58 protein-coding genes and 1 pseudogene (2 of these 59 only partly in view) are annotated in these 57,671 nt (G+C 46.6%); 31 read left to right on the top strand and 28 right to left on the bottom strand.

All coding sequences use genetic code 11. The features are described from left to right. From QMA01_RS04745 to QMA01_RS04755, 3 genes are all read left to right on the top strand, one after another. Window positions 1-173, top strand: partial view of an SGNH/GDSL hydrolase family protein gene (locus QMA01_RS04745; protein ID WP_191715659.1) — the final stretch only. 511 nt of this gene lie to the left of the window's left edge; 173 of the gene's 684 nt are visible here — the last part of the coding sequence; the start codon falls outside the window, past its left edge; it ends in the stop codon at window positions 171-173. 107 nt (window positions 174-280) lie between these two features. Continuing rightward, entirely contained in the window at window positions 281-1,558 is a 1,278-nt protein-coding gene (locus tag QMA01_RS04750; protein ID WP_290214417.1) for an alpha/beta hydrolase, read from the top strand. Window positions 1,559-1,841: 283 nt separating this feature from the next. Then, window positions 1,842-3,272, top strand: coding sequence for a carbon starvation CstA family protein (locus tag QMA01_RS04755; RefSeq protein WP_290214418.1), 1,431 nt, complete (start codon window positions 1,842-1,844; stop codon window positions 3,270-3,272). A 545-nt stretch (window positions 3,273-3,817) separates the two neighbouring features. Here the strand turns inward: QMA01_RS04755 and QMA01_RS04760 are convergent. Further along, window positions 3,818-4,240 carry a YgaP-like transmembrane domain gene (locus QMA01_RS04760; RefSeq protein ID WP_191715661.1) on the bottom strand — a complete coding sequence of 141 codons (423 nt, stop codon included), beginning with the start codon at window positions 4,238-4,240 and terminating at the stop codon, window positions 3,818-3,820. A gap of 192 nt (window positions 4,241-4,432) precedes the next feature. On the opposite strand from QMA01_RS04760, the gene QMA01_RS04765 reads away from it, so the two are divergent. Further along, entirely contained in the window at window positions 4,433-4,900 is a 468-nt protein-coding gene (locus QMA01_RS04765) for a low molecular weight protein-tyrosine-phosphatase (RefSeq protein WP_191715662.1), read from the top strand. Window positions 4,901-4,950: 50 nt separating this feature from the next. Here QMA01_RS04765 and QMA01_RS04770 read toward each other — a convergent pair whose 3' ends face one another. Then, entirely contained in the window at window positions 4,951-5,802 is an 852-nt protein-coding gene (locus QMA01_RS04770; protein ID WP_290184785.1) for an NAD(P)H-hydrate dehydratase, read from the bottom strand. Window positions 5,803-6,008: 206 nt separating this feature from the next. Between QMA01_RS04770 and yfkAB the strand changes: the two genes are divergently transcribed. The 4 genes from yfkAB to QMA01_RS04790 all read left to right on the top strand — a co-directional run bounded on the left by yfkAB (window position 6,009) and on the right by QMA01_RS04790 (window position 9,525). Beyond that, window positions 6,009-7,133 carry a radical SAM/CxCxxxxC motif protein YfkAB gene (gene yfkAB, locus QMA01_RS04775; protein ID WP_290214419.1) on the top strand — a complete coding sequence of 375 codons (1,125 nt, stop codon included), beginning with the start codon at window positions 6,009-6,011 and terminating at the stop codon, window positions 7,131-7,133. A gap of 67 nt (window positions 7,134-7,200) precedes the next feature. After that, window positions 7,201-8,148: an MBL fold metallo-hydrolase gene (locus tag QMA01_RS04780; protein ID WP_290214420.1), complete on the top strand. Its 948-nt coding sequence runs from the start codon at window positions 7,201-7,203 to the stop codon at window positions 8,146-8,148. A 138-nt stretch (window positions 8,149-8,286) separates the two neighbouring features. After that, window positions 8,287-8,463: a hypothetical protein gene (locus tag QMA01_RS04785; protein ID WP_290214421.1), complete on the top strand. Its 177-nt coding sequence runs from the start codon at window positions 8,287-8,289 to the stop codon at window positions 8,461-8,463. 342 nt (window positions 8,464-8,805) lie between these two features. Beyond that, window positions 8,806-9,525 carry a 3-ketoacyl-ACP reductase gene (locus tag QMA01_RS04790; protein WP_290214422.1) on the top strand — a complete coding sequence of 240 codons (720 nt, stop codon included), beginning with the start codon at window positions 8,806-8,808 and terminating at the stop codon, window positions 9,523-9,525. A gap of 41 nt (window positions 9,526-9,566) precedes the next feature. Here QMA01_RS04790 and ptsP read toward each other — a convergent pair whose 3' ends face one another. Together ptsP and QMA01_RS04800 are read right to left on the bottom strand one after the other, a co-directional pair. After that, the gene (gene ptsP, locus QMA01_RS04795; protein ID WP_290214423.1) at window positions 9,567-11,285 is read right to left on the bottom strand and encodes a phosphoenolpyruvate--protein phosphotransferase; all 1,719 of its coding nucleotides are present in this window, start codon (window positions 11,283-11,285) and stop codon (window positions 9,567-9,569) included. Then, window positions 11,282-11,551 (bottom strand): phosphocarrier protein HPr, encoded by a 270-nt coding sequence (locus QMA01_RS04800; RefSeq protein ID WP_290184794.1) that lies wholly within the window; start codon window positions 11,549-11,551, stop codon window positions 11,282-11,284. Before QMA01_RS04800 ends, ptsP begins: the two co-directional genes overlap by 4 nt. Window positions 11,552-11,744: 193 nt before the next feature. On the opposite strand from QMA01_RS04800, the gene QMA01_RS04805 reads away from it, so the two are divergent. From QMA01_RS04805 to QMA01_RS04825, 5 genes are all read left to right on the top strand, one after another. Next, entirely contained in the window at window positions 11,745-12,497 is a 753-nt protein-coding gene (locus QMA01_RS04805) for a DeoR/GlpR family DNA-binding transcription regulator (protein ID WP_290214424.1), read from the top strand. Further along, window positions 12,494-13,426, top strand: coding sequence for a 1-phosphofructokinase (gene pfkB, locus QMA01_RS04810; RefSeq protein ID WP_290214425.1), 933 nt, complete (start codon window positions 12,494-12,496; stop codon window positions 13,424-13,426). Before QMA01_RS04805 ends, pfkB begins: the two co-directional genes overlap by 4 nt. Then, complete coding sequence (locus QMA01_RS04815) at window positions 13,423-15,336, top strand: PTS fructose transporter subunit IIABC (RefSeq protein WP_290214426.1); 1,914 nt, start codon at window positions 13,423-13,425, stop codon at window positions 15,334-15,336. The genes pfkB and QMA01_RS04815 overlap by 4 nt, the downstream gene beginning before the upstream one ends. Window positions 15,337-15,681: 345 nt before the next feature. Beyond that, complete coding sequence (locus QMA01_RS04820) at window positions 15,682-16,053, top strand: nuclear transport factor 2 family protein (RefSeq protein ID WP_290214427.1); 372 nt, start codon at window positions 15,682-15,684, stop codon at window positions 16,051-16,053. Between the two features lie 381 nt (window positions 16,054-16,434). Beyond that, window positions 16,435-17,022, top strand: a complete 588-nt coding sequence (locus tag QMA01_RS04825; protein WP_290184804.1) for a histidine phosphatase family protein — start codon at window positions 16,435-16,437, stop codon at window positions 17,020-17,022. Window positions 17,023-17,072: 50 nt separating this feature from the next. Here the strand turns inward: QMA01_RS04825 and QMA01_RS04830 are convergent, their stop codons facing one another. After that, the gene (locus QMA01_RS04830) at window positions 17,073-17,258 is read right to left on the bottom strand and encodes a hypothetical protein (protein WP_191715675.1); all 186 of its coding nucleotides are present in this window, start codon (window positions 17,256-17,258) and stop codon (window positions 17,073-17,075) included. A gap of 137 nt (window positions 17,259-17,395) precedes the next feature. On the opposite strand from QMA01_RS04830, the gene QMA01_RS04835 reads away from it, so the two are divergent. The 11 genes from QMA01_RS04835 to QMA01_RS04885 all read left to right on the top strand — a co-directional run bounded on the left by QMA01_RS04835 (window position 17,396) and on the right by QMA01_RS04885 (window position 26,753). Beyond that, complete coding sequence (locus QMA01_RS04835) at window positions 17,396-17,848, top strand: SRPBCC family protein (protein WP_203339976.1); 453 nt, start codon at window positions 17,396-17,398, stop codon at window positions 17,846-17,848. A gap of 12 nt (window positions 17,849-17,860) precedes the next feature. Continuing rightward, window positions 17,861-18,310, top strand: coding sequence for an SRPBCC family protein (locus QMA01_RS04840; RefSeq protein ID WP_290214428.1), 450 nt, complete (start codon window positions 17,861-17,863; stop codon window positions 18,308-18,310). Window positions 18,311-18,684: 374 nt separating this feature from the next. Continuing rightward, window positions 18,685-19,947 (top strand): MBL fold metallo-hydrolase, encoded by a 1,263-nt coding sequence (locus QMA01_RS04845; RefSeq protein ID WP_290214429.1) that lies wholly within the window; start codon window positions 18,685-18,687, stop codon window positions 19,945-19,947. Window positions 19,948-20,064: 117 nt separating this feature from the next. Next, entirely contained in the window at window positions 20,065-22,068 is a 2,004-nt protein-coding gene (locus QMA01_RS04850; protein WP_290214430.1) for an ABC1 kinase family protein, read from the top strand. A gap of 390 nt (window positions 22,069-22,458) precedes the next feature. Further along, on the top strand, window positions 22,459-22,671 hold the full coding sequence (locus QMA01_RS04855; RefSeq protein WP_290214431.1) for a hypothetical protein: 213 nt from the start codon (window positions 22,459-22,461) through the stop codon (window positions 22,669-22,671). Window positions 22,672-22,706: 35 nt separating this feature from the next. Further along, window positions 22,707-23,057 carry a hypothetical protein gene (locus QMA01_RS04860; protein ID WP_290214432.1) on the top strand — a complete coding sequence of 117 codons (351 nt, stop codon included), beginning with the start codon at window positions 22,707-22,709 and terminating at the stop codon, window positions 23,055-23,057. A gap of 268 nt (window positions 23,058-23,325) precedes the next feature. Next, on the top strand, window positions 23,326-23,958 hold the full coding sequence (locus QMA01_RS04865) for a hypothetical protein (protein WP_290214433.1): 633 nt from the start codon (window positions 23,326-23,328) through the stop codon (window positions 23,956-23,958). A 141-nt stretch (window positions 23,959-24,099) separates the two neighbouring features. Beyond that, window positions 24,100-24,423, top strand: a complete 324-nt coding sequence (locus QMA01_RS04870; protein WP_290214434.1) for an ArsR/SmtB family transcription factor — start codon at window positions 24,100-24,102, stop codon at window positions 24,421-24,423. 131 nt (window positions 24,424-24,554) lie between these two features. Continuing rightward, window positions 24,555-25,784 carry an MFS transporter gene (locus QMA01_RS04875; protein ID WP_290214435.1) on the top strand — a complete coding sequence of 410 codons (1,230 nt, stop codon included), beginning with the start codon at window positions 24,555-24,557 and terminating at the stop codon, window positions 25,782-25,784. 152 nt (window positions 25,785-25,936) lie between these two features. Continuing rightward, a complete protein-coding gene (locus tag QMA01_RS04880; RefSeq protein WP_290214436.1) occupies window positions 25,937-26,398 on the top strand; it encodes a hypothetical protein in 462 nt (153 codons plus the stop codon). A 25-nt stretch (window positions 26,399-26,423) separates the two neighbouring features. After that, entirely contained in the window at window positions 26,424-26,753 is a 330-nt protein-coding gene (locus tag QMA01_RS04885; RefSeq protein WP_191715684.1) for a hypothetical protein, read from the top strand. A gap of 592 nt (window positions 26,754-27,345) precedes the next feature. Here QMA01_RS04885 and QMA01_RS04890 read toward each other — a convergent pair. Next, entirely contained in the window at window positions 27,346-27,732 is a 387-nt protein-coding gene (locus tag QMA01_RS04890) for a VOC family protein (RefSeq protein WP_290214437.1), read from the bottom strand. A gap of 358 nt (window positions 27,733-28,090) precedes the next feature. On the opposite strand from QMA01_RS04890, the gene QMA01_RS04895 reads away from it, so the two are divergent. The 3 genes from QMA01_RS04895 (at window position 28,091) to QMA01_RS04905 (ending at window position 31,853) form a co-directional block, all read left to right on the top strand. Further along, on the top strand, window positions 28,091-28,627 hold the full coding sequence (locus tag QMA01_RS04895; protein ID WP_290214438.1) for a GNAT family N-acetyltransferase: 537 nt from the start codon (window positions 28,091-28,093) through the stop codon (window positions 28,625-28,627). 161 nt (window positions 28,628-28,788) lie between these two features. Continuing rightward, window positions 28,789-29,619, top strand: a complete 831-nt coding sequence (locus tag QMA01_RS04900; protein ID WP_225218528.1) for an AraC family transcriptional regulator — start codon at window positions 28,789-28,791, stop codon at window positions 29,617-29,619. A gap of 122 nt (window positions 29,620-29,741) precedes the next feature. Next, a complete protein-coding gene (locus QMA01_RS04905) occupies window positions 29,742-31,853 on the top strand; it encodes a sensor domain-containing protein (protein ID WP_290214439.1) in 2,112 nt (703 codons plus the stop codon). A gap of 128 nt (window positions 31,854-31,981) precedes the next feature. Here QMA01_RS04905 and QMA01_RS04910 read toward each other — a convergent pair whose 3' ends face one another. The 4 genes from QMA01_RS04910 to QMA01_RS04925 form a co-directional block, all read right to left on the bottom strand. After that, on the bottom strand, window positions 31,982-33,583 hold the full coding sequence (locus tag QMA01_RS04910; RefSeq protein WP_290214440.1) for a pyruvate oxidase: 1,602 nt from the start codon (window positions 33,581-33,583) through the stop codon (window positions 31,982-31,984). Between the two features lie 151 nt (window positions 33,584-33,734). Continuing rightward, window positions 33,735-33,986 carry a hypothetical protein gene (locus QMA01_RS04915; RefSeq protein WP_290214441.1) on the bottom strand — a complete coding sequence of 84 codons (252 nt, stop codon included), beginning with the start codon at window positions 33,984-33,986 and terminating at the stop codon, window positions 33,735-33,737. Between the two features lie 24 nt (window positions 33,987-34,010). Then, window positions 34,011-35,270: a phenylacetate--CoA ligase family protein gene (locus QMA01_RS04920; protein WP_290214442.1), complete on the bottom strand. Its 1,260-nt coding sequence runs from the start codon at window positions 35,268-35,270 to the stop codon at window positions 34,011-34,013. Between the two features lie 185 nt (window positions 35,271-35,455). Continuing rightward, window positions 35,456-36,220 (bottom strand): TerC family protein, encoded by a 765-nt coding sequence (locus QMA01_RS04925; protein ID WP_290214650.1) that lies wholly within the window; start codon window positions 36,218-36,220, stop codon window positions 35,456-35,458. A gap of 444 nt (window positions 36,221-36,664) precedes the next feature. Between QMA01_RS04925 and QMA01_RS04930 the strand changes: the two genes are divergently transcribed. Next, window positions 36,665-36,841: a hypothetical protein gene (locus tag QMA01_RS04930; RefSeq protein ID WP_290184836.1), complete on the top strand. Its 177-nt coding sequence runs from the start codon at window positions 36,665-36,667 to the stop codon at window positions 36,839-36,841. After that, window positions 36,838-37,485 (top strand): DsbA family oxidoreductase, encoded by a 648-nt coding sequence (locus tag QMA01_RS04935; RefSeq protein WP_290214443.1) that lies wholly within the window; start codon window positions 36,838-36,840, stop codon window positions 37,483-37,485. The genes QMA01_RS04930 and QMA01_RS04935 overlap by 4 nt, the downstream gene beginning before the upstream one ends. 142 nt (window positions 37,486-37,627) lie before the next feature. On the opposite strand, the gene QMA01_RS18200 is transcribed toward QMA01_RS04935, so the two are convergent. Continuing rightward, window positions 37,628-38,431: an endonuclease I family protein gene (locus QMA01_RS18200; protein WP_422766034.1), complete on the bottom strand. Its 804-nt coding sequence runs from the start codon at window positions 38,429-38,431 to the stop codon at window positions 37,628-37,630. 336 nt (window positions 38,432-38,767) lie between these two features. Next, window positions 38,768-39,187, bottom strand: a pseudogene (locus QMA01_RS18205) (lamin tail domain-containing protein); the annotation flags it as partial. A gap of 403 nt (window positions 39,188-39,590) precedes the next feature. Here QMA01_RS18205 and QMA01_RS04945 point away from each other — a divergent pair. Then, window positions 39,591-40,208, top strand: a complete 618-nt coding sequence (locus QMA01_RS04945; RefSeq protein ID WP_290214445.1) for an NUDIX hydrolase — start codon at window positions 39,591-39,593, stop codon at window positions 40,206-40,208. Window positions 40,209-40,419: 211 nt separating this feature from the next. Here QMA01_RS04945 and QMA01_RS04950 read toward each other — a convergent pair whose 3' ends face one another. Then, on the bottom strand, window positions 40,420-40,863 hold the full coding sequence (locus QMA01_RS04950; protein WP_290214446.1) for an Lrp/AsnC family transcriptional regulator: 444 nt from the start codon (window positions 40,861-40,863) through the stop codon (window positions 40,420-40,422). A 118-nt stretch (window positions 40,864-40,981) separates the two neighbouring features. On the opposite strand from QMA01_RS04950, the gene QMA01_RS04955 reads away from it, so the two are divergent. Next, complete coding sequence (locus QMA01_RS04955) at window positions 40,982-41,542, top strand: cysteine hydrolase family protein (protein ID WP_290214447.1); 561 nt, start codon at window positions 40,982-40,984, stop codon at window positions 41,540-41,542. Window positions 41,543-41,730: 188 nt separating this feature from the next. Here QMA01_RS04955 and QMA01_RS04960 read toward each other — a convergent pair whose 3' ends face one another. From QMA01_RS04960 to arsA, 15 genes are all read right to left on the bottom strand, one after another. Continuing rightward, complete coding sequence (locus QMA01_RS04960; RefSeq protein ID WP_191715704.1) at window positions 41,731-42,084, bottom strand: hypothetical protein; 354 nt, start codon at window positions 42,082-42,084, stop codon at window positions 41,731-41,733. Window positions 42,085-42,146: 62 nt separating this feature from the next. After that, complete coding sequence (rpsN, locus tag QMA01_RS04965; RefSeq protein WP_191715705.1) at window positions 42,147-42,416, bottom strand: 30S ribosomal protein S14; 270 nt, start codon at window positions 42,414-42,416, stop codon at window positions 42,147-42,149. Between the two features lie 57 nt (window positions 42,417-42,473). Beyond that, entirely contained in the window at window positions 42,474-42,623 is a 150-nt protein-coding gene (rpmG, locus tag QMA01_RS04970; RefSeq protein WP_191715706.1) for a 50S ribosomal protein L33, read from the bottom strand. A gap of 30 nt (window positions 42,624-42,653) precedes the next feature. Beyond that, a complete protein-coding gene (locus QMA01_RS04975; protein WP_290214448.1) occupies window positions 42,654-43,760 on the bottom strand; it encodes a GTP-binding protein in 1,107 nt (368 codons plus the stop codon). A gap of 241 nt (window positions 43,761-44,001) precedes the next feature. After that, on the bottom strand, window positions 44,002-45,597 hold the full coding sequence (locus QMA01_RS04980) for a sensor domain-containing diguanylate cyclase (RefSeq protein ID WP_290214449.1): 1,596 nt from the start codon (window positions 45,595-45,597) through the stop codon (window positions 44,002-44,004). 296 nt (window positions 45,598-45,893) lie between these two features. After that, on the bottom strand, window positions 45,894-47,153 hold the full coding sequence (locus QMA01_RS04985; protein ID WP_290184850.1) for a cytochrome P450 family protein: 1,260 nt from the start codon (window positions 47,151-47,153) through the stop codon (window positions 45,894-45,896). Window positions 47,154-47,706: 553 nt separating this feature from the next. After that, on the bottom strand, window positions 47,707-48,924 hold the full coding sequence (locus QMA01_RS04990) for a Bcr/CflA family efflux MFS transporter (protein WP_290184852.1): 1,218 nt from the start codon (window positions 48,922-48,924) through the stop codon (window positions 47,707-47,709). A gap of 150 nt (window positions 48,925-49,074) precedes the next feature. Further along, a complete protein-coding gene (locus tag QMA01_RS04995) occupies window positions 49,075-50,787 on the bottom strand; it encodes an SMP-30/gluconolactonase/LRE family protein (protein ID WP_290214450.1) in 1,713 nt (570 codons plus the stop codon). 85 nt (window positions 50,788-50,872) lie between these two features. Further along, window positions 50,873-51,409 carry a dihydrofolate reductase family protein gene (locus QMA01_RS05000; RefSeq protein ID WP_290214451.1) on the bottom strand — a complete coding sequence of 179 codons (537 nt, stop codon included), beginning with the start codon at window positions 51,407-51,409 and terminating at the stop codon, window positions 50,873-50,875. Window positions 51,410-51,779: 370 nt separating this feature from the next. Beyond that, the gene (locus QMA01_RS05005) at window positions 51,780-51,929 is read right to left on the bottom strand and encodes a hypothetical protein (RefSeq protein WP_191715712.1); all 150 of its coding nucleotides are present in this window, start codon (window positions 51,927-51,929) and stop codon (window positions 51,780-51,782) included. Window positions 51,930-51,967: 38 nt separating this feature from the next. Next, complete coding sequence (locus QMA01_RS05010) at window positions 51,968-52,408, bottom strand: ASCH domain-containing protein (RefSeq protein ID WP_290214452.1); 441 nt, start codon at window positions 52,406-52,408, stop codon at window positions 51,968-51,970. Between the two features lie 339 nt (window positions 52,409-52,747). After that, a complete protein-coding gene (locus tag QMA01_RS05015; protein WP_290214453.1) occupies window positions 52,748-54,340 on the bottom strand; it encodes a long-chain-fatty-acid--CoA ligase in 1,593 nt (530 codons plus the stop codon). A gap of 147 nt (window positions 54,341-54,487) precedes the next feature. After that, entirely contained in the window at window positions 54,488-56,083 is a 1,596-nt protein-coding gene (locus QMA01_RS05020) for a long-chain-fatty-acid--CoA ligase (protein WP_290214454.1), read from the bottom strand. Between the two features lie 172 nt (window positions 56,084-56,255). After that, entirely contained in the window at window positions 56,256-56,528 is a 273-nt protein-coding gene (locus tag QMA01_RS05025) for an iron-sulfur cluster assembly accessory protein (protein ID WP_191715719.1), read from the bottom strand. Continuing rightward, a protein-coding gene (gene arsA, locus QMA01_RS05030; protein WP_290214455.1) for an arsenical pump-driving ATPase crosses the window boundary here: on the bottom strand, window positions 56,528-57,671 show its 3' portion. 644 nt of this gene lie beyond the right edge of the window; 1,144 of the gene's 1,788 nt are visible here — the last part of the coding sequence; its start codon lies beyond the right edge, outside the window — the gene reads right to left on this strand; it ends in the stop codon at window positions 56,528-56,530. Before arsA ends, QMA01_RS05025 begins: the two co-directional genes overlap by 1 nt.

The following is a 57,671-nucleotide window of genomic DNA, read 5'->3' on the forward strand; positions in this document are numbered from 1 at the left end:
CGGCCATCGGTGAAAAAGGCGTCATCGTCTCCAAAACAAATGCAATGGGCAAAAATCCTGCCATTTGGCTGGATTCGATTCACCCGAACGAAGATGGCTATAAACTTATGCATGAATTGCTGCTGCAAACTTTGTCCACGACCGGATTTTCAATTCATCCTTCAAAAAAATAAAACACAGGGTTTTCCTGTGTTTTTTATTTTGCCTGAAAGCATTGATGGATTCTGTTGTCTTGAAGATAATAAAGGCAGCCATCAATTTAGAGAAAGGGAGGGGAAGAATGAATAACAACAGATTTTATGCATTACTGGCAGTCTTCATGCTTCTGCTATTCGGATGCAGTGAAGAAAATAAGAAAGTTGAGGAGGAAGGGCAGTTGAAAAAAATTGAAGGATACTGGGAAGGGACGATTCAAGTCCCCAATCAGCCATTGCCGATTTCGGTAACGTTTGATTCACAAAACGGTGCCATTTCAATTCCTGTACAAGGAGTAAGTGATTTCCCGTTGACGGCGATTGATTTTACGGATCCAGATCTCCACTTCGAGATGAATATACAAAACCAGCAGTTAGTCTTTGAAGGAGCATTCAATGGGGACACCATTTCCGGCTTATTTACTCAGCAAGGGCAAACTTTCCCTTTTGAACTGTCAAAAGCTGCTGATGTTGCTGAACAAGAGCTTGGCACACCGGTTGAGATAGCAGTCGAAGGCGGCAGCATGACTGCGAGGGTCCTGACACCTGAGGGCAACGGGCCGTTTCCGGTCATGCTGATGCTGTCGGGTTCCGGACCGACTGATAAGAATGGCAATTCCATGGTTGTTCCAGGGAAAAACAATGGCTTGAAGATGATGGCGGAAGAATTGGCGCAGCAGGGAATTGCCACAATCCGTTATGACAAACGCGGAGTCGGCGACAATATCGGACTGCTTGTCGAAGAAGAAGATCTGCGGTTCGATGATTATATCGAAGATGCTTCTGCATGGATTGGCTACGCGAAATCTCAAGACGTGTTCTCTTCTGTTGGAGTCATCGGCCACAGCGAAGGTTCGTTGATCGGGATGATCGCCGCCGAACGGCACCAGGCTGCTTCGTTCATTTCTCTAGCGGGTGTTGGCCGTCCTGCCGATGAAATCCTGATGGAACAGTTAACAGCCCAGTTGCCGGAAAACCTCCTGGATGAGGCGAAAGCAATCGTCAGTAAATTGAAAGACGGACAGACCGTGGCACAAGTCAGTCCGGAACTGGCGAGTATTTTCCGTCCATCTGTCCAGCCGTACCTGATCTCCTGGATGGCATATGACCCGCAGGCAGAAGTGGCAAAGCTTGAAACACCGGTGTTCGTTGTCGGGGGAACTACCGATTTGCAGGTGCCGGTCAGAGACGCAGAGCTGCTTTATGCGGCCAGTAAAGACGGTGACCTGCTCATTGTCGACGGCATGAACCATGTACTGAAAAATGCCTCTGCCGACCCCGAGGAAAACATGGCAAGCTATGGAAATCCTGATTTGCCCTTGGCGGATGGCTTGATGGCGGGAATAATTGAATTTATGAAGTGAGTTTGAAACGCCTTCCGTGATTTGGAAGGCGTTTTTTTCTTTACTCTTATAGAAGCGTAAAGATCTTTCAAAAATCTCCAATAAAGATTGACTATTTGGAATTAAAATACTAATATATATTATGTTCTAATTATAAAAATAACCTTGATTTATTTTTTAATAAGAAACCATCAATAGCATCAGAAAGGGAGGGGCGACGGAGAAAGACATAAAATTTTTATACAGGTATTGTCTTTTTTTATTATACCAAGAAAGCGTTTTCAAAAAAGAATAGGGGTGCCCAATGTTTACATTTTTGATTTCCATCGTCATTCTGGTTGTGGCGTATTTTACATACGGTAAATTTATCGAAAAACTGTTCGATCCGATTGAAGCAAGAAAGACGCCTGCCCACGCTAATGCGGATGGTGTGGATTTTGTGCCGATGAACAAGCATAAAAACGCTCTTATCCAATTATTGAACATTGCCGGGACCGGCCCAATTTTCGGTCCGATCATGGGAGCGCTTTATGGCCCGGTAGCGTTCCTGTGGATCGTCATCGGTTCGATATTCGCGGGAGCTGTCCACGATTATTTGACGGGCATGATTTCCATCCGCAACAAAGGCGCGCATATCCCAGAACTTGCCGGCAAGTTTCTCGGCGCTGCTTCACGCCATATCGTCAATGTCTTCGCCTTATTGCTGTTGCTGTTGGTCGGAACAGTATTTGTCACGACACCGGCATCGCTCTTGTCCATCTTATTGGATGGCAAAGTAGCGGTCGGCATCATCATCGTCCTCATTTTTATCTATTATTTCCTATCGACGATCCTGCCGATCGACAAGATAATCGGACGCTTCTATCCATACTTTGGTGCGGTGCTTCTGATAGGAACTCTGGGTGTCGGAATTGCGCTGTTGTTCTCTGATTACAAAATCCCGGAACTCAGCTTTACCAACATGCACCCAGGCGATTTGCCGATTTTCCCAATCTTGTTCTTCACAATTACGTGTGGAGCGTTATCCGGATTCCATGCTACGCAGTCGCCGATCATTTCCCGGACTGTGGAAAAAGAATCACAGGGCCGTTATATCTTCTACGGTATGATGATTGCAGAAGCGATCATTGCAATGATCTGGGCAGCTGCAGCGATGAGCATTTTCGATGGCCAGACACTCAGCGGGCTGATCAATTCAGGTACGCCTTCAGCGGTCGTCAATGAAGTATCGATGACTCTGCTCGGAGCAGTGGGTGGCACGATTGCCGTCCTTGGCGCGATCGTTTTGCCGATCACTTCAGGCGATACGGCTTTCCGTGCAGCACGATCCATTATCGCGGATTACATTAAAGTCGACCAGACCAAGCTGATGAAACGGCTGATCATTGCGATTCCGTTGTTCATCATTTCTGCAGTCTTGACGCAAATCGACTTTAATCTGCTATGGCGTTATTTCTCCTGGGCTAACCAGGCGACTGCTGCAATCGCATTGTGGATTGCTACCATGTATCTTTATATTCAAGCTAAAAATTACCTGGTATCCATGGCACCGGCCATCTTTATCACTTACATGGTCTTTGTCTATATACTCAATCAGAAAATTGGCTTTAATCTGGACTTGAACCTGTCGTTTGTAGTTGGACTGGTCTTTACAGCGATTATTATCGTGATGTTCTACAGCAAGGCCAGAAAGAACCGCAAAGAAGAAGTTCAGACCGTTGTAACAGTTGAATAATTAAAAGCAGGCTATGGCAGCCTGCTTTTTTCTTTAGAAATATAACCAATAATACAAGCCTCTGAAATATTTGTAATAAAAACTCTTCCTTTCTCTCGTTTTTTTGATAAAATAAGAACTTGAGGCGATTAGAAGCTTTCAAAGATAAAGCCGGTCGGTCTTAAAAGGGAGGAACAGTCAATTTCGAATAATTGGTTATGGTTGCCGGTATTGATTTTTTTGATGAACTGCATCCGTTACGTAGAAATAATGGCGTATCGGAGTTTGGCTCTTTATCAGGTCATTTTGTTCTCATTGAATATTATGGGCATACTTTATTTGTCGTGGGTCATTTACAAAGGAAAAATTGAACGAAACAAACCAACCGGCAGACGTCATTATAAAATCTGACAGCCGGTATAAAGAGATGCCTCAATCAGTGGAGATTTTCTTCAGCCCACTGATTGTCACTGCATCCAATCGAAGTCTTATTGCCCGTTAAAACGGGTTAACAAACAGCCAGTCCCTATGCAGAGTAGGGGCTGGCTGTTTTTCTGCTCCGTTATTTAGATAGGATAGTGCTCATCTTCCAACAAGTCTTTCAATGCTTCTTTTTCCAAATTGATTTCACTTATCGTCCGGACGCCTTGCCGGCGGATCATGGACAGTGGCGGACACCAGCCCTGAAGCGCATGCTGCAGCATGAAGACGCTGACGGCTCCAGTGAAATAAGCCCATTTCTTATTGACAGTGAGAGCGAGTAGGGAAGAAGAAAGTGCAAAAGACGCCATCGTGGCTTCCAGTACGCGTTCTGTGTCCCATTCCTGTTCCAGTTCAGAAATCCGCTGTTTGATTGCTTCAGGATCCTTGCGCTTGAATGTGTTGATGCGGGCTTCAGTTTCCCGCTCAATCTTTTCATTGATGTGGTCAGGTGTCGCTTTAGCGACTTTTGATTGAGTGGAAGGCAATGCTTCGATTTTTGCAGCCATTATGGATTCCTCGCTTTCGGTGTTTATACTAGTATTCCGCATTGGGGCAACCATAAACCCTTTTTGGTGATTAACAAAGTTTTCTTCCTTTCTGGTCAGCCGTCGAATGCTGCTGGAGGAGTGGGATGGATGATACAATAGCAGAACATGAATGGCTTTCACGAGAGCTATACGCAATTAGGAGGGGATTAGATGATTCGTGTATTGTTTGTGTGCTTGGGCAATATTTGCCGTTCGCCTATGGCTGAAGCCGTTTTTAAAAATCGGCTGGAGCGGTCGGGGCTGAGTGGGAAAGTGCAAGTGGATTCAGCGGGAACGGGCGATTGGCATATCGGCAGAAGACCACATCCGGGAACACTGAAAATCCTGGAAGCTAACGGCATTTCCGCTACAGGTTTGAAAGGGCGCCAATTGCAAACGGACGATTTTGACGGTTTTGACTATATCGTCGGGATGGACCAAACGAATATTGAAGACATCCGCTCAATGCTGGGCCAGCCCGACCATCCGAAAATTCTGCGCTTCCTGGATTTGACCGATCACTTAAAAGATGTACCAGACCCTTATTTTACGGGAGATTTTGAAGAGACATTTGGGCTCGTCAGTGACGGCTGTGATGCGCTATTGGAGAAAATCAAACAAGATCATTCGATTTCATAAAACAGTAAAAAGCGGCAGGAGATTGATTCCTCGCCGCTTTTGTATGGAATTTAAGATTCGAATGCGGCCCAGACTTCCGGCAGCAACTCTGCCAATTCGTGAGCGAGCAGCGTGTGCGGAGAGCGGGTTTTGGTCCATTCATCCGCACAGGCTCCGTGCATGTGGACGGCGTTCAATACGGCATGTTTCCAGTCATTGTGGCAGCATAACATGCCAAGCATTATGCCTGCCAATGTGTCGCCGGTACCCCCTTTGGCTAATGAACTGTTGCCGGTGGGATTTATCCAAACCTCGCCATCCGGAAAAGCCGTCACCGTGTGTTGGCCTTTCAAGACGATGGCGACCCCTAATCTTTCTGCCCATTCTGCAGCATAATCGGCCCGGTGTTTTTGAAGTTCTGCGACTGCCACTCCTGTGATGCGGGAAAATTCAGCTGGATGCGGCGTTAGGATGACCGGTGCCTGGCGCTCAGCGTAAGTGCGTCTGCTCAACGCGCCGGCATCGACAATCAGTGGCATCGAGCTCTCGAGCAACACACTCAATGCGTCTTCAGTCATGCGATCCGGTTCCGTGCCGGGACCGATTGCCGCTGCCCGGTAAGCATCAACTGAAGCCAGCTGTTCGGCAATTCGCTGCATGCCATTCTGCACATAGGTCGCTTCAGGCAGCCGAGGGACGATCATTGCCATTGCTTCCGCTTCTGTCGCAATGACCAGCTTGCCCACGCCGCTCCGCATTGCACCAAGTCCTGCAAGAAGTGCAGCGCCCGGCATTTCTTTTGTGCCGGCAATCAATAACGCGGTGCCGAAGCTGCCTTTGTGGCTGTTGGGGTCTCTTTCGGGAAGTGTTGCTTTTACTTGTTCTTTTGTCCATTGCGATGGAGTTTCTTTCTGTGGGGACATAGTTGTGCACCTCCAGTTTTAATAGATGAGGCTCTTGTTGATTACTTTACGCAACATATTTTTGAAATGCAAAATTGAGCTGTGAAACTTTACAGGAATTCCATTTAAATTGTTGTGCTAAATTATTGTTGCGGAGCGGCGTATTGCGAAATTCTCTAGCTAGGCGCATACTTAATAGCGCAATAAGCGAATAGGAGATTGAGGATATGACACAAAACTTACAGGCTCGACAGCCGATGAATCCATTGAATGACCCATGGGAGGCTTACCTCGATATTGCACAGCACGGTAAGCCCACACTATCAAGCATTGAATTCACCACTACATATCTATGCAATATGCGCTGTGAACATTGCGCGGTTGGCTATATGTTGGAACATAAAGATCCCGAGGCTTTGCCAATTGAATTGCTGTTGACGCGGCTGGATGAAATTCCGCATTTGCGGACCATCAGTTTGACTGGCGGGGAACCGATGTTTTCAAAAAAATCCGTGGAACGCTACGTGCTGCCTTTACTTAAGTACGCCAACGAACGCGGCGTTCGGACACAGATGAACTCAAATCTGACGATGCCGCTTGAACGTTATATGCTGATCGCCCCTTATTTGGATGTGCTGCATATCTCACATAATTGGGGGACAGTAGATGATTTTGTCGATGGCGGATTTGCTCATATGGAACGCAAGCCGACTCGTGAGCGCCGCGCCGAGCAGTTTCAACGGATGATCGACAACAGCCGGGCATTGGCTGAAGCTGGAGTGATGGTATCGGCAGAAACCATGCTCAACAAACGGACTTTGCCTCATTTGGCATCTATCCACAAACAAATCGTTGAAGAAATGAAATGCGCAAGACATGAGATTCATCCAATGTACCCCAGTGATTTCGCTTCAAATTTGGAGGTGCTGTCACTAGAGGAAACCAGGACGGCCATTCATGAATTGCTGGATACCCGGGATGATAACACCTGGATGCTGTTCGGTACATTGCCCTTTTATCCGTGCAGCGACAATACGGAGCAATTGGCTTTATTAGAACGCATCCGAAGCAGCAAAAACGTCTCAGTGCGCAACGATCCGGACGGCCGCTCCCGCCTGAATGTCAACATCTTTACAGGGGAGGTAATCGTCACAGATTTCGGGGACACCCCGCCGATGGGCAACATCCAGACCGATTCACTCCCGGCGATGCTCGATAGCTGGCTTGATCGTCCTTTAGCCCGTTCGATCGCCTGCCATTGTCCAGCAGTCAAATGTCTCGGACCAAACCTGTTAGTGAAAAACGCTTACTACCCAGAGGTGGATTTTACCAAAAAAGCTTCCAAGCTTTAAAATGAATGGTAGAATATTCTTGTAATTCATAAAAGCAGAGACAATGAATTCAAAGGGGATGGATAAAGTGGCCGACAAACAACCGACTCGTTTAAATGAACGCATGTACTTGATCGATGGATTTGATTTAGGGTTGCCGGAACGCACCGGGACCTACGTGATTGATGAAGAGCACTTGACGCTTGTGGATACCGGGCCAAGCCCTTCAGTTAAACACGTCAAAAAAGGGCTGGCTGATTTAGGCTTCACATTGGAAGACGTCGAATACATAATCGTCACCCATGTTCACCTGGATCATTCTGGAGGAGCTGGGCTTTTGCTTCAGGATTGCCCGAACGCACAAGTGGTGGTGCATCCAAAAGGTGCACGGCACCTGTCAGACCCAAGCCGCCTGACTGCTGGTGCACAGATGGTGTACGGAGAGCAGTTCGACCAATTGTTTGCTCCGATTGTCGCTATTCCAGAAGACCGGCTGCTCATCAAGACAGAAGGAGAGGGCCTTGAAATCGGTGCAGCGTGTACGCTTGAATTCTGGGATACCCCAGGACACGCCAATCACCATTTCAGTATATACGATCCCGTCAGCAACGGAATTTTCGCTGGGGATACAGTGGGCATCCGCTACGATCAATTGGTAAGGGAAGGCATCGATCTTTATCTGCCGTCTACTTCGCCCAATCAATTCAATCCCGAAGCGATGCAAAATGCCATTGAACGCATGTCAGCCGCCAAACTGGATGCCATCTACTATGGACATTTCAGCCAAACAGATCAGCCGGAAGCTGCACTTCGCCAATCCGAAGAATGGCTGAAGGTATTTGTTGAAGAAGGTCAAGCCGCCTACTCTGCGGGACTGGCGCCTGAAGAACTCGCTGAACGGTTGTTTAAACGGGTTCAAGATTATTTAAGGACTCAAAACATAGCGGATGACCACGAAGTTTATCCATATATCCGCTTGGATATGCAAGTCAGCTCCATGGGGATTTTGGATACATTAGCAAAACAGCAACGATGAACCTGTGCTTACGCACAGGTTTTTTATGTTTGGAATGCTTCGCCTTTACAAAACAGCCGGTTAGAAACCGGTCCAGGGATTAAAGAAACCGAGAGCGGGTATCTTAAGAATAACAATGGCTAAAAGGAGTGGAGATAAATGGCACAAGACGATAGAAAAAAGAAAGATGAAAAAAAACAAGAAAAAGAACAATTCACCGGCACCCCTGAACAGCAGTTTCCAGATCTTGAAGCTGAAGACAAACAGGACCGCCAGAAAGAACAGTACGAAGACACAGCCGAAACCGGGAAAAAAGATTCGGCTTCCAATGAATAACTCTGTTATCTTGTTTTTTGAATAATTATTCATATCACAGAAAGGCGCAGGGGAAAGGCCTCTGCGTCTTTCTGCGTATTCGAAATCTATTTTTGAATAATTTATTCAATTGGTACGAAAGTAGAATGTTTAATTATTCATAAAAGAGGGGGTTGGGTTGAATGGGTTATTCAAATTGAAAAACCCCTTGAAGTGGAATATTTTTTCTTTTGGTTCTGTTTATTCATTTGCCTATTAAGGGTAAAGGGGAAATACGAACGGTTAACGGATTAGCTGTTTTGTTCGCCGTAAAGAATGTTATAAAAACAACTGGAACATATTTTGAGAGGTGGAGTTTGGGTTATGCAATTATTGACGGAGAAAACGGCTTTTATAACTGGAGCGGGAAAAGGGATTGGACGCGCGACAGCGCTGGCTTTGGCCAATGAAGGCGTCAACGTCGGTTTGATCGCCCGCACAGAAGCAGATTTAAAGAGATTGGCAACAGAAATCAAATCATTACGCGGCCGTGTGGCTTACGCAGTGGCTGATGTCTCTGATTTGAAACAGGTGGAGGCAGCCATTGAAAAACTGACAGATGAACTTGGGACAGCCGATATATTGATCAATAATGCGGGCATCGGCAAATACGGCTCATTTTTGGAGTTGGAGCCGGAAGAATGGAAGCAAGTGATCGATGTGAATTTGATGGGCATGTATTATGTCACCCGGACCGTGCTGCCGCAATTGATAGAGAAGAATGGGGGAGACATCATCAACATTTCTTCCAGTTCAGGTTTGCGGGGGACCGCGGGTTCGAGCGCCTACAGTGCTTCGAAATTCGGTGTTCTCGGCATGACAGAATCATTGTCGCAGGAAGTCCGCAAGCATAATATCCGTGTCTTTGCTTTAACGCCGAGCCGTGTAGTAACGGATTTGACGTATAAAGAAGGAGAGACCGATGAAGAAAAAGAAAAATTCATGCATCCAGAGGATTTGGCGGAATATATGGTTGCGCAATTGAAGCTGCATCCACGGATCTTTATTCCGACATCGAGCCAATGGGCAACCAATCCATTTTAAATCAAAAAAACGAGCTGAGGGAATTTTCCCTCGGCTCGTTTTTAGTTATTGGAAAGTTTGGTGACGTACTCTTCAACTTCCTGGGAAGTGCTGAGCGCCAGGATGCGGTCTGTGTGCTGTGCCATTTCAGCTTTGGAAAGCTTGCTGATCTGGGAACGGGCTTTTAGAATCGATGAAGCGCTCATTGAGAACTCATCCAAGCCTAAGCCGAGAAGAATCGGGATAGCGATCTCGTCTCCCGCCATTTCTCCGCACATGCCGGTCCATTTGCCTTCGCGTTGAGAAGCGTCGATGACCATTTTCACCAGGCGCAGGATAGCCGGGTTGAATGGCTGGTACAAATACGACACGCTTTCATTCATACGGTCTGCAGCCATCGTGTACTGGATCAAGTCGTTGGTGCCGATCGAGAAGAAATCGACTTCCTTAGCAAATGTATCCGCCATGACAGCGGTCGATGGGATCTCGACCATGATACCGACTTCAATCGAGTCGCTGACTGCAATGCCTTCAGCCTGCAACTTCGCTTTTTCTTCCAGCAACAACGCTTTCGCTTCACGGAATTCATCCAATGTCGCGATCATCGGGAACATGATCTTCAAGTTGCCGTGGACGCTGGCACGAAGCAACGCACGCAATTGCGTGCGGAACATGTCCGGCATTTCCAAACAAAGGCGAATGGCGCGCAAGCCCAGGAACGGGTTGAGTTCTTTTGGCAGATCCAAGTAAGACAGCTCTTTGTCGCCGCCGATATCCAGTGTGCGGACAACGGTCGGTTTGCCTTCCATGCCTTTTAAAACGCTGGCATAAGCTTCGACTTGCTCGTCTTCCGTCGGAAACTGGTCGCGGCCCATATACAGGAATTCCGTGCGGTACAAGCCAATGGCTTCGCCGCCATTATCAAGGACGCCGGCAATGTCTTTCGGCGTTCCGATATTGGCGCCGATTTCAACGGCCTGGCCGTCAGCGGAAACCGTCGCTTCGTTCTTCATTTTGGCCCATTCGGTTTTTTGTTCGTCATAAGCCGCTTGCTTGTTTTGGTATTCTTCGATGACGCTGTCTTCCGGATCGATTAAAATCGTTCCGCCTAACCCATCCACAATGACGGTCATGCCGTTCTGGATGTCCGCCATGGCGGTTTTCGCACCGACCACTGCTGGAATTTCCAATGTCCGTGCCAAAATGGCCGAGTGGGAAGTGCGCCCGCCGATGTCCGTGATAAAGCCCTTCACGAACTGGGCATTCAATTGCACCGTATCGGAAGGCGTTAAATCTTCTGCAATGATGATGACTTCATCGGAAATCATGCTTGGGCTTTGGATGGTGACGCCTAAGAGGTGGGCTAACACCCGTTTTCTGACGTCGCGGATGTCCGCAGCGCGTTCTTTCATGTAGTCATTGTCCATCGCCTCAAACATGGAAATGAACATATCCGTTGTTTCCTGCAATGCAAACTCTGCATTGACCTGGTCTGTCGTAATCCGTTCAGTGATCGGCCCGACCAATTCAGGGTCGCTCAGGACCAGCAAGTGGGCACCGAAGATCGCTGCTTCTTTATCACTGATTGTTTCAGCTGTTTTCTTTTGGATTACTTCCAATTCCGCAATGGATTTTTCCAAAGCAGAAGTCATTCGCTCCAATTCGCTGTCGATATCCGAAACTGTTCGCTTATCAACATTCAATACCGGATTTTCCAAGCGAAAAGCTTTAGCGATGGCTATCCCATTCGACGCTGCAATTCCGGACATTGTTTTTGTCATTGGGTTGAGATCCCTTCTGACTGCATGACGTCTGCTGCTTTCTCAATGGCTTCGTTTTCGTCTTCGCCATCAGCTGCGATGGTGACTACTGATCCACTCGGAACGCCCAGCGACATAACACCCAGGATGGATTTAAGGTTTACTTTTTTTCCTTTGTGTTCAATTGTGATGTCTGATTTGAATTTTGATACGGCTCCAACCAACGCGGATGCCGGACGTGCGTGCATACCTGCTTCATCTGTAATTGTAAATTGTTTTTCGACCATGATTGATTTCCTCCTTTTGTAAGTGCAATCATTTTAGCACTCCGTTGACCGTTTTCGACGGTTTTTGAACGAGTGTACATAAGAAAAGTACATTTTTTTGATTGCTTATGAACGATTATGATTGATTGTGGAAGCGATTTCAAGTAGTATCTATTTAACAGAACTTTTACTCTATTAAAAAGAAGGTGATACCTTGCTGACCAACGAACGGCATACTTACATTTTGCGGCTGTTAGCCGAAAAACAGGCCATCAAAATCCAGGAACTGGTGGAATCGACAGGTGCGTCAGAATCGACGATCCGCAGGGATTTGACGGATCTTGAACAGTCACGAAAACTGGAACGCGTTTTCGGCGGAGCGATTCTGCCGGGCCAAAATTTGCTGGAACCCAGCATCAAAGACAAATCAACGCAGTTCCTGGATGAAAAAATCAGGATTGCGGAACTCGCTTCCTCTTTTGTCCAGCGGGGAGACAGCGTTTTCCTGGATGCGGGTACCACGACCTTTCAACTGATTCCGTTTCTGAAAGACAAGGATCTGGTGGTTGTCACCAACGGGCTGACGCTCGTCGAAGCCTTGAACGACCATGGCATCACCACTTATTTGACCGGCGGATTGATGAAGCCGAGGACCGGTGCCTTTGTCGGTTCCCATACCATCCAAGCTTTGCAGAACTATCGCTTCGACATCTGTTTTCTCGGAATCAATGGATTCCATTCGGATTACGGCTATACAACACCGGACCCCGAGGAGGCAGCCGTCAAGCAATTGGCCAGTTCTTTGGCAAAAACAACCTATGCGCTCGCTGATCATTCCAAAACCAATAAAATCAGTTTCGCTAAGATTATGGATTTGGACCGCGCCACTTTAATTGTAGATGAAATTTCCAAAGAAGCCAATGCTGGACTCGAAAAAAAGACAACAGTAAAGGTTGTGAACCGATGATCTATACCTGTACCATCACACCATCCATTGATTACACAGTATATGTACCCGAATTCGGGAGCGGAAAACTGAACCGCTCCGAAGAAGTCTATTATTACCCCGGAGGAAAAGGCATCAATGTTTCACGCGTGTTAAAGCGCCTCGGCATCTCCAATCGGGCACTCGGCTATGCCGGCGGCTTTACAGGGCATTATATAGAGGAGTTTCTGAAAAACGAAGGCGTCGATGCTGATTTTATCCATACTTCGGAAATCACCCGCATCAACGTCAAAATCAAGTCAAATCAAGAAACCGAACTGAATGGACCGGGCCCAGCGCTGAATGCCGGCCAATTGGATGCTTTAACTGAAAAAGTACGTTCGATGGGCGAAGGCGACTGGTTTGTTTTGGCCGGCAGCTTGCCTGGTTCCATTGCTCCGGCTTATTTCCTGGAGCTCGCGAAAATCTGTGAAGCCAATCAAGTGCATTTTGTACTCGACACTTCAGGACCGGCATTGAAAAGCCTTCTGGTGGCTCCTGTCTTTCTGGTCAAGCCCAACCAACAGGAACTGGGCGAATTATTCGATGTCAAAATCAATACAGTAGCTGAGGCTTTCCAGTATGCCAGAAAACTGGTGGAGCGGAATACGGAACATGTCGTCGTGTCTATGGGAGGCGAGGGTGCGCTTTTGGTGACTAAAGAGGGCGCTTGGCTGGCCAAAGCCCCTCAAGGACACGTCATCAACACGGTCGGCTCGGGTGATTCGCTGGTGTCTGGATTTATTGCTTCATACACCATGCAAAGCGACCCATTGGAGGCTTTCCGCTATGGAGTGGCAAGCGGCTCCGCCACCGCTTTCCGGTCGGATCTTTGCCGCTTTGAAGATGTTGAAAAACTGTTGGACCAAGTTGAGATTTATCCATTCGAAGAAAAGGGTGTGACTCTATGAAAATCACGCAGCTGTTAACTGAAGAAACCATTATCCTGAACTTATCCTCTACAAGCAAACAACAAGTGCTTGAAGAGCTGGCCTTCCAACTGGAAAGTGCCGGCAAACTATCGGACAGATCCGCATTCATTTCTGCCATCCTTGAGCGTGAGAGCCAAAGCACGACGGGGATCGGCGACGGCATCGCCATTCCGCATGCCAAATCCGCTGCGGTCAAATCACCGGCCATCGCTTTTGGCCGTTCCCATGACGGGCTGGACTTTGAATCGCTCGACGGACAGCCAGCAAACCTGTTCTTCATGATTGCGGCCAGTGAAGGCGCCAATGACGACCATTTGGAAGCGCTGTCCCGCTTGGCGACTTTCCTGATGGATGACAAGTTCCGCACCAATATCCTGGCAGCGCAGTCCAAACAGGAAGTGCTGCAAGTGATTTCCGACAAAGAAGCTTCCTTGGAAGAACCGGAAGAAGCGGCAGAAAACATTCCCGCTGACAGCAACCAGAAAAAAATTCTGGCCGTTACGGCCTGTCCGACAGGGATTGCCCACACCTATATGGCTGCAGAAAAACTCAATGAACGCGCCAAAGAGCTGGGCATCGCTTTGAAAGTGGAAACCAACGGATCGAGCGGCGTCAAAAACCGGTTGACTGATGAAGATATTGCAGGAGCGGACGCCATCATCGTTGCAGCTGACACCAAGGTGGAAATGAGCCGTTTCAACGGCAAGCCGGTGATTCAGACGGGGGTCGGCAAAGCCATCTATGAAACAGACACGTTGTTGAACCGCGCGGTGACAGGTGATGCACCTACTTATAAACACGACAAATCTAAAGACGAAGCGGATGCAGGCGAAACCAAAGGCGGCTTCTATAAGCATTTGATGAACGGGGTATCGAATATGCTGCCGTTCGTTGTCGGCGGCGGGATCTTGATTGCCATCTCGTTTTTCTGGGGCATCAACGCCTCGAATCCCGATAGTCCTGAATACAATGAATTCGCGGCCATGTTGAACACCATCGGCGGCGGCAATGCTTTCTTCCTGATGGTTCCGGTACTTGCCGGCTTTATCGCGATGAGCATCGCAGACCGACCAGGATTTGCACCGGGTATGATCGGCGGCTTGATTGCCATCACAGTTACGGGCGTTGAAGAAGCGAGCGGCGGTTCCGGATTCCTTGGCGGCTTGATCGCCGGGTTCCTCGCCGGTTACGTAACACTGTTGGTCAAAAAAGTATTTGCCGGTCTGCCGAACTCTTTAGAAGGCTTGAAACCGGTCCTGTTTTACCCGGTCTTTGCGATTGCCATCACCGGCATCATCATGATGCTGGTCAATCCGCAGCTGACCAAAGTCTACACGGCGATTTCTTCGTTTCTGGAAAGCCTCGGCGGTACGAACCTGGTATTGGTCGGATTGCTGTTAGGCGGTATGATGGCCATTGATATGGGCGGTCCCATCAACAAAGCAGCTTATACATTCGGCATCGCGATGCTGGATGCACAAAACTTCAATTTCATGGCGACGGTCATGGCGGCTGGAATGGTTCCGCCGCTGGGCATGGCCATTGCTACAACTTTGTTCAAGAATAAATTCACCAAACCCGAACGTGAAGCCGGCAAAACGGCTTACGTGCTCGGTGCCTGCTTTATCACAGAAGGCGTCATTCCATTCGCCGCGGCCGATCCGGCACGTGTCATCCCGGCTTCAGTGGCCGGAGCGGCTGTCACGGGCGCTTTGGTTATGCTGTTTGACATCGGCCTACGCGCTCCGCATGGTGGAGTCTTCGTCATCGGCCTTGTCGACGGCGGCGTAGCCAGCATCTTGATGTATGTTCTTGCAATTCTTATAGGTGCTGTTGTCACCGCGATTGTTGCCGGGGCATTGAAAAAACGCGTGGCCGTAGCCGCATAATGATTAACCGCTTCAGGATTTCTGTCCTGAAGCGGTTTTTTATTTGGTTGCCTGCCGCTCCGCAAAATAAATGCTTTAACGCTGTGATTTTGCGTATGATTCTCCTGCAAAATGGGTATTGAATAATACAATAACACCTACAGGGCGGAGCCGGTTGGCAAAATGGATTAGAAAGAGGTGAAAGGACACTGACAGGAGTCACCATATGCAGTGGATCATTTTCAGGGGGAATGACTGTTTTGGCGCATGATCATCCAGGAAAGATTTCATCGGCAGGCATGCTGCTTGCCGACAAGACACAAGAAACTATACGAAAGGAACGTTAAGTGGAAGGAGCGGCTAAGAATGAAAACCGCAAGAGATACGGATTTTTTTCGCCAATTCAATGAGGCATTCTTTCAAGGTGACCGGGAATTCATTGAAGCGAGTATTACGGAAGACGTAGTATGGACCATCGTCGGGTCCGAACCGATCAGAGGCAAGCAAGCGTTTCTTGATGTGGCTTTCGGCGTAGAAGAGGGTTATACCAATATGGACTGTACGACGGAACTTTCTTTGACCAACGGCAGGGAAGCGGCGCTAAAAGGGAAAATGATCAAGAAAGGCGACGGAGATAAACCGAAAATCTACGCTTTTTGTGACTTTTACGTATTGGGTGACGAAGAAGATGGAAAAATAAAGGATATGACCACTTTCGTCATCGAATTGAAGGAATAAAGAAACGGAAAACCCTCTCTGGTGTGAGACAGAGGGGGTTTCTTTGGGGAAAAGACAACAGCGAAATGGCGTTCATAGCTATAAATGTAATTACTTACATAAGGCTAAACAAAAAAAGTTCAAAATATGTAAACAATGAAAAAGAAAGCGAATTAGAAAGTTCATTACTGCAATAAATGTAAATGAATAAAGATAGGACGACTGAACCTTTGGCATTTCCAGCAGTATCTCTCGAAACAACTATGGGGCAATACTTGGGTACCATCTGAAGAAGGGGGAAAAGGGGCGATACAGTTTGCCGGCTCGTCTTTTCTGATGAACGTAGGCTGAGTTTATGGTAAAATGGAGAAATATCAACAATGACTAGAGGGGTGACTAAATATGACCACCGTATGTTTGGTTCGGCACGGGGAAACGGACTGGAATGCACAAGGGAAGATTCAAGGGACGGCCGATATTCCATTGAATAAAGCAGGTGCACGCCAAGCGGCGCAATGCGGGGCGTATTTAACTGGTGCTGATTGGGATTTGATCGTCACGAGTCCGCTGCAGCGCGCCCGGCGTACTGCTGAAATCATCAACGAAACCTTGGGGTTGCCGCTGATTGAAATGGAACAGTTTGCGGAAAAACATTTTGGGGACGCTGAAGGAATGACCTATGAAGAACGTGCGCTGACATTTCCAAACCGGTTTTATCCCAACCAGGAAGACAATGAGCTTTTCGCAGAACGGCTCGCTGCAGGATTGAAGATCATCAACGATCGCTTTCCTGAACAGCGTGTGCTGCTGGTGTCCCATGGAGGCGTCATCAATGCCATACTCGGTGAATTGTCGAACGGTGAAATCGGCTCGGGTAAAACCCGGTTGTTGAATGCTTGCCTTAGCCATATCCATTTCGACAAACACAATTGGATCATCCAAAATTACAATCAGGTAAGCCATCTTCAACACTCGCTGAGCAGCAGTTAAGCCGGCAGCTTTTAAAAAAGCAGCAAGACGATTTTTCGTCCTGCTGCTTTTTATTTTTTCGCTGTATTTTTTTCTTTGTCCATGCGGTAGACGTAAACAGCCATCGCTCCCATGAATAATGCTGAATTGAACCAGAAGACGATATCGCCCAGCATGCCGTCAAAAATCAAAGCATTTGCTGAAGTGATCAATTGCATGGCGATGATGAATAAAATCAAAATGGTTGGTGTCTTCATTTCTTCACTCCGTTCCTTTCCTTATTATAAAGCTGCTGGTGATTATTTCAAGCAGGCACATTAAACCCGAAAAGTGAAAGTTGCCTGAAGGAATGGCATAATGGCAAAGAGAGAACGTCAGTTGAGGAGGAACCGGTATGGTGAAATGGAAAGAAGAAATGGTGATTGAGGCCGATATCGAAAAAGTATGGAGTTTGTTCCGGGATGACAACGTGAAAAAATTGATGCCCAAAGTAGAAGAGCATATTCTGTTGGAAAACGACAATGACCAGTTTGGTGCCAAACATGCCCAAAGCTACCATGAAGGGAACCAGCTGCAAACTTATATCGTCGAGACCGTCGGTTATGAGGATACACCCGATAAAAAACGTAAACAAACACAGTTTGAGATGGGCCAGAGTTTTGATGTGTTTTATTCGTTTACGCTGTTGAAAGACGGTGAAAACCGTACAAAGTTTATTTACGAAGGCTCGAACAAAGGCAAGGGGTTAATGGGCAAGGCGATGCTGCTGACGGGCAGCAAGAAAACACGCCAGCAAACCGTCCAGACGTTCATGGAGCGCGTACGCGAGGAAGCTTTGAAACTTTAGGGGGACGAAAAGATGGTGCACTGGAATGAGCAACGGGTGATCCATGCTCCTATTGATAAGGTGTGGGCACTGTTTTCTGATGACCGGCTGCAAACCATTATGCCGCAGCTGAAAAAACACCAATTGATCGAAGGTCCGCCTAACCAAGTGGGTTCCAAGTATGCGCAGCAAAACCAGATGGGCAACCGGTTGGTCAGCTATGTCATGGAAATCACTGCTTATGAAGATTTGCCGAATGGCAAGCGCAAAGACCTCAGCTTTGTGGCTGGGGGGCTTTTCAAGATCTCCTTAAGCTTTAACTTAAGCAAAATCAGCGATGAAGAGACCTTATTCGTCTACAGCGGTTCCAATACGGGGGCCAATTTGGCGGGAAGGGCTTTGCTGAAGCTTGACCCGAACGACAGCAGCAGAGAGCAGGCAAAAGAATTGGTGGAGCGGGTGCGCACAAAGGCTGAATCTTAAAGGTAAATGACAACAATCATACAAGAACGGTTCCTTATTCAACAGAAAACCATGAAAATAGATGAACAAACAACTATAAACAAAATAGAAACAAAAGAGCTTTCATCTGTCGATATGTCAAAAACAGAAGGTAAGCTCTTTTTTTAAAGATATGTAACAAACTACTTAAGGATTTAACATATAAGTTCAAAAACGTCTACAAGAAAAACTAAAAATCAATAAATAACCTCAATTGAAACAAGAAACAACATAGATTAAAAGAATCGTGCAAAGTAATAGCAGAAAAACAAGGCTTTTCGTGACAGCTGAAGGCTGTATTTGTATGATATAGGAAATGAGCATAGCTACTTCATCATCCATAGGGGGATTGGAACATGATCAAGGTCTATGAAAAAGAACAGGTTTTGTGCGTAGAAGGAATTTTAGAAGAAACGCGCAGCAAAGTATTTGTGTATCTGGTTGACGGCATGCTGATTGATACGGGCGCCGAGAAACTTCAAAAAGAATTAGAGGTGTTTTTCACTGATCATTCGTTTGACCAAGTCGTCTTGACGCATCACCATGAAGATCATACCGGAAACGCCGCATGGCTCCAGCAACATGTTGAAGTTCCATTTTTTCTTCATCCACTGGGCATGCCAATAATTGAAGATGATGGAGAGTACCCGGAATACCGAAAAATCACCTGGGGCAATCGGCGCGCCTTTAACGCTTTGCCGCTTGGGGAGCGCGTCCGCTCCCGGACACTAGAATGGCAAGTGATCCATACACCTGGACACGCTGACGACCATGTTGCCTTGTTTCATGAAGAATCGGGCCGTCTGTTTACCGGAGATCTTTTTGTGTCCCCTAAAACGCGCGTCATGATGAAAACAGAGTCGGTCCCGCTCATCATGGCATCGCTGCGTAAATTACTGACGCTGCCATTCACATCGGTCTTCTGCAGCCATGCGGGTTTTTTGGAAAACGGACGCGCCTTGCTTGAACAGAAGCTGAACCACTTGGAAAACCTGCAGCAAACAATCATTGATCGTTATAAAAAAGGACAGACCCCAAGCGAAATCAATCAACAGCTTTTTCAAAAAACTTATCCGATCATCAAGTTTTCGAACAGGGAATGGGACACCATCCATATTGTCACTTCTGTCGTCTTTGATTTTGAAAGCAGGAAGAACCAGTGTATACAGCCTCGTGCAAATACATTAGGCATCCTCAGAAAAGGAAATGCATTTCTCATGGAACAGCAATTCGTGCGTCATTCTAAAGGAGACGGCCCTTTCTACCGGCCGCTGGGCGGCACGATTGAGCTGGGAGAGACTTCAGTAGATGCGCTGAAAAGAGAGTTTAAAGAAGAAATCGATGCAGAAATCCGCGTTGGGCGGTATATGGACGTCCTCGAAAACATCTATGTCTTAAACAAAAGGGTTTTCCATGAAATCTCCCTTGTCTACGAAGTGGAATTCATGGATTCTGAACAGTTCCAGAGAGAACCCTTTGAGGTGACAGAAGGAAGCAAAAAAACGCTGGCGAAATGGGTCAGTTTGGGTGAATTGGCACTGGAAGAAACCACGCTTTATCCGGACGGGCTGCTCGCCTTGCTCCAACAATTGCCGGAACCAGTCCAAACCAAAACCTGATTGCATATAACGCTAGAACTGCATTAGTGGGCTAGCAGAACTCTAAGAGTAGTTTTGGTATACTGAAGGCAGAAATTCAGCCTGTTGCAGTCTGAGGATGAGAGGAGCAAGCCCTTCATGACTTATTTGATTATGTTAGTGGAATTATTGGCAATTGCACTGTTCATCTATTACGTCAGTGGCCGATTGATGGGTTCGAAAGTCAATTTTACGAAAAGAATCCTTTCCGTGCTGCTGGGGGTCAGTTTGACGACATTCGTCTATTGGTATTCGTATCTGCGCTATACGGACTTTTCAACTGAAAGCATTGCCTTTGCGGTTACAGACGCCAGCGCCATTATTTGGATCGGCAGTATGCTGCTGATTTCGATGTTGTTCTACTTGTTTTTCGAACTGTTCGATCCAATTGAACTCGGCGAACGGGGAGAGCGCATCACTGGGCGGAAATTTATCGTTCAACGGCTAAGACATCGGTGGCGCCGCCAGAAACGTCTGAGCCAAGTACTTGAAATTGCTGTCCGGAACGGATTTTCCCGCACAATCCGTTATGCCCGCCACCGGGAAAGCAACCGTGATTTTGCCATTGCTTTCCGCGATACGCTGGAACAAAGCGGGGGCATTTTCATCAAATTCGGCCAGGTGCTGTCCACTCGCACCGAACTGTTTTCACCCGTTTTCATCGAAGAACTGGAAACCCTGCAGCAAGATGTCAAACCCCTGACCAGCGACCAAGTCACCGACATTCTGAAGAATTCCTTATCCGCAAGTATTGAAGATGTCTTCTCAGAATTTCAAATGGAGCCGCTCGCCGCCGGTTCCATCGGCCAAGTGCATCGGGCTGTTTTGCGAAAAACGCAGGAAGACGTAGTGGTGAAATTGCTGCGTCCTGAAGTGAAAGGAATCATGCGAAATGATTTAGACATTCTCGTCGAATTCGCCGATTGGGTCACCAGCAAGTCGAAATGGGCAGAAAATATCGGTTTCCGTGAACTCGCCATTGGTTTTGCGAACGGGCTGCGCGAAGAAATCAATTTCGGGATTGAGACACGCAATACCATTCAAGTGGCCAATGCACTCAAAAAAAGCGATTACCTGGTGAAAATTCCCCATGTTTACCGGGAATACAGCAATGACAACTTAATCGTCATGCAGTATTTTAAAGGGAAGAGCATTTCCAGAGGACAAGACGTCTTTGACCAGTTTGATGTCGACCAGAAAGAGTTTGGGCGGACGGTGCTGTTCTCCTTTTTTGAACAGATGCTGTTTTCCGGGATCTTTCATGCCGATCCGCATCCGGGCAATATCTTCATCGATGAACAAGATGGACAGCCGGTTCTTCTGGATTTTGGTGCTGTTGGACGTTTGGCCGCTCCGCAGCAGGACGGTTTGAATCTGTTCATCATCGGTGTCCAGCAAAATGACGCAGAAGTCATTTGCGACGCCATCAATGCACTTGTAGAAGACAATAGCCAGATTGACCGCCAAAAGCTTGAACAAGCGGTCGGGCAATTGCTGCTGAAGATATCGTACGTCGACAAGATCCAGACGGAAGAGCTGATCCATGCCATGTTTGATATCGTCCGTGAGTTTGGTTTAGCCTTCTATCCTTCTGTCGGCATGGCGCTGCGTTCACTGATCAGCCTCGACAGCACGCTCCATACCATCGATCCGAAGTTCGATATGTTCACCGAAGCCAAGGTCTTCGCGAAGAAATACAAAACCGCTGTGCTGAAGAAGCCGTTTACAGAACCACGCGAAACCAAACAAAAAATCGAAGAAGAATTGGCCTTGCTGATTCCGGAAATGATGAAATTGCCGAAACGCGCCGATCAATTGATCCAGCGCATAGAAGGCGGTAAAATCATCCTGCACCATGACGTGTTTTCCGACAAACACAACGCCAATTTCATCCTTCAATTGTTTTCACGTTTTGTGCTGCTGTTGTCAGGCATCACGTTCGGTTTGATATCAGCCGCTTTGCTCGCAATTGCACAGTTCATCAATACCCAATACGCCATCTACTTGAACACCGCTGCTTATACCGGATTGTTCCTGTGCGTCATCCTGTTGGTGCGACTGTCTATCCAGGCCATCCGTGATATGAAGCGAAGCATTTCCTGAAAAATCGCACTCTTAAACAGAGTGTGGTTTTTTATTTCAGCTGGAGGGATGGCACCATAAAAAACGGCAGCCATTCATACTATAGAGGCGAATTTGTATTCTATATCCGACGAACCTGTACACCGGGATAGCCGTCGCCACCCTCTATTGTTTTGTCTTCTGAAAACTCAGCAATCCAGGCTGATTTCGAGTGCCCTTTATTTTTTATTCAGTTATCATTCAATTGGTTTTTCTGGGATTATTCGCATGGATGAACAACCATTTTAGAGCCGATGAATATTTTACACACGACTGTGTAGACCTGTATGGAGACGTCATCATCTTGTTTTATTTCTTGATGGTGATGCCGCTTCTTTGAGAGTTTCAAAAAAAAGACAAGGAGGTGCTTGGATGTTTGATCAGGGCTTTCCTGAACAGTTGAAAGAGGACGTTCTTGCCGTAACCAGATTGATTGCCCATAAATCGGCGAATGCTGCTATGGAGATGCCTGAGCAATTTATTCATTATGTACATAAAGGCAAGGCTATTCAATTTCCTTATCGCATCTATTACGTGGACATTCCAGATAAAGCGGCCGCCAAGTTAGCCCTCAGCAAAAAATAATTCTGCATTGCATCTATTCAAGAAGCCACGATGGCTTGATACGCCAAAAGCATCTGCGCTGCTTGCTGCAAATGGATTATGAAGAGTGGGCTATCCCTTATATCGTGAAAATCTGTGATGAATACGTTGTAGAGATACTGGAGATGGTTTATGGCTTATTGAAGAATCAGAATACCACCGAGATTCAGCGCTTTTGTTTAGAAAACAAAGAGTCTTTCTGCAGAAGCTACAGCAGAATGATCAGCTATTGGAACGATTATTACCGGCATAGCACGCCTGACCATCAGCAATACGTTGGCAGTAAGTTGTTTAGAGAGTGTTTAGGGTATTCGAAATCAATGGAAATTAAAGTGATAACGCCATATGGACAAGTGCTTGTTGACTGACAGCATACGCATAGGGCATTCAGAGATCTACAACCGTTCAAGCTAGAGGACAGTGTATAAAAAATATAATTCCTGACTACCCCGCTAATTCTCACGAGAATTGGCGGGTTTTTCTGTTTAAAATCAGAACTCGTCGTATGGTTGGACACTTGGATTAACAGCTATGTAAAATAATTGAAAGAATATTGAAACTGCTTTCTGTTTCATTCGTATTATTACCAAGAACGGACTTTTGAAATACAGAAATTAACCAATAGGGAGGGATTTTATGTATTTTATTAAAAAGAACGAAGAAGCATCTCGGAAGATTGTTGCGGGTTTTATAGTTTTACTGATTGTCAGTTTCCTGCTTATGGGATGTTCCACCGGAGATACTGAAGAAGGTAACGGGGCGGAAGCCAAAGAAGCTGTAGATAAAAACGAACAGGCCATCCGAGCCGTTATTGAAGAGGAATTCAATGGTCCAGACGAGGAATATAAAGAATTGCTGAATGCAGCGATGGAAGCACAGGTTTCAGAAGAGTATATGGATGATTACGAAGCCTACTTGGAATCACCTGAATACCAGGCGTTAATGAGCTATATTGAAGAAACGTACGCTTCTTATTTTACAGAGAATGGCTATAATCACTTTATCAATTCCACGCCGGCTTTTATGTATTCAGGCTTTGAACAGGATTATGAGTTGACTCCTTCCGCTATTGAAATCACTCAAAACGAAGCCGAAGATACGTTATACGATATTAGTTTCCAAGTAGCGTACACAGATGGAAACGGTGAATCGAGTGACTACCATTTCGAAGGGAGTGCCACTGTCCCTGAAGAAGGAAAAATCGGGAAGATTGAGTATTTGGACGGCTATGAAGATGGACTCCATCAAGCACTCACCAACAATGAATAAAAATAACTTGACTGAACGCTGCCTTTTAGGCGGCGTTTTTTTATTAATCGCCTGATTTGATAAACGTCCAAGTGTACACAATCTACATTCCGTTGGCTCCCATGTTTGACATATCGAATTAAATCGATATACAATGCGGCTATGGATAATTTAAATGAATTAGACGTATTTAAAGCTTTGTCGAACAAGACCCGTTTAGATATACTGAAGTGGCTGAAAGATCCCGAAAAGAACTTCCCGAAACAACAGGCCCATTTGCCGAAGGAGGTCAGCATTGAAGGTGGGGTTTGTGTGGGGGATATTCAAGATAAAGTGAACTTGTCCCAATCTACGGTCTCGCATTACTTGTCACTTATGCAAAAAGCCGGGCTTTTGGAAGCAGTCCGCTATGGACAATGGACGTATTACAGACGCAATGAAGAGACATTGGCTAAAATTGCAGAGTTCGTGAAACAGGAGATTTGATTCTTTTGGAAGCGGATCTCTGTCTGATTTATATATCGATTATTCTAGATATATCTATATTTTAAACTCCAGACTTTTTAAAATAAGAGTAGGGAAGGCACCATACGAAAAGTATTGGAGTGAATTATTTTATGGCCATACAGGCGCGAGAAGATCTATTGAATACAAAACAGAAGGTATTGGCATTTACTTTAACGTTATTGACTTTTGTGATGGGGACCAGCGAGTTTGTCATTGTCGGGCTTTTGACAGAAGTCTCGACCGATTTGAATATCACATTGGCTACGGCAGGCACGTTGATTTCAGGATTTGCGATTGCTTATGCCATCGGCACACCGCTGCTTACGGCTTACGTCAGCCGGTTTCCCAAATATCCATTGATGCTTTTATTTATAACGATTTTCATCATCGGCAACATCATCAGTGCTTTATCAGGTTCTTATGAACTCTTAGTGTTGTCGCGTATCTTAACAGCCGTTGTCAGCGGTGTATTGATCGCCTTGTCGATGAGCATCGCAAGTGACACCATGCCCGAAGCCAAGAAAGGGTCAATCATTGCCCTCATTTTTGCCGGATTCACGATTGCCAACGTTCTGGGGGTTCCTTTAGGGACGTTTATCGGACAGCTTGGCAATTGGCAGCTGACTTTCTGGTTTACAGCGCTCTTGGGCGTCATCAGCCTGGGGATCAGCATTTTCATTATCCCGAAACACTTGCCGGTTGAAAAAGCATCCGCTAAAGAACAGTTGAAATTACTGACGAATCCGCGGATGGTGTTGGCGTTCTTTATCCCGACGTTCGCTATTGCGGGTACTTATACTGTCTATACCTATATCACACCGATTCTGGAAGACGGATTGGGAATTCCGACAGCGTATATCAGCATAATACTTTTGGCGTACGGCGCGTTTTCCATCCTCAGCAATGTATTGGCAGGGAAAATTGCCAGCCATAACGGCATCAGCAAATTGCGGTTTGTCTTTATCATTCAAGCCATTATCTTAGGTTCGCTGTTCTTTACCATGCAATCAACGGTTGCGGGGCTCGTCAGCATTTTATTGATGGCTGTCATGATCTACGTCATGAACGCGACGATTCAGCTGTATTTGATGAATTTGGCGGCGGTGTATTTCCCGGCTGCCAAAGACTTTGCTTCGTCTTTAACGCCTGTAGCCGTCAATATCGGCATTGCACTGGGAGCGACACTCGGCGGATATGTCGTTGCACATGGCAGTTTGATTCATCTATCCTGGGTGGGCGGACTTTGTGCACTGATTGCATCCGGTTTGTCGTTCATCAGTTACCGGTTGGATCAAAAAGAAGTAAACGTCAATGCTCCGGCGTATCAGGGGATAAAATAATAATTCAAATGAACATCCAGCAGTTGGCTGGGTGTTTTTTTATGCTGTTTCTAAGAGATTCGTTGAAACGGATGACTCAATCGCCCGTATACTTATAAAGTGCTTTTTTAATCGCCTTTAAATAACCCTTTATAATTAGGAGAGTGGCCAATATGTCATCCATCGCATTTCTGGCTTCATTACGGCCATTTGCCATTCCGCAAGAAATGCAGGACAAGCAAGACCAAACTGACTTTAAAAAAGAAGAGGAGTTTCTGTCTTTTTCTATTCAACCCCTAGATGATTATTGGCTTGAAGAAACCGGAGGATTGTTTACGCTTCCTTATTTGTATGAAGCTTACGGGTTGGAACATGAGGATTTTTTGCTGTATCTTGAAAAATACATGGAAACGGGCGACGTGTTGGAAATATACAGCGTCCCTAATCAGCTTAGATTCACCAAATACAAGCAAAAACTATTGGAGCGGCCGAAACCGATCCATATAAATGTAGGCTGCCATACATACCGAGACACATTCGGCTTGTATCAACTGACCAACGACAATTGGGTGACCGAATTAAGCCATCGACATTACCTTTCAGAGCACGGCATTACGACATTCGTAAAATATTGAGCCATAAGGTCTGGAGGCGCCGTATATGAAGAGAATTTTTTCTATCGTCATGCTGAGTTTGATGCTAGCTGCTTGCAGCGAAGAAACCGGAAGCTACGCGATGATTGTCGTAATGAATGACAGTGAGTATGGAGGCACGGAAGAAACGCTCGATGGCTATGAGATGGATAAAATAATAGGGACAATCACAAAGAAAGTTCCTGCTGACGTTTTCCCAGCAAATAATCAATCCAATGTTTTTGAAGCAGGAACGACTGTTTATTCTGTGAAGGGCGAAAACGCGTTTGTTATTGCTGAAGAACCAGACGGCCAAAAGCATTTGATGCAGCGTGCGCCAAGTGCCAATAACAAATAGATTGAAACGGAACAGATACAACTGGACTAGATGAGCGGTTAGTATGCCTGTAGATGTTTGGGAGCAATTGAGCAGCATGTGCTGAAAGTTGCCGGGTTTAAACAAGCGATACCAACATTAAGTACCGCTAACTGATTTACAACGGATGATTGCATAGGGGATATTTGGAGTAATGGATGCGTGGGATCCGTTAAGTTTGAAAGACTATGTAATATGTACAAGGATGGCAAAGACAGAAGAAGAGCCGGTAGCGAAAAAGCCTCTTTTCTTGAATTTCAATTTAAGTAGACATAATATAAATTATCGGAAGTAACGTTTCACTAATTAAGTATACTCATGACAGTGAGACGAAATGGATTTTTTCATAGAAACGAGCCGTTTTTGGCTTTTTTCAAGGATTTCAGCTTTTGTGTGTTTTCTGCGCATGTTTGAACATCTTTTTAATTTTACGTGTTGAATTTGTATGCTGAAGAATTTTTTTATTTCCATAAAAATTCTTCAGCATATTTTGTTTCTACAGATCCAGTTACAACGATTGAAATGAAAATTATCATCTCACGAACTTTATGAAACTTTGATTACACGTCAATCGTCACATCACCAGCAAATTCCATCGGTGTCCGTCCATATCTGCAAATGCTGCACCGTAAAATCCATTCTGTTCCGCCGGCTCACTGAATACGAATCCGCCTGCTTGTTTCACTTTGCCGATCGTCTCATCAAGTTCTTCTTTTGTATCCACTGATATTGAAAACAATGCTTCCGTCGACTGATTGGTATCCGTTAATGCATTGAGCGAATAGCTTTTAAACCGCTCCTCCAAAACCAACATGACATGCACTTGATGAACCCCGACGACCATTCCAACCATTTCATTGCCGGCATGTCCTGGCTCCATGACGTTAAACCCAACCGCACTGAAAAACTCCCGGGATCTCTCTAAATCTTTGACTGGCAGATTGATCCACAATTCCTTCACGATTTCTCACCTGCTTTCTTTATTTAAAGAATCACTTACTTACGGGATAACCGCATTTATTACCTTGATTTTATTCCATTTATCTGAATATTCATACCATAAACACCTCTTTTCACGATTTTCCAATGAAAATACCCCTACAAAACCGCAGTGATTTGCTGTATCTGATAACCATATATACGATTTCAATTCATTCCTTAAACGGTTCCACAGCTTTTACTGACCTTCCCCACTCCTTTGCGTGTCTGAAACCCAGAAACGGTCGCAAAAAGCAGGAGTCATAGGTTAAAATAGATGAAGTGCAATCAACTGAGCTGCAAAGCCGAATGTCCACTTACCCATTAAAGGAGCAATCATTATGAAAAAAGGCACTCTGGTCTACTTAAGGGTCATCAAAGACGAAGACATGGAAAGCATGTACCGCTCATGCCAAGACGAAGAACTCTTGTACATGACAGGCACCCGCACTTCTTTCACATTTGATCAAATCCGTGAAAGCTATAAACGGTTCAGCCAAGATCCGAGCCGCCGCGACTTTGCGATCTGCTCACTTGATTCAGGCGAAACGATCGGAGATCTGGCCATACTGGACATAGACTTGCACAACAAAAAAGCTGGATTCCGGATCGCCTTGCACAGCAAGGATACGTGGAACAAAGGCTATGGCACGGAAGCCACCCAGCTGGCACTGGCTTTTACGTTTGAAGAACTCCAGCTTAACCGCCTGGAATTAGAAGTGTATTCCCATAATGTACGGGGAATAAAAGCATACGAAAAAGCAGGTTTTAAAAAGGAAGGCACATTGCGGCAATCCCTTTTCTGGAATCACCGCTATTCCGATGAAATCCTGATGGGCATGCTTCGGGCAGATTATGACAACCGCAAACAGTTCTAGCACTCTTCGCCAGCAAATATTTTCTTTTAGTATTCTTCGCCACAAGAATTTCCTATCAATTCTTGTGGCGTTTTTTAATTTCTTTTAAATTTTACCGGTATTATACAGAAATACTTATTAATTCTTGTTATACTAAAAGAAAATGGAAATGAGCGATTCTTTTGTCGAAAGCCACGGAAATAAATACAGATCCTCTCTTCTTTTATACAGTTGAACCTTTTGAAAGTACTCATGGACAATCTCTTAACCAGCCGCTCCACCGGCATTCCGAAACCGTGGAATTGCTGTTGGTGCTTGAAGGCACTGTGCACTGTCGTCTAGAAGGAAAAAGCTGCAAAGCTCCTGCTGGCAGCGTACTAGTCATTCCGCCTGGAACCTGGCATGAGCTGAGGTATCCAGCCTCTAAACAGCAAAGCGGATACCGACTGGCTTTTAGTGGGTACACTCTCCTTGCCCCTTCCTTTTCTGACTGGCCCCCTGTTATTCCAATCAGCGACCTGCACACGCTTAAAGCCCTGTTTGTCCGTCTGCAAAAAGAAAAAACGCAGCCGCATGCAGAACAAGCGGTACGTCACTTGATCGGCCTGATACTGGCACTGATCAGCCGATCCATGGAAAACCGCAAGGCGACTGCACTCCATAACCGGGAACATACTATCCAGGAAATCAAACTCTATATGGAAGAAAACCATAGCCGCTCCTTGACGCTCAAGGACATCGCCGGCCGTTTCAACTTGAACAAATATCAGCTGGCTCGCACTTTCCAGCAAGTAACGGGCATCAGCCCCCTTCAATACCTCATCTCTTGCCGTATGGACGCAGCGAGGCAACTTCTCGTCGCCACCGATATGCCGGTTGCTGAAGTGGCCCAGGCGACCGGCTACAAAAGCGCCACTCAATTCCAAGCAGCGTTTAAAAAAGCAGTCGGTAAGACTCCTCGACAATATCGCATCGCCTGTAAAACCGCTGACCGAATCGAGGAAATTAAATAAAAAATGGAATTTCTTTGAAAACTGCTTTATCATAAATAACAAGAAATTATATTTTGGAATTGTACACCAGCGAATTTGCAGATATTATTGGTCATCAGTTTAAATTTTGGAGGAACAAATCAATGAAAAATGATGGCAAAAACAGCGACAACGAAGCGGTCCCAGACCTTTCTTCTTTAAATGGCTTACTCTATAAAGACTTGTTTGATGGCATGATTCAGCAAGCGCCCGTCGGCATGTATATATTAACTGGCTGGTCTTACAGCTATGTCAATCAGCACTTTTGTGAACTCATCGGCTACAGTGAAAAAGAGTTGTTGAACGGGGACGTCACGTTACCGGACCTTGTACATTCGGAAGACCTGCCCATTATCCGGACACGGGTAGTGGCGGATACCGGTTCGCTGGATGCCTATGCGCGTTACCGGCTCCGCGTATACAAACGCAGCGGAGAAATGATGCATGTGGAAGTCCATTCAACCAAGAAAAGGCTCCATGGACAAGACGTCCTGTTTGGAACCGTCATAGACGTCACCGCAGAAATCACAGCTGCCCTGCGTTTAACAGAAAATGAAGAAAGGCTAAATTCCCTGTTCGCTTATAATCCGGATGCGGTCTTCACTTTCGATTTGGAAGGGAATTTTATTACAGCCAATCCAGGATGTGAAACCCTGTCCGGCTATTCAATCCCGGAACTGCTTCAATTGTCTTTTATTCCATTGATTGTTTCAGAAGATTTGCCAGTGGCCCTCCTTCATTTTGGCAACGCCTTGCGCGGAGTTGCCGAAACTTATGAACTCACCATCACCCGTAAAGATGGCGAAAAACGGAACCTCTTGGTGACCAACTTCCCCATGAAGTCGGGTGGACAGATTGTCGGCGCCTATGGCATTGCGAAAGACGTCACCGATGCGGCCAACCATAAGAACCTGTTGGAAGAATTGGTGTTTTTCGATCCATTGACGCGCTTGCCCAACCGCAAATTATTTGAAGACCGGCTGAAACAGGCAATTGAAGCGTCACTTCCCCATGAACCTCAACCGACGGTGCTGTTCTTGAACCTGGATCGCTTCAAATTCATCAACGATTCGTTCGGCCACCGCTTCGGCGATGCGTTTTTGAAAGAAATTGCCCAGCGTCTGTTGGCAACTGTAGACAGCCCGAATACGGTGGGACGGTTTGTCGGAGATGAATTCGCGGTGCTGTTGCCGAATCACGCAAAAGAGCGGGTTTTCCATCTGGCGGAACGCTTGAACGAGTCGTTGGCGGAACCTTTTGAAGTGTTGGGCCATTCCGTGTCCATCTCCGCAAGCGTGGGCATCGCTTTCAGTTGTGGCTCGAAAGAAAGTGTGGAGGGCCTGATCAAGAAAGCGGACACGGCCATGTACTATACCAAAAAACACAAAACCCATAACTACGCGGTTTATTCCGAAGAACTGGATCAACGGTCCGCTTACAAATTGAGCATCGAGCGGGAACTGAAAACGGCCATCGCCAAACAGCAATTGGTTCTCTATTATCAGCCGATCGTCGCGTTGCCCAACACCAAACTGAGCGCAATGGAAGCGTTGATCCGCTGGAACCACCCGGATCTCGGCATGGTGCCTCCTGATCACTTTATTCCCGTATCCGAGGAAAGCGGCCAGATTGTCGCCATCGGCCGTTGGGTCCTCTATACCGCCTGCCTGCAGAACAAAGCCTGGCAAGATCAGGGACACCCTCCCATCAAAATTTGCGTCAACATTTCCACCATCCAACTGCATCAGCCGAATTTTGTCCAAACGGTCAAATCCGTTTTGGAAGAAACCGGACTGGATGCCAAGTGGCTGGAACTGGAAGTGACGGAAAGCATTTTACTGGAAGAGACGGACTCCTTGAAACAAAGCCTCTGCGCTTTGAAAGAACTGGGCATTTCCTTGTCCATAGATGATTTTGGGACGGGGTACACGTCCCTCAGTTATTTGCGCCAGTTTTCATTTGACCGCATCAAAATCGACCGCAGCTTTATCGAAGACATCAGCAATGAACTAAAAGGCAAAGCGATCACGTCCACTATCATTTCACTGGCGCATCGATTGGGCATGGCAGTGGTGGCTGAAGGCATTGAAGACGAAGCCCAGTTGGCATTCCTGCAAAGCGAACGGTGCAATGAGGGCCAAGGGTATTACTTTAGCCGCCCGCTTCCGGCAGAGCTGCATGATTTGCCTCGTCTGTTCAACCCATCCCGTATTTGAGTGACATTGACGAATCGATCGAACCTCTACATTGCCAGTGATAGAAGAACATGAAAAGATGTCGCACAATTCAAAAGGCAGCCTGCTATTTTTCAGCGGGCTGCCTTTTTTTATGGATTCATTCTTGTTCAGGAAGGCGGGTCACTGTCTTCAACATACGCGTCGATGACTACCGGGATGCGGCTGTTTTTGGCTTTGGCCAATGCGTCTTTCAGTTCAAGCCGTGTCTTTGCCGTGTAGCCTTCCCCTCCGCAGGCGCGTGCGAATGCCGCAAAGTCGATGTTCGCCAACTCAACTTGTGTCGCTTCATTGCCCATTTCTTCCTGTTCGTGTTCGATCAGCTGGATTTTCTGGTTGTTGAAGATGACGAGAATCATCGGCAGCCGGTATTTGACCGCCGTGACAAAATCCTGCATCCCCATCGAAAAACCGCCATCCCCAAGTAAAGATACGACTTGCTTGTCCGGATAGGCGAGTTTGCCGGCAATGGCGCCCGGCAGTCCGCAGCCCATGGTCGCAAGCCACGCCGACACGACAAGCTGCTGGTCCGTCAGCTGCAGGTAACGCGCGCTCCACAACGTGACACTGCCGACGTCCAAAGACACCACCGCGTCCCGCTCCAGGATCTCCTGGACTTCTGCGATGACATGCTGCGGCTGCAGCTGTTCGGTGACTGACGCCATGTCGTCTTGCAGAGTCTTGTGCCACTCGGACCGTTTCTTCTGGTACTTCAAGAGGAAACCTTCATCTTTATCTTTCAGGTTCGCGGTCAGCCAAGCGGCAGCCGGAGCCAATTCCCCGACCAGCCCGACCAACACGGGATAATACTTGCCGATCACTTTTGGGTCGACATCGATTTGGATGGCCGGCACGTCGTCCGGCAAATACTCCCGGTATGGGAACGCGGTGCCTGCCAGTATCAACAGGTCCGCTTCTTTCATGGCCTGTTCCGCCGGTTCTGTGCCGAGCTGCCCCAATTGGCCGAGGTTATGCGGATGGTCGTCCGGAATGATGCCTTTTGCCGGAAACGAAGCGATGAGCGGCGCTTTCAGCTTTTCAGCGAATGCCAGCACTTCGGCTCTGGCATGGGCTGCGCCTTTTCCTGCCAGGATAACCGGTTTCTTGGATGCCCTCAATAAGCGCAGCGCATCCTGCAGGTCTTCTTCATGGGCTCGTATGGTCGGCGTGGCATATGCGGAAGACGTCAGCACTTTGTCGCGTTTGATTTTGGTGCCGAACAAGTCATCAGAGACGATCAGCACCGCCGGCCCTTTTTCAGCGTAAGCGGTCCGGATCGCTTGATTCAGCATGTCCGGCAGCTGTTCCGCGTTTTGGACGCGGCGGTTGTAGACGGCGACTTCTTCAAACAGCGATTCCATTTTCAGTTCCTGGAAACTGTCGGTGCCGACGAGGTCGCTGCTGACTTGCCCGACAATCGCCAGCACCGGTGTTTTGTCTTTTTGGGCGTCGTACAGGCCGTTTTGCAGATGCACCGCTCCGGGACCTGCAATGGACAGGCAAACACCGATTTTGCCGGTTAATTTCGAATACGCGGACGCCGCAAGCGCTCCGGTTTCTTCGTGCCGGATCTGGATAAAGCGGATGGCTTCTTCTTTTCGCAGCTCTTCCATAAATTCATTGATGGAGTCTCCCGGCATCCCGTAGATGTGGTCGACATCCCAGTCCTTCAGCAACTCAACGACGTAGCTTCCTGCTGTCCTGTCAAACATGGACATCCCTCGCTTTCAACAATTGGGGCGCAACCCCTTTTCTCTTGCACATACCTCTAGCCGGGGAGAGTTAAACGTCAGGCATGAAAAAAGCGCACCCTTTGCCACTTGCCAGCAATGGAGCGCTTGGACTTATTTCGAGTTGCCGGAATCATTGCGGTAAAAACGTTCTTCGCTTTTTTTTCTCCACCCAGCTCCAGAATATGAAAAGGGCTGCCGCAATCGCCACGACCAGTAACGAAGCGTAAAAGACGAAGTCGAAATCCATTTCCCGGACGATGACTTCGTCGACTCCGGCAAGATTGAATTGGCTGTAAGTGATGCTGTCATAGCCGATCCACCAATAAGCCAAAGGCAAACCGAGGACCAAACCGCCAAACAAGGAACCAAAAAACTTCTTCATGTGCAGCCTCCCTCTCTTTTCCGTTCATTCCACCGGTTCGGGCGGATAGGCCGGATAACGGTAGATGTGTTTGAATTTCCCGCTTTTCGGATGAGCCTGAGGCATTTCCTTGGCGAGAGTCACACGGACGTGAATTCCCTGTTGTTGAAAAAACGCCTGCAGTTTCTCGTCAGCTTCGTGAAATGCCTGTTCCGGGTCCTGTGCCTGCAGGCGGAGTTCAAGGGTGTCTTCATTCCGCTGGATCAATTGGAAGCGCTCGATGGCCTTAACCTTCGATAGCACGGACTGCAAGGCGAGCGGTGCGATACGCTGGCCACCGGAAAATGGCAAAATGTCATCGGTGCGCCCTTCTAGTTCAATCCACCGCGTTTTTTTGCCGCACGGGCATGGGTCGCTATGAATAATGGCACGGTCCGTCAGTACGTAGCGGATGAATGGCTGCGTCAAATTGAATAAATTGGTGATCAGCAGCTGTTCCGCTTGCTGCCCGTCAGCGACCGGACGGAATTCCGCGTCCACCGCTTCTACGATCAGCCAGTCTTCGTTGAGGTGGTAGCGCCCTTCCCGGCATTCACAGGCGATGGTGCCCGCTTCCGTAGAGGCATAAGTCGATTGGACGGTGCAGCCGAACGCTTCGCTGAGCTCTCTGCGCAATTCGTCGCTCAAGTGTTCACCGCCCGCCATGATCAGTACCGGAGAGATGGCCAGCTTGCCGCTCCGCTGTTCCGGCAGCAGCAACTCCAGTGCCGTCGGGTAGCCGCCGAGAAGCGCGGGCTGGAACGCATTCAGCTGGCGGACGATGCTGTCGGTGTCTTGCCGCACATCTATGATGATCTGGTCTTTTTTCCAAGGCATGCGCCGCTGATTCATGCGGACGGTGCCGTTGCCGAGGTAAAAGCCCCCGTCGACAAACAATCCGGCTGTGCGCTTGCCGTTCTTCAGGAATGCCTTCAAATCTTCCCGCTTGGCGACCGCTCGCAGCACCGCAAGCGCCGAGACAACATTCATCGTGGTCTTGTCATACAAGACAATCGCCGGATGCCCCGTAGAACCGGACGTCGTATTGACCAAGTAGCGGCCGTTCAGTTTCCGTCCGATGTTGTCCGGGTTTTCCATAAAACGTTCCACATCCTGCTTGGAGACGGAGCGGTCGGTGAGCCAATCATCGAAATTCGCCATCAGATCTTTCTTGTGGGTAACAGGCAAGTCAGATAACTGAATCGGTCCGCTGATTGGCAAGAGCCGTTTTGCAAAATACGGACTGTGCTGTCTGGCGTGCTGCACCAGATGCATCAGGCGCTCTTGCTGCAGGTGATGGAGCTGTTCTTGAGTGAACGCCCGTGCGCTGTGCGTCAGACGGAGTGCTTTGAGTAATCCCATGCTTTTCATGCCGCTTCACCTCTTAGGACACTGAATTTTCTTACTTCCAGTTTACCACGCAGAACCAGTCCAGCGGCAAACGGTTTCAGCTACTTCGCGGCATCTCGGTCGTTCTGTTTTTTCCCCATCCAAGCACCCACTGCGACAATGCCGAGCATGACCGACCAGAAGATTATTGTCCACGGCAAGGAATGCGGGAAATCGTGCGGCAGTATCCCGATCTTTTCATGGGACAAGGTCAATACACCCAATTTCACGCCGACCCAGCCGACGACAACGAAGGCTGCGGTTTCAAGCTGCGGATAGCGTTCCAACAGCTGGACAAACTTATGGGCCGCAAAGCGCATGATGATGACCCCGATCAAGCCTCCCGCGATCATGACGGTAAATTGACCGCCATTGATGCCGCCGATGGTGAAATCCCCCCAAGGAGGGAGCGTTAGAGCCAACGCCACAGCCGCCAGCATTGAATCCACCGCGAACGCGATGTCTGCAACCTCAATCTTCAAGACTGTGGTCCAGAACCCTGATCGGCTGCGGGGTTTTTCAACCACCGGCCCAAGCCCCGGCTGTTGCCGCTGATCGTAAATGTGCTTGGCCGCGATGAACAACAGGTACAGCGCGCCGAGTGCCTGGATCTGCCAGACATTGACGAGCAGCGTAATCGCAAAAAGCGCCAGGAACCGAAACAGGAACGCCACCGACAACCCATAAAACAAGGCTTTTTTCTGTTGCGCTTTCGGCAAGTGTTTGACCATAACCGCCATGACCACTGCATTGTCTGCCGCAAGCAATCCTTCCAGACCCACCAGCACCAACAGAATCCACGCATATTGCAGGACCATCACTTCCATTGCAGTTTCCTCCTTCTTTTCAAACAAAAAAGACCCATGCCTAAATAATTAGGCAAAGGTCTCGCTGAGCATTCGTATCTGCCATCACAACCGATGATGACGCATCATCATGTCCTGACGATTGTGAAAGAGGTTTTCCTCCAGCTACTCCCCCTTGGCTGTGGGGCAAGCATATAGGTGGTGCTTGTACAAATCTGTTGCATCTTTTGGTACCCGTCACTGTTTGTTGGCATTCAGCTCTTTAATAAGTTTATACCACCATTGTGGAGCTTACTAAACAGAAAAACGGTTGCTTGCGAAAGAAATTTGAAAAAAAGTGAAGATAGAAAGAAGGTAAATCCTGCGCAAACTGCACATTTCAGCAACACCGATCCAATTATTAGAATATGTCTGCCTTTTCCTTTACCATCAATGATAAACATACTTTAAGAGGAGGGTTATGGAATGGGTAAAGAAATGAAAAACGAAACGTCAGCAGTAAAACAGGCTGTATCAAAACATACACGACAGGACATTGATGGATTTCAGCTAATTGATTTTGGGGAGTCCACTGGATTTGCCTGTGATGTCCAAACAGGAATCTGCGGACCGATTGACCAAAATAAGGAGGATGAAAAATGAAGATAACGATCTGGTCAGACTTTGTATGCCCGTTCTGCTTTATTGGCGAAGCCCATCTGAACGGAGCATTGGAGAAATTTGAACATGCGGATGACGTCAGCATTGAATACAAAAGCTTTCAGCTGATGCCGGATGGAGAGTATGTGTCCGGAAAGGATTATGTCGAGACTTTAGCGAATATGAAAGGCATGCCTTTAGCACAGGCTGAAGCTATGCTTAAACAAGTAGCAAATTCGGCAACCCGCTCAGGAGTTGATATAAATTACGACATAGCGAAATTGGCTAACACTTTTGACGCACATCGGATTTTCCAATATGCAAAAGAACAGGGAAAAGGAAATGAATTCTTCCAGCGTTCCTACGTAGCGCATTTCACAGAAGGCGAAATTTTGAGCGATACCGAAACCATCGTCCGTCTGGCAGAAGAAGTCGGTCTTGACGGCGCTGAAGTTTATAAAATCGTGGAAAATCAAACGAACGCTGAAAAAGTGGAGCAGGATATTTCTGAGGCGCGTGCAGTCGGTGTGCAAGGTGTCCCTTTCTTCGTAATCGACAATAAATACGCGGTTTCCGGTGCGCAGCCGGTTGAAGCATTCAGCCAAGTTTTAAATCAGGTATGGGAAGAAGAATATGCGAAAAAGTAAGCAAGTAAATAGAACGGCCTAAAAAATGCCCTTTCAGCTCATTCCGGCTGAAAGGGCATCATTTGTTTAAAATATGTAATCGGTTCCTATTAAAAACCGTACTCCTCGCTCCATTTTCATTTTATTTGGAATGGCAAAACTATTACCAAATCGATTCGGCCCATTCTGGATGATCAATAAACGGATTGCGGTTACCTTGGATGTTTTCGACTTTTTCGTTGCGCTGCTGTTCCCAAGTGCTGACAGGATCCTGCGCGTGCCATTCCTGCAATACGGAAATTTTGCCGTGGTAAGGCGTTGAACCATTATTCACAGAGTCGTTCAATTCCAAGTCCACCGCATCGCCTGGCTCATAGCGGACTGCCATGTAAAACAGCATACGGGCCACGTCGCCTTTTACGTCATCCGGTGGCTCCCAAGAAGTAGCTGTGCGCAAGCAACCATCGCAGCCGCTTACTGCTGTGCCCCCGTAATCAAAGTCCAGGTTGCCGCGCAATCCGTTCACTTGTACATCAGTCGGGCGCAAATGATGGATATCGGTACCTGCCCCCATCGCCGTTCCAAAACTGCCATGAGATTTCGCCCATGTGTGCTCACGGTTCCAGTCGCCGACATTGCCGCCGTTCAAAGATTTTGAACGCGACTCACCGTTATACAACAAGAGGACATTGTTCGGGTTGTTCGGGTCTTCATCTGTCATTTTCAATGCGTCCCACACTTGTGAATAGCTGAGTTGACGGTGGTTATCGATGATTTCATGGAGTTCCGCTTTTAACGCCGTCCCCTGCAAACCATTCGCTGCTTCATAATAATCATCTGTGGCAGTAGCTTCTGCAGACACGGACACTGAAAATGACTGTGTGACGCTTTGATTGCCATCGCTTGCAGTCACGCCGACGATATGAGAACCTTCCGGCAAGCTAAGTGTCAACGTCGATTCGGTTATCGTCCCTTTAGTCGATGAGAATGAAAGACTTTGTCCTTCAGGATCGGAGAAATATTCAGTCAGGTCATACTGTAAGCTATCACCTGTACTCAATTGTTCGCCAGCAAAAACCTTCGTTGTTGCGGGAGCCTTATTTTCCTTTGGCGGAACTGGTGTTTCACCATACTTATTCATCGTATGGTTCCCCAGGTGCTCAAATGTATTAATAGGATACGCAATCCATTCAGTCGAAGGATCGAATGCATCATCCATTGCACTGTCGCCAGCCTGAATATCCGGATTGCGGACCAGCGTGACATCTTTCGCGTATTCAATGCGCGCGCCTACTTGGCCAATCGAATCGATAGGTGCCCCGTCTTTTTCCAGTACTAATGCATCATCTCCGTTAAAATTGATAACACTGGTATTTGGTAGATTTCCTTTGCTCTGGATTACCAAGTCTGCATCGCTATGATAAAGGACTAGCGTTTCACCGCTTGGAACAGTACCGGATAGCGCCATTTCACTTTTCACTGATGTGCTGCCATTTGCATACAACGCTACTGAATAAGGGCTCAACTCTATTGAAGCGCCTGTCCCGTTGTAAATTTCGATTGCTTTGTTCAAGCTGCTGCCCTCAATGTATTCCGAAATAAAAAGATCACTTGCTGGTGTAGCTGCTTGAACCATCATTTGTGAACCAGGCAACCACAGGCTCGCAACTAAACCTACCGATAATAGTGCCTTTGCTGATTTGTTCCATATTCTTTTGTCCATCGTATTGTCGTCCTCCTCTTTTCTGTATAATTGTTTCTGTTTGCCCGTTAGTTTTGTTTATCTGACTTTCTCCAATGAGTTTTGTAAATTATTAGTATTTTGTTAATTTAATTTACATTTTTTTCTATTCTCTTCTTAAACTTTACCGAACGCTTTTCTCCTCGTCAACGTTATTTACGAAAAATTACATAAAATTAATAAAACGTAAAAAACCCGGAAAAATTATTTGGGTGCCAGGCACAAAATAATTTCAAATGGAATTAAATTGAATGGAAAAACCACGAGAACTTCTATAGGATAATGAATAAGCAAACAATTCAAACTAATAAGTGCTAATTTATTTTATAAAGTGAATTTTTGAAAGCCAAGGATGGTGGTTATTATAAAGAGGGAGATGCTCTTTATGAGTCTTAAATGGTTGGAATGGGCCAAGCGCATCCAGTCGCTTTCCCAATCGGGGCTGACTTTTTCGAAAGATGTCTTCGATTTAGAGCGATTTGAAGAATTGAGGCAAATCAGCGTGGAGATCATGGAGGAACATACAGGCGTAGAAATGCAAAAAATCAAAGATCTGTTTGCTGCTGAAAAAGGCTACCAGACGCCCAAAATGGACGTGCGGGGAGCAGTCTTCCACCAAGGGAAAATTCTCATGGTGAGGGAAAACATCGACAATAAGTGGTCTTTGCCCGGGGGTTTTTGTGACGTCGGCTTGTCGCCTGCTGAAAATATTGCCAAAGAAATCCAAGAGGAATCGGGCTTCGTTGTGGTTCCGACAAAAATGCTGGCCCTATTGGATATGAACAAGCATCCCCACCCCCCTCAGCCCTTTCACTATTACAAGCTCTTTATTCAATGTGAAATCGTGGGTGGCGAAGCGACGAATGGGGTAGAAACAAAGGGCGTGGAATTCTTTCCTGAAGACGGTTTGCCCGAATTGTCAGTGAACCGAAATGTGGAATCACAGCTTCAACTGCTCTTCGAATTTGAACGAAACCCGACAAAGCCAACTGTATTTGATTAAAGAAATAATGCATAATAAATAAACATTTACCCATTAGAATCTCGAACATGACCGCCAAGTAAACTGTACAAGCTTCGAAAAAAACCGAAAGAAAAGTTCCAAGAATTAGCAAAGACTGAGATTCTTGATTAAACAAGGATTTCAGTCTTTTATATATAGATTATGTAAAGTTAGTCATTTTTATGCTAATATGCGGACAGTAAAAACGGAACTATTTGGAATCAACTATTGAAATTCGTTGTTTGATCTCTTTAATGGACAGGTACAAAGTGTAATTCCCATAATCGAGAATGGCATTCAAGAGAAGATTTAATTGTTCTTGAGAAGCCAATTTTATTTTTAAGTGGTAGCAGCCTTCCCCCGATACCCGGTGCGCTTCAACCACCTCTTGTCGTTCGTTGATAAAGTCGTTGAACTTCTCATGGTTGGTTGTTTTCATGTAAATGATCATGAATGCCGTATAAGAAAATCCCAGCTTCATTTCATCAATTATCAGCGAATAAGCTTTGATGACTCCATTGTCCTCCAGTTTTTTGATGCGGTTGCCTACTGCCTGTCCTGTCATATGGATTCTTTCGCCCAAGTCTTTCCATTGAATCCGTGAGTTCTCTGACAGTAAGCGGAGGATTTGAAAATCAATATTGTTGAGTTCCATAGTCGATTCCTTTCATGGTGAAATGATATAAGGCCAAAGTAATTCATCAGCCTATCGATAATAATATAGATTCTGTATATGATGAACATGTAGGAAAAACGATGAACGGGGTGGAAAAATGAGCACAGCATTAATACTTGTCGATATTCAAAAAGACTATTTTCCAAATGGAAAGATGGAGTTGAGCAATCCTGAAAGCGCAGCTGCCAATGCGGCTAAAATTCTGGAATGGTTCAGAGAAAACCAGAAAGAAAACATTATTCATGTTCAGCATATAGCAAGTTCCCCTGCAATGGGCTTCTTTCTTCCAGAGACAGAAGGCATTGACATCCATGAAGCGGTTCAGCCGTTGGAACACGAAAGGGTTATTGTTAAACATTTCGCGAACAGCTTTCTGCAAACAGAATTGGAAAGCCAATTAAAAGAAAAAGGCATAACCAAAATCGTCGTAGCCGGAATGATGACACATATGTGCATCGACGCAACGGTCCGTGCGGCTGTCGATTTGGGCTATGAAACAACGTTGATTGAAGATGCTTGCGCAACAAAAGAGTTGGCATATCAAGATAAAGTCGTTTCAGCTAAAGAGGTTCATTATGCGTTTGTCGGTGCACTCCAAGGGATGTATGCGGAAGTTCACTCGACTGAAGCATTTCTGCAACAGGCAGCCACAACTTGATTAATCGGCTGCTTTCAATATAGATGGAAACTCATTTTTCTACAAGTTTCCATCTTTTCATTCCTGAGCGGCCACATTTCACGATTCATGCAAAAAGAGAGAAGATGGGCTCCAATAGCCTCTTCTCTCTTTTTGTTGTTAAACAGCGTCGATCATGTTCACTATTTTCTTCCTAAATCGAACCCGGTTTAGTTAAGAAATAAAAACACTCGTTTATTGTCATCCTTGTTAGAGGATTGACTAACAGCATTGGAATAATCGATCCATTTCACTTTTTTGCATCGAATGCTTATTTTTTCATTCAGTTCTGTTTCAATGTCATTCATTGATTGAAGCAGTTGGTCATAAGACAAATTGAAGCGTTTTGCTGCCAAATCGTAAGGGGAATGCTGCACCAAAAGCTGTCGGAATTCATCGGCTGTATTGGCCTTTTGAGCCAAACTGTCTTCTGAATCAATCACGAATTGATAGAGGCGCCTCTTTTTTTCTGAGAGTTTCGCTACCTCACTTCTCAATAAAAATTCCATTAACCGTTCGTTCACTTCCCACACCTCCTTGATCCGCTTCCCTATAGATTCAATCGCAACTCCAGGATTATCTAGGATTACCAGCTGGATTTTTTTACCCCTGGAATCTGCCCTTTATGCGCAAGTTCCCGAAAAGCGATGCGGGACAAGCCAAACTTCCGCATGTAGCCCCTGGGTCTCCCCGTTAAAGCACAGCGGTTGTTCAGACGGGTTGCTGCAGAGTCTTTCGGCAATTTGTTTAAACCTTCGTAATCCCCTTGTTCCTTCAATTGTTTCCGCAGTTCTGCATAGTGCATGACGAGTTTGCGTTGTTTATTATTTTTCGCTACCTTAGATTTTTTAGCCATTTGGTTTCCTCCTTCATCTTACCAAAAATACAGATGATGTGTAGCCGGCTAGCGAACTTATTTGGTTTCCCGGTGCAACGTCACTTTCTTGAGGCGCGGGCTGTATTTCTTCATTTCAAGGCGTTCGGGGTTGGTGCGCTTGTTTTTAGTCGTTATGTAATTGCGGTCACCGGTTTCAGTGCAGGCTAATGTAATATTGACTCTCATTTTTCATTCCTCCAATCCATAATCTTCAAGTTAAAAAGCGGGCAACGGATCAAAAAAACTTATCCAATCCTGTCTTATTTCTTCTTCCGTAAGCAGACAAGCCGTCAAGGAGTCCGTAATTGCCTGTTGGTCCATCCTGATGCCGATCAAGACTAATTCCGTCATCTTCACTCCGTACTCTTCATCCCAGGCCCCAGCGCTTTCAATGCTTAAGGAAGGACCTGACTGTGAAAGTAAAACAGCAGCCTCGCTGCGTGTAGAAATCCATAAAAATCCTTTGGCGCGAATGACTTCAATCGGCCATTCCCTGATCCAGTTCATCAATCGTTCTGGATGGAAAGGTTGTTGGCTTCTGAAGACAAACGATGCAATTCCATATTCCTCCGTCTCTGGGACATGTTCTTCATTCAATTCCTTAATCCACCCTGCCCCTTGACTGGCCGATTCAAAATCAAATAACTTGGTATTCAGCACTTCGGCCAATTCGAGTTCTGCATGTATGGTTTGCACAATTTTTGCCGCGGGATTGAGGGTTTTCAGGACTGTGTTCAGTTCTTCTGCTTTCTGTTCCGGAACCAAGTCTGTCTTATTTAAAATCAGCACATTGGCGAATTCGATTTGGTCAATCAGCAGATCGGCAATTTCCCGTTCATCGTCTTCCGTTGCGGCTTCTTTTCGGTCAAGCAAAGTTTCACCTGAAGCGAAATCCTGCCAGAACCTGTTAGCATCAACCACTGTCACCAACGTGTCCAACCTGCAGATCTCCGACAAATCGATGCCAATGGTCGCGTCCGCATACGTAAAGGTTTGGGCAACCGGAACCGGTTCACTGATTCCAGAAGATTCGATGACAATGTACTCAATGTCTCCCAGCTTCACCAGTTTCTCGACTTCCATGATCAGATCTTCCCGAAGCGTGCAGCAAATACAGCCATTCTGCATTTCCACTAATTTTTCATCTGTACGGGAAAACCCTCCCTGTTTCACTAATGAAGCATCAATATTTACTTCGCTCATATCATTCACGATCACAGCCACCTTCAACCCATCACGATTGTGCAGGATATGATTCAGCAAGGTAGTTTTTCCTGAGCCTAAAAAACCACTCAATACAGTTATCGGTATTTTGTTCTCCATTTATCCATCCCTTTCATCATGAAATGCTAAAAGTTCAACCTTTAAATAGTAATGGTTACGATTTAAATCATATCTCTTTGATATAAATAATTCAAGTACTTTTTCAAAAAAAGAAAAAAGAGGAAAAGCTACGGTGCTGTCCGCTGCTTTTCCTCTTGAAATTATAAGCAAGGCAATTCGAGATTGCCGGTACTCATTCCTGTTGATCAGTATGCTTATATGGCAGGTTCAGCCGAATCGTTCATCCAGGCACATCGGAAATCGTAATTCGGTTTCTTCCTTCGGATTTTGAATTATACAATGCTTGATCCGCCTTCTGAAAAAGTTCAGCCATTGATCGGGTTTGTGTCGGAAATTCCGAGATTCCGATTGAAACCGTGACAGTTTTGTCGGGAATTAATGAGGTCTTTTCGATTTTTCTCCGAATCTGTTCCGCTGTTTGATAGGCTGCTAAACGATTGGTTTCCGGTAGAAGAAGGACAAACTCTTCTCCTCCATAGCGGAAACAATAATCTTCTGGCCGGATGATTTCTTGAACAACGGCTGCCAGCTCTTTTAAGGTCTCATCCCCTTTTTGATGGCCATAGGAGTCATTGATCGACTTAAAGTAGTCAATGTCCAAGACAAGCAAAGAGAAAATCCGGTCCTCGCTGGACCATTCAGTCAGCACTTCATCCAATTTTCTTCGATTGGGTAACCCGGTCAGCGTGTCTGTTAGGGCAGACTCCGTGAGCCGTTGGTTATTCCTTTCGAGTGTTTCAAAAGCAACAGCGACACTTTTCGTCAGCAGATCGGCCTCCCGGTTCCAATGAGGCTTTATCAGCGTTTCTTTAAGCGGCTGGGACACGGTCTTCCCTTCTGCTAATTGGTCCACCAAATTGCCTAAATAAGTAAAAGGGGCAGCCAATTTTCGCGCAATAAATACCGAAAGCAACAGGAGGAATAAAGACGGCAATAACATGTTTTTGAGCATTTGCAGCAATTGTTCAATTAACGAAGACTGCAAAAATGAATAAGGAGTTTGCTGAACGATGCCCCATCCCGGTTCGGAAACATGGCTATAAGCAGCAAGCATAGGAACTCCTTTTGTATTGGTTACGTGCTCCATGCCGCTCTTTCCTTGTGTTAATTTGCGGACAACTGGATTTTCATAAACGCTTTCTCCGATTAAGTTGCGCTCAGGGTGAAACAGCAAGGTTCCTTTTGGTCCCACTACAAAGTAGTAAGAGCCATTTTGCTCCACGGCATCATTTCCAAGCAATTGATTCAACACATTTTCTTCCTGAAGAAAGATTGAACCGCCAATCATTCCCCTGTATGTACCATCTTTCGAGTAAATAGGCTGACTCATCAACAGGATCAACCGGTTGGATAACCCTGTATAAGGGCTAGTCAGACTGGGCTCTCTTGCATCTAAGGCATCTTTTGACAGCCCAGGCGCAATGGTTTCTCCTTTTATTCCAATACTGACTGGACTAATCGCTCGAATCACACCCGTTTCGTCTATCCAGGAAAGGGAATTGAAATAACCGCTGCTCACCCGCAGAAGTTCTAAGCTTTCGTGAATCTCTTCATCGCTCAAATTTTCATTCGCTTCCAAAAAACGGACGGTGGTTTCCAAATTGGTTCTCATGGAACCAAACAAGGATTCCACGGATTGGCTCATTTTTTCAGCTTTGGAATAATTTAAAGAAAGATAGGTATCAGTCAAAGACTCCTTGTCGGACTGATAGGACGAAATTGTAAGAATCAGTAAGGTTAGTACAACTGAAGCAGCAACAAGAGAGGTAAATAGTGTAGCCAAGTTCACTTTTCGTGAATTGAATAGATTCTTCATTCAGGTATTCCCTCCAAGAGCTTTGTTAAAAATCACTCCTACCATTATATCGGTTCCAGCAGTCCAATCATACTATTAAAAGTAAAATAAATGGAAATAGTTAAAGTTAATGGCAATATGAAATACAATCGGTCTGACTCGTCAATAAAATAAAAAACAGGAGCGTAAGAAAATTCATCCGCTCCTGTTTTAATTCTGCTTATTTTCTTGTCTGAATAACTCTATTTTTATTCGCAGCAATTCTTTGCTTGTCTTAAGTTGAAATTCGGAAAGTTTGGCTAACAAAAGTCTCCTGCTTAAAATTTCACCGGAAGAGAGGACAGGCTTTGAGCGGCTAGCTTAAATTTCCAGCTCACGTCCTCCCGCGGAATGCTAAGCTGCAGGTTTGGCATGCGCTTAAACAGTGTCGCAAATGCAATAGTTCCTTCCACGCGGGCGAGAGGTGCACCTAAACACATATGGACGCCTTGACCAAAAGCAAGATGGCGCTTAATGGTGCGCGTAACATCCAGTTCTTCTGCACGTTCAAACTGTTGCTCATCGCGGTTTGCTGCTTTCAGTAAAGGAAAAATCATGTCTCCTTTTTTAATCTGCTGCCCTTTAAGCTCGAGATCTTTAAGAGCATACCGGGGTCCTGCAGTTGTTGAAGGGCCATGGTAACGCAATAATTCCTCCACCGCCCCTGGTATCAGGTTTGGATCTGCCTTCAGCATCTCCAATTGCTCGGGATGGTCCAGCAACAGTAAGGTGCCGGTAGAAATTAAGGTCGAAGTGGTCTCATGGCCCGCAAAAATCATCAGTTGAACCAGCGAGATCAACTCTTCTTCATCGAGGCGGTCTCCCTGCTCTTCAATTGAGATTAATTGGCTGATCAAATCATCGGAAGGTTGCTTCCGTTTGTCTGCCGTAAGCTGTTTGATGTAATCGCCGAAGTCTTTTAAGTTTTCAGCAGTTTTTGGATCAACCGTCCCTACACCAAGACCGTTTGCAATTCCCTCCGACCATTTATGGATTAATGAATGATCTGATTTAGGGACGCCGATCATATCCGAAATAACATTAATCGGCAAAAGATTGGCATAATTCTTTACCAAGTCCATTTCTCCCTGATCTTGTACCTGATCCAGTAATTCATCTGCCAATTCTTGAATACGCGGACGCAGCCCCTCCATGTACCTCGGTGTGAACGCTTTGGAGACGAGTGTGCGCAACCGTCTATGGTCCGGCTGGTCAATAGCGTTTAAGGAATTCGTTAAGAACATATCAGAACCGGTCGAATCGGAACTTCCGGTTAACGATTGCTTAATCGTACTGTTCTTATCAATGGACGTGGGATCCACGCAGAAGTGTTCTTGATCTTTGAGCACTTTCAGTGCTTCTTCCATGTGCGTAACAACCCAAGCTTTGTTGTTCGTTTCTCCCATTGGAAACGGCAACTGTACAACGGATCCAGTTTGTCTGATCTGTTCAAATACCACAAATGGATTCTCTCTGCTCTTTCCGCTGAGCAAGCCGACTATCGCTTGCTCAGGTGTAACGTGATTTGAATCGTTCATAAATATTCCGCTCCTTCTCAAAATAGTATAGTGAAGAATTAGCTGTATGAATCACTCAAAGGAATTGGTGTATGTAGGATAATGTAATCGACTCAGTGCATTGCTCATCGTGTTCTTCTAAAAGTGGACACGACATACTGCTGCACGATCGATGTATCTCTTTTCTCCATCAAACTCATATTGTATCGATGGCTATGTGAACTTACTCACTGCACTCGCAGCTTTTTTAAAACCTGGCGTAATCATTTTTTTCATATGTATAGACTTCATCAGCGTAACTGCTGTCGTTATTGGTTTCCATTGATGAGTTCATAACAAGCGAATTCTTCTCATATAAGATTTTCCCAATTAATCAATCGATTGACGGAAAATTGGTATACTCCAATAATAACGAAATAGATGATTAAAAGTTTCCAAAGATCAGCATAAATACGGGCAAATGCTTGAAAAGTACGCTTACTCAGGCATAAATAGACAATAAAAAACCAAAAGTGGAAGAAATCTTTTCCGCTCCTGGTTTTTTCAGCAAATCACATATTGACCTGAATAACGCTTATTTTTTATTCAATGCTATTTTCTGCTTATGTCCCGTCAGTCCGAAAAAGGCAAGCATGCCAAGGACGGACGTGCCGAACAGGATCGCACCCATCGGAACAGCCGATGTTTCGTTGATGCCGACTAGAGGCGATACGATGGAACCGATAACCAACGGCAGCATGCCCACGACCGCACTGGCGCTCCCTGCCCGATGGCCCTGGCCTTTCATAGCCAAAGTGAACGAACTGGTGAAGATCATGCCGATTGCGATCATGTAAATGAAAATCGACGTAACCAGTGAAGCAAGCGGTCCTTCAATGATTGTCATAACCAGAAGCACCAAAGTTGCAGTAAATGCGACAACGACTGCTCCCTGCAAAAGCCGATGCTCGGAAACGATGCCGCCGAACTTGCCGATGATAAAGCTCCCGATGATCATCGCGATTCCGTTGATCCCAAACAGTACGCTGAAAGTTTGGGGCGAAACGCCGTAAATCTCCTGATAGACAAAAGGTGTTCCAGCAACGTAAGCGAAACTGCCGCCGTGGACTAAGCCGACCACGAGGGCATAGCCGATAAACGGGCGCTCCTTAAACAGGCTGCCCATCGTCCGGATGGAATGCCCGATGGAGCTTGGCATCCGGTCTTCCGGAGGCAATGTTTCCGGCAGCCGGAAGATGACCACAACCACCATAATGACACCGAGCAAGCCGAGAAAATAAAAGATGGTTTCCCAACCGGCAAACGGCAAAGCCAGAATGCCGCCGCCCGCAATTGGTGCGGCCATGGGAGCGACTGCGTTAATAACCATCAGCAGCGCAAAGAATTTCGTCAGTTCACGGCCGGTAAAGACATCACTGACTACCGCTCTTGAAAGGACCACCCCGCCTGACGCGGTAAACCCTTGAATAAATCGTGCAGCAATCAGCATTTCGATGTTCGGGGCCACTGCGCAGAGTACTGACGACAGCGCAAACAAGATCACCGAGATGATCAATGGTTTGCGCCGGCCGACCGCATCACTGAATGGTCCGACAACGATTTGTCCGGCGGCGAGTCCGATCAGACAAGCCGTCAAGCTGAGCTGGACAAGCGAAACATGTGCGTCCAGTTCATTTGCGATGGCCGGAAAAGCGGGGAGGTACATATCGATATTCAGCGGCGCTAGAATGCCCAGCATACTGAGGATCAAGGCAAGTCCGAGCCGCTTTTTTCCTGTGGGGTTTTGCAACATATTCAGATAACACCTTTCGCTTCTAGTTAAATCCTTATTAACTATACAATATTCAGCCCGCAGGTGTAACAGGTGCTGCAAAACAATAGCTTTAATTGCTCATTTTTTTCCGCCATTTTAAGATAAAGATTCGTCATAAACTGAAAAGACCTATTGTTTTTTAAAAGTAGGCATTTCCACTGCCAATAGTGCATCTTCTTCAATACTGGCGAAATACAGCATGCCACGCGACTCCGCCACTCCGGTCACGGCTTGATAATCCACTGACGAACTCTGCAGGTCGAGCAGGCAGTTTCCCTGTTCATCAAAAAGCATGGCCCAAGCTGTTTTTGCGGCTTTTGGCTGCAGGCTTTCAGGGACTCGCCACAGAAGCTTGCGCAACAACGCAGGCGCAGTGCCCAAACGGTCCAAAACAGCATTGCGGTTCGTCATCATAGCCACCCAGAACATGCCGTTCCCGATACGGGAGACATTATCCGGAAAGCCCGGCAAATTAGCGGCCAGGATTTCCCGTTTTCCGGTAAGCGCTCCACGTATCCATAGCCGGTTGAGCCGGTAGCCGTCCGTTTCCGCAAAGATCACTGCTTGTTCGTCAGTAGTCAGCGTGATGCCATTGGCGAAATGCAAGCCTTCGAGAACGATTTCCACGCATCCATCAGGATCCCGCCTGAATAGCCGCCCGGACGGACGGTGTTCCATCAAGGCGCCCCTATACTGCTCGAAGTCATAGCGGCTGCTGGATTCCGTGAACCAAATCGTGCCATTCTTTTCGGCTGTGGCATTGGAACAAAAACGGAGAGGAAACCCGTTGACATAGTGGACCAGTGTTTCAATCTCGCCCGTCTCTATATTTAATCGAAGCAATCCCTTGTGTGCGTCGCATATGAGCAAACCCCCATCCGCCAACAGTTCCAGACCTAAGGGATGGCCGCCGGTATCGCCAATGGTTTCTTCAAGATGCCGTTCCGGATCGATACGCAAAATGCGCCCATCTTTTACACCGCAAAGGATACGGCCTTGTTCGTCAATGACGACATCTTCCGGACCAAAGCCGCTGAGCGGAATGCGCCAGGCATGCGGAAAAGGTGTCCGACTGGATTTTTGTGCAGCACGCGGTGGAGCCGGAGGCAGTTTCCGGCGCACAGGCTCAAGAGCTGGTTTTGGTTCGGGTTTGATTTGCGGAAGCGTCGCCCTGCCGGCTTTGGCAAATACATAGGATCCGGCAACCGGGTAAGCATGCATCGCTGCACAGTATATTACTTGTTCTTCGTGTGTCGCCAAAAAAGCGGTTGAACAGAGCGCTTTTTGAAATGCGGTGGCATCAGCCGCACCAAGAACCAGCACTGCTTCATACTCCTGGCGTTCCTTTTGGGCAGGTTCAAAAAGTTGATAACGGACTTCTGAAAATCCGGATACTGCATTGAGTGAAGGTGCCAGACTCTTGGTAAGATATGACCGGAAATCCTTCAGCCGGACGGAAGGTTTTCGGCGGATCAGCACAATTTGCCGATACCCTGTCGGTGACTGGCGAGTGGGATGCCGCAGCGTTCGGCTGTTTTTCAAAGTGGCTTGAAAATAAATCGTTTCAGCAAATACCTTTTCTTCATACAGTTCGGTCAGTTTCCGGTGCTGTTTAGCCGCTGTGGCTTTTAATACATACTCTTCTATCCCGTCAATTCGGTGTAGAGAGCTGATTGCTGTATCGACTCCAGCCAGCTTTGGCCAAAGACCGGTTTGATTTGGATCAAAATGGTGCTGCCGGTATTCAAGCACTCCGCTAATTCGTGAAGCTTTTTGCGCATACACACCACGCCAGTCATCAATCTCTTGTTTAAGGGGAACATCTTCGCGTAAATAAACCAATGCCGACCCCGCTTCAATTTTTCGAATGATCCTCACTTCCGTTCTATTGTATGCGGATGTCCGCATGAATGAATAGCGATTGATGTTAGTTTGTTTGCTGCCTGATTTTGTACCAAATCTCTACTTGCTCGTCATCAACGTATGTGCGAATCTTTTTCAACTGAATGTCGAGGTCTTCCAAATGCTCAAAAAACCGTGTTCCTTTCCCCAGCAGTACAGGGGCGAAACAGATCTGCAGCTCATCAGCCATATTGGCCTGCAGCAGCTGTTGGCAGACATTTGCTCCAAACACCAGTACATCTTTGCCACTTGCAGCTGTCTTTGCCTGGCTGATGGCCGATTCAATGCCATCGGTCACAAAAGTGAAAGTCAATTGGCCGTTTTCTTTCGGATGCTTTTCCGGCGGCTGTTGGGTCAATACAAACAAGGGCACTTGAAACTCATAGTGGTCAGCGTAGCCATCCGGATCACTGGCCATGTCGAAACTATTGCGCCCCATGACGACAGCACCCGGAAATTCATAATGCGGCTGGTAGGTTTCGTAAAGCTTGTCTATCTTGCCATGGCGGTCGTTAATAAACCCATCAAGCGAAACAATCATGCCGAAATATACTTTTCCCATGTTCCTTCCTCCTCTTTTTCTTGTCGGCAATAACTTAAGTCCTCTATTCGCCGCTGGATGACCCACTCCCTCTTTATTTTTTAAGGAAAAGCAGAACATTTTTGCGTTTTCTCTGTTGTATTTTTTGGTTTTCGTTTTAGTTCTTGGTGGCGGTTTTTGATTTTGAAATAAATCCTTAAGTAGTTAATTACATTTATAATAAAAAACACCTTATTGTCATTTTCCTAAATCGGCACGTTTTTGGATATACTTAAAACAGAAAAACACCTGAATAAATGGAGCTCCAAAATAACGGAATGCTTCATTTATTCAGGTGCATTTTTCTGTGATGCCTGCTTATTTAATTGATATCTCCCAAATCAACGGCTGCTTAAGATCTCTCGGTCAAAGCTTTTATCAGCTCATCCATACGCAATGCAATATAGATCAAAGCCATTGCTGCGATGGCTTGCCAGATTCCCCCAAAAAAGAAACCCATAATAGCGCCAAAACCTATATATATTGCTAATTTTTTGTCCATTTCTATCCCCCCTTTTTGATATAAATAATGATGACTTTCTATTTATAAACAACTTCAACTCGTTCGCAAACAAGCAAAAGATTTTCTGCATAACTTAAACCGTGTACTTCCAACTCTTGGCTGAAAAACTGCTTATGAGCGGTCCACCAATAATCGTAATCTCCTTCGCCTTCTGCCAGCGCAAATTCTTCCGGCACTTCGTTCATCGGAACCAAAGAGACGTCCGTGATACGGATAACAGCAACAGGCATTTCTTTTGAATTGAGAACGATATTGTACTGGCCAACGTGAGGTATTGCCTCGCCTTCCAATTCATACAACACATGAGCTGAACAAGTAGCCGTTTTCTTGCCATCCATAACCAATTCCGCTAACCAATCTGCATCCGCTCCAAATTGAAAAGCTTCCACTTCCACTGGCAATGTTGGATCTTGACTTTTTCGAAATTCATCCCAATAATTAATGATTTCTTTATTCAATTCGAAAACCTCTCTTTGTACATAATATTTTTATTCATTATTATTCATTTTAGTAATGGACAAATAGCCTTTAAGGGCGACCTTACTCCATGAGCACATATTAAATCAAGAGCGCCCATTAATAGGAACTGATTCCTCAGTCATTTAGGATATGTCTCTAGTCATGAGCCGCTTCTTTATGAATACTGAGTCATCTCGTCCCTCCTTTTCCCTTACGCTTATAACTACTTGTTTATTCTATTTAACCATAGCTATGTTAAAGATGTTCTGAGAACGAAAAAACGTCCACAAATTGCTTTTCAGCAGTTGCGGACGTTTTGGTTTATTCATTCAACCCGATCAATTTACTTTTTTCGGGCCGTTCCAGTACATTTCACGCAAGCGGAACTTCTGCAGCTTGCCTGTTGCAGTCTTCGGCAGCGCCTCGACGAACTCGATGGATTTCGGTGCTTTGAAATGCGCCATATTGTCGCGCGTATAAGCGATGATTTCCTGTTCAGTGACGTTTGCCCCTCCCTGCAGGACAATGATGGCTTTCGGCACTTCTCCCCACTTCTCGTCTGGAACTGCGATGACAGCCACTTCCAAGACATCCGGATGCTTATAAAGCACGCCTTCGATTTCTGTCGAAGAGATATTTTCTCCTCCAGAAATGATCATGTCCTTGATGCGGTCCTGGATTTCAATATAACCGTCGGGATAGGTTACAGCCAAGTCTCCTGTATAGAACCAGCCGTCTTTGATCGCTTCCGCGGTTTTTTCCGGATCTTTGTAATAACCGCTCATGACAACGTTGCCGCGGGTGATGATTTCTCCCAGTTCCTTGCCGCTCCATTCGACTTCTTTGCCGTCTTCCTGGTTGACGACTTTGGTTTCGCCGTTAAATGCCAGTTCGATTCCTTGACGTGCTTTGATGGTCGCTTGTTCTTCCGGCGTTTTGTCATCAAATGCCTTTTTCCATTCGTTGTAAAGGATAAATGGCGACGTTTCCGTCAACCCGTACACATGCATCATATTCAAGCCCAATAGTTCCTGCGCTTTGCCGATCAATGCAGCAGCTGGCGGTGCACCGGCTGTTGCCATCCGTGGATTGGTGGTGATATTGATGGTTTTCGCTTTCGGTTCGTTGACCAGCATATTAACGACGGTCGGCGCTCCGCACAACACAGAAATCTTATGCGTTTCAAACAGTTCCAAAATCAGCGGCGGATCGACTTTCCGCAGACAGACATGGGTACCGCCAGCTGCGGTAATCGCCCAGACGCCGCCCCAGCCATTGGCGTGGAACATTGGCAAGGTATGCAGGTAGACGTCATCGTGCTCCACCTTCAAGTGATAGAGGAAGTTCGCAGCGTTCAAGTAATTGCTGCGATGCGTCAGCATGACCCCCTTCGGATTGGATGTCGTCCCGCTCGTGTAGTTCAACGTCAGCATCTGATTTTCGTCGATCCTCACTTCCGGAAGTAAGAAATCACGATCCACTTCAATAAAGTCTTCATACGTTACGCCATTGATCTTCGACTCGTGGCCATCCACTTCCACCACGACGTATTTCTCAATCGGCAGCTTGTCCTGAATCTCCTCGATCAATTTGCCGAATTCGGCATCAACGATCAAAGTCTTCGCATCGCTGTGGTTGATGATGTATTCCAGGTCTTTGGCGGTCAACCGGTAATTGAGCGGCACCATGACCGCTCCCATTTGGCAGATGCCGTAAAAGCATTCCAGCATATAATGGGTATTCGGCAGCATAACAGCGACGTGGTCGCCTTGCTGGACGCCTGATTGATGCAACGCAAAAGCCAGCCGGTCAGTCCGGTCCCCGAATTCCTTGTATGTAAACGTTTTCTCTTCATCGATAACGGCCACTTTCTCCGGATAATACTTGATGGCTCTGCGCTTCCAATCGAGCGGTGTTAATGGTGCAATCATATCTCCCAATCCCCTTCCGTTCCATCTATGGTAAAGCTTGTCTATTTTAGTATAGGAATGCAGCTCCTGCCTGTCAAACGAACTTTCCGAATCTTTAAACAACCAATAAAAACAGACGAAGATTTCTCTTCGCCTGTCTACTTTCAATCAATTTACTTTTTTGCCGCCGCCCCAGTACATTTCACGCAATTGGAATTTCTGCAGTTTGCCCGTCGCCGTTTTCGGCAAAGCTTCTACAAAATCTACGGATTTCGGTACTTTGAAACGGGACATATTTTCACGGGTATAGTCCAGAATTTCTTTTTCGGTCACTTCCGCTCCTTTATGCAGGACGATGATGGCTTTCGGGACTTCTCCCCATTTTTCGTCCGGAACCGCGATGACAGCAACTTCGGCAATCGCCGGATGCTTGTACAGTACACCTTCGATTTCAGTAGAAGAAATGTTTTCGCCTCCAGAAATGATCATATCCTTAATCCGGTCCTGGATTTCGATAAAGCCATCCGGATGAGTAACCGCCAAGTCGCCTGTATAGAACCAGCCGTCACGGATCGCTTCTGCCGTTTTCTCCGGATCTTTGTAATAACCGGCCATTACGACATTGCCGCGAGTGACGATTTCTCCCAGTTCCTTGCCGTTCCATGCAACTTCTTCGCCGTCTTCCTGGTTGACGACTTTGGTTTCCCCGTTGAATGCCAGCTCGATGCCTTGACGTGCTTTGATGGAAGCCTGTTGTTCAGGATCGAGGTCATTGAATTCATTTTTCCATTCGCAGTATAGAATGAACGGCGACGTTTCCGTCAATCCATACACATGCATCATATTCAAGCTGAGGATGCTTTGTGCTTTGGCGATCAATGCCGCCGCAGGAGGCGCTCCCGCTGTTCCCATACGGATTTTTTGCTTGAGTTCGATTTCTTTCGCTTTCGGGTCATTGACCAGCATATTGACGACTGTCGGTGCTCCACAAAGTGAAGTGATGCCGTGATTCTCGAAAAGATCAAGAATCAATGGCGGATCGACTTTGCGCAAGCAGACATGAGTACCGCCCGCAGCCGTAATTGCCCAGACGCCGCCCCAGCCGTTTGTATGGAACATCGGCAAGGTATGCAAATAAACATCATCGTATTTGATTTCCAAGTGATGCAGGAAGTTTGCCGCATTCATGTAATTCGTGCGGTGGGTCTGCATAACCCCTTTCGGATTGGATGTCGTGCCGCTTGTGTAGTTCAAGGACAGCATCTGATTTTCATCCAATTCTACCGTCGGAACTTTGGCATCTTGCGGCACTTCACCGATAAACTCTTCGTAATCGACGCCTTTGATCGCTGATTCACAGCCTTCTACCGGAACGATGATGTACTTTTCGATCGGCAGTTCGTCTTGGATTTCTTCGATCAATTTGCCGAATTCCGCATCGACAATCAACATTTTGGCATCGCTATGCTTTAAAATGTACGCCAAATCTTTTGTCGACAGGCGGTAATTGAGCGGGACGATGACTGCCCCCAGCGGTGGGATGCCATAAAAGCATTCCAGCATCGCATGGTTATTCGGCAGCATGACCGCCACATGTTCTTTTTCTTTGATGCCGGCATTATGTAAGGCGATGGAAAGCCGGTCCACCCGGTTTCCGAATTCTTTGTATGTAAATTTCTTGTCTCCATCGATGACCGCAATTTTCTCCGGGTAGTATTTGACTGCACGGCGCTTCCAATCGAGTGGTGTTAAAGTTGCCAGCATAAGTAAATCCCCTTTCGTCTGTAAATTGCTTCACTGTTATATATCAAGTATAGGTAGTGCCCTTAACTGTGTCAATACAGTTTTCGGAATCGCTCGACAATTCGGACGACCAAAGAAAAAACCAGAAGCTCCGTTTATCGGGCTTCCGGTTTGGAAATTCATTATGGCCATTTTAACAATTGTTTTCAGGAAGACCTTCAAGCACCAGTCCGCCGTCTTTGAAATCAAGCGACACTTCTTCCACCATCGTGCTGACGCGTTCGTCAAGCGCAACTTGGATGCCGTTGATTTGCTTGATGACGTCGCCTTGTTCCGGCGCGTCCATCGACAAGCCGAATTGCGGCCCGCAACAGCCTTGCCCCGCGAAATAAAAACGGATGCCTTGTGCTGCATTTTCTTTCATGGATTCCAACAGCATGTCTTTTGCCGGTTGTGTGATGTTCATTAAAAAATCCCCTTTTCTGTTGTGATGAGTCTCTTCATTTTATCATAGCCGATGCTGTCCTGTGCCTGCCATGGGATCAGCGCCGTGCGCGCAGCAAGCTCACGGCTGACTTTTTGAATCCACGGCCATTCACTTTGGGCTTTGGCTTGCAGAAGAGCTTCCATTGTTCCTGTCCCTCCCAGGCTTTGGTTGATGACCCAGTTTTTCGCAACGATTCCTGCACGCTCTAAGTCTTTCTGCAGGCGAGTTGCTTCAAAAACCGGAGTCGCTTCCGGCAAGGTAACGAGCAGAACATCGGTTTCTTCTGGATTGCGCAGGCGCGGCAACAGGTTTTGGACGCTTTGCGGAACTTCTCCAGTCGAGCGTGCCAATTCCTTGTGGTAGGTCTGTGCCGCATCCAGCAGCAATAAAGTATGCCCTGTTGGCGCCGTATCGATGATGACGATTTCGTTGTCCGCTTTAGCGACCACTTCCGCGAACGCACGGAACACTGCAATTTCTTCGGTGCACGGTGAACGCAGATCTTCTTCCAAATAAGCTCGTGCTTCCTCGTCAAGCGGACCTGCCGCTGCCAAAACTTGTGATTTGTAGGCTTCGATTTCAAGCTCCGGATCGATGCGGGAAACCGTCAACCGATCACCGCCGGTTCCTTCAAAGCGGTCCGCCAAATGCGCCGCAGGATCGGTTGTCGTCAAGTGCACAGGATGGCCTTTTTCAGCCAGACCGACCGCAAGCAGCGATGCAACCGTTGTCTTGCCGACTCCGCCTTTGCCCATTGTCAAAATGACACGTGTATTGTTCACTGAATAATGGTCGACTAAATCCTTCAACTGTTCAAGTCCGGCTGGCAGTTGCTCCCCAATTTCCAGTGGTTCGGGACGCCAATCCGGTTGAGTGAACAAACGCCGCAAGTTCGTGATGCCGGTCAATGGGAATGCCACGAACGGCAGTCTGTGTGCCGGCAAGTTCTTCAAAGCTTGAGGCATTTGCTGCAAAGCCTGGTGATGCTGAAGGGCAAACGCCTGTGACACCGGGTCTTCGTTTTGTTTCGGAGAATAGATACCGTTCAAAATCAGCAGCTGATTCTCGATGCCGATGGATTGAAGCTCCTGGGACGCACGGGCAGCTTCCTTGAACGAAGCC

The sequence above is a fragment of the Planococcus notacanthi genome, assembly GCF_030407825.1.
GTDB classification, from domain to species: Bacteria; Bacillota; Bacilli; order Bacillales_A; family Planococcaceae; genus Planococcus; species Planococcus notacanthi.

What these genes read in the sequence shown, in the direction of transcription:
- QMA01_RS04815 (WP_290214426.1), top strand. Translation starts at nt 13,423, where the DNA reads ATGAAAATCACGCAGCTGTTAACTGAAGAAACCATTATCCTGAACTTA.
- QMA01_RS05000 (WP_290214451.1), bottom strand. Translation starts at nt 51,409, where the DNA reads ATGGGAAAAGTATATTTCGGCATGATTGTTTCGCTTGATGGGTTTATT.
- QMA01_RS04875 (WP_290214435.1), top strand. Translation starts at nt 24,555, where the DNA reads ATGGCCATACAGGCGCGAGAAGATCTATTGAATACAAAACAGAAGGTA.
- yfkAB (WP_290214419.1), top strand. Translation starts at nt 6,009, where the DNA reads ATGACACAAAACTTACAGGCTCGACAGCCGATGAATCCATTGAATGAC.
- QMA01_RS04870 (WP_290214434.1), top strand. Translation starts at nt 24,100, where the DNA reads ATGGATAATTTAAATGAATTAGACGTATTTAAAGCTTTGTCGAACAAG.
- QMA01_RS04930 (WP_290184836.1), top strand. Translation starts at nt 36,665, where the DNA reads ATGGGTAAAGAAATGAAAAACGAAACGTCAGCAGTAAAACAGGCTGTA.
- pfkB (WP_290214425.1), top strand. Translation starts at nt 12,494, where the DNA reads ATGATCTATACCTGTACCATCACACCATCCATTGATTACACAGTATAT.
- QMA01_RS04910 (WP_290214440.1), bottom strand. Translation starts at nt 33,583, where the DNA reads ATGTTTGACAGGACAGCAGGAAGCTACGTCGTTGAGTTGCTGAAGGAC.
- QMA01_RS04850 (WP_290214430.1), top strand. Translation starts at nt 20,065, where the DNA reads ATGACTTATTTGATTATGTTAGTGGAATTATTGGCAATTGCACTGTTC.
- QMA01_RS04885 (WP_191715684.1), top strand. Translation starts at nt 26,424, where the DNA reads ATGAAGAGAATTTTTTCTATCGTCATGCTGAGTTTGATGCTAGCTGCT.
- QMA01_RS04760 (WP_191715661.1), bottom strand. Translation starts at nt 4,240, where the DNA reads ATGGCTGCAAAAATCGAAGCATTGCCTTCCACTCAATCAAAAGTCGCT.
- ptsP (WP_290214423.1), bottom strand. Translation starts at nt 11,285, where the DNA reads ATGACAAAAACAATGTCCGGAATTGCAGCGTCGAATGGGATAGCCATC.
- QMA01_RS04840 (WP_290214428.1), top strand. Translation starts at nt 17,861, where the DNA reads ATGGTGCACTGGAATGAGCAACGGGTGATCCATGCTCCTATTGATAAG.
- QMA01_RS04915 (WP_290214441.1), bottom strand. Translation starts at nt 33,986, where the DNA reads ATGAAGAAGTTTTTTGGTTCCTTGTTTGGCGGTTTGGTCCTCGGTTTG.
- QMA01_RS04955 (WP_290214447.1), top strand. Translation starts at nt 40,982, where the DNA reads ATGAGCACAGCATTAATACTTGTCGATATTCAAAAAGACTATTTTCCA.
- QMA01_RS04945 (WP_290214445.1), top strand. Translation starts at nt 39,591, where the DNA reads ATGAGTCTTAAATGGTTGGAATGGGCCAAGCGCATCCAGTCGCTTTCC.
- QMA01_RS04755 (WP_290214418.1), top strand. Translation starts at nt 1,842, where the DNA reads ATGTTTACATTTTTGATTTCCATCGTCATTCTGGTTGTGGCGTATTTT.
- QMA01_RS04950 (WP_290214446.1), bottom strand. Translation starts at nt 40,863, where the DNA reads ATGGAACTCAACAATATTGATTTTCAAATCCTCCGCTTACTGTCAGAG.
- QMA01_RS04800 (WP_290184794.1), bottom strand. Translation starts at nt 11,551, where the DNA reads ATGGTCGAAAAACAATTTACAATTACAGATGAAGCAGGTATGCACGCA.
- QMA01_RS05025 (WP_191715719.1), bottom strand. Translation starts at nt 56,528, where the DNA reads ATGAACATCACACAACCGGCAAAAGACATGCTGTTGGAATCCATGAAA.
- QMA01_RS04865 (WP_290214433.1), top strand. Translation starts at nt 23,326, where the DNA reads ATGTATTTTATTAAAAAGAACGAAGAAGCATCTCGGAAGATTGTTGCG.
- QMA01_RS04975 (WP_290214448.1), bottom strand. Translation starts at nt 43,760, where the DNA reads ATGGAGAACAAAATACCGATAACTGTATTGAGTGGTTTTTTAGGCTCA.
- QMA01_RS04835 (WP_203339976.1), top strand. Translation starts at nt 17,396, where the DNA reads ATGGTGAAATGGAAAGAAGAAATGGTGATTGAGGCCGATATCGAAAAA.
- QMA01_RS04895 (WP_290214438.1), top strand. Translation starts at nt 28,091, where the DNA reads ATGAAAAAAGGCACTCTGGTCTACTTAAGGGTCATCAAAGACGAAGAC.
- rpsN (WP_191715705.1), bottom strand. Translation starts at nt 42,416, where the DNA reads ATGGCTAAAAAATCTAAGGTAGCGAAAAATAATAAACAACGCAAACTC.
- QMA01_RS04925 (WP_290214650.1), bottom strand. Translation starts at nt 36,220, where the DNA reads ATGGAAGTGATGGTCCTGCAATATGCGTGGATTCTGTTGGTGCTGGTG.
- QMA01_RS04770 (WP_290184785.1), bottom strand. Translation starts at nt 5,802, where the DNA reads ATGTCCCCACAGAAAGAAACTCCATCGCAATGGACAAAAGAACAAGTA.
- QMA01_RS04845 (WP_290214429.1), top strand. Translation starts at nt 18,685, where the DNA reads ATGATCAAGGTCTATGAAAAAGAACAGGTTTTGTGCGTAGAAGGAATT.
- QMA01_RS04750 (WP_290214417.1), top strand. Translation starts at nt 281, where the DNA reads ATGAATAACAACAGATTTTATGCATTACTGGCAGTCTTCATGCTTCTG.
- QMA01_RS04825 (WP_290184804.1), top strand. Translation starts at nt 16,435, where the DNA reads ATGACCACCGTATGTTTGGTTCGGCACGGGGAAACGGACTGGAATGCA.
- QMA01_RS04855 (WP_290214431.1), top strand. Translation starts at nt 22,459, where the DNA reads ATGTTTGATCAGGGCTTTCCTGAACAGTTGAAAGAGGACGTTCTTGCC.
- QMA01_RS04990 (WP_290184852.1), bottom strand. Translation starts at nt 48,924, where the DNA reads ATGTTGCAAAACCCCACAGGAAAAAAGCGGCTCGGACTTGCCTTGATC.
- QMA01_RS04785 (WP_290214421.1), top strand. Translation starts at nt 8,287, where the DNA reads ATGGCACAAGACGATAGAAAAAAGAAAGATGAAAAAAAACAAGAAAAA.
- QMA01_RS04935 (WP_290214443.1), top strand. Translation starts at nt 36,838, where the DNA reads ATGAAGATAACGATCTGGTCAGACTTTGTATGCCCGTTCTGCTTTATT.
- QMA01_RS05020 (WP_290214454.1), bottom strand. Translation starts at nt 56,083, where the DNA reads ATGCTGGCAACTTTAACACCACTCGATTGGAAGCGCCGTGCAGTCAAA.
- QMA01_RS04905 (WP_290214439.1), top strand. Translation starts at nt 29,742, where the DNA reads ATGAAAAATGATGGCAAAAACAGCGACAACGAAGCGGTCCCAGACCTT.
- QMA01_RS04820 (WP_290214427.1), top strand. Translation starts at nt 15,682, where the DNA reads ATGAAAACCGCAAGAGATACGGATTTTTTTCGCCAATTCAATGAGGCA.
- rpmG (WP_191715706.1), bottom strand. Translation starts at nt 42,623, where the DNA reads ATGAGAGTCAATATTACATTAGCCTGCACTGAAACCGGTGACCGCAAT.
- QMA01_RS04765 (WP_191715662.1), top strand. Translation starts at nt 4,433, where the DNA reads ATGATTCGTGTATTGTTTGTGTGCTTGGGCAATATTTGCCGTTCGCCT.
- QMA01_RS04985 (WP_290184850.1), bottom strand. Translation starts at nt 47,153, where the DNA reads ATGAACGATTCAAATCACGTTACACCTGAGCAAGCGATAGTCGGCTTG.
- QMA01_RS04790 (WP_290214422.1), top strand. Translation starts at nt 8,806, where the DNA reads ATGCAATTATTGACGGAGAAAACGGCTTTTATAACTGGAGCGGGAAAA.
- QMA01_RS05005 (WP_191715712.1), bottom strand. Translation starts at nt 51,929, where the DNA reads ATGGACAAAAAATTAGCAATATATATAGGTTTTGGCGCTATTATGGGT.
- QMA01_RS04980 (WP_290214449.1), bottom strand. Translation starts at nt 45,597, where the DNA reads ATGAAGAATCTATTCAATTCACGAAAAGTGAACTTGGCTACACTATTT.
- QMA01_RS05015 (WP_290214453.1), bottom strand. Translation starts at nt 54,340, where the DNA reads ATGATTGCACCATTAACACCGCTCGATTGGAAGCGCAGAGCCATCAAG.
- QMA01_RS04880 (WP_290214436.1), top strand. Translation starts at nt 25,937, where the DNA reads ATGTCATCCATCGCATTTCTGGCTTCATTACGGCCATTTGCCATTCCG.
- QMA01_RS04830 (WP_191715675.1), bottom strand. Translation starts at nt 17,258, where the DNA reads ATGAAGACACCAACCATTTTGATTTTATTCATCATCGCCATGCAATTG.